Consider the following 57411-nt stretch of genomic DNA (forward strand, 5'->3'; position numbering starts at 1 on the left):
GGTCGTGGCCGCCGCTTCACCCTGCCCTTGACAAACTTCCCTACATATCAGCCGCAGGCTGCGAGCACCAGCTCACGCACCCGGGCGGCGTCCGCCTGGCCCTTGGTGGCCTTCATCACCGCACCCACGATCGCACCCGCGGCCTGCACCTTGCCGCCCCGAATCTTCTCGGCCACATCCGGATTCGCAGCCAACGCCTCGTCGATCGCCGCCTGGATCACCGAGTCGTCACGGACCACGACCAGGCCCCGGTCGGTCATCACCTGCTCGGGCTCGCCCTCACCGGCCAGCACACCCTCAACCACCTGCCGGGCCAGCTTGTTGGAGAGCTTGCCCGAATCCACCAGAGCCACCACCTGCGCGACCTGCGCCGGCGTGATGCCCAATGCGTCGAGTTCGACGCCGGCCTCGTTGGCTTTCTGAACCAGGAAGTTTCCCCACCAGGCCCGGGCCGCCTCGCTGGACGCCCCGGCGGACACGGTGGCGGCGACCATTTCGACCGCACCGGCGTTGACCAGGTCACGCATCACCTCGTCGGAGACGCCCCACTCGTCCTGAATCTTCTTGCGCGACAGCCACGGCAGCTCCGGAATGGTGCCGCGCAGCTCGTCGACCCATTGCGCACTCGGCGCCACCGGCTCCAGGTCGGGCTCGGGAAAATACCGGTAGTCCTCGGCAGTCTCCTTGGCCCGGCCCGGGCTGGTGTAGCCGGCCTCGTGAAAGTGCCGGGTCTCCTGGACCACCGTTCCGCCACCGGTGAGCACCGCACCCTGGCGACGCATCTCGTAGCTGACGGCCACTTCGACGCTCTTGAGCGAGTTGACGTTCTTGGTCTCGGTGCGGGTGCCGAATTCGGTTGCACCGGTTGGCTTCAGCGAGACGTTGGCATCGCAGCGCATCGACCCCTGGTCCATCCGCACATCGGAGACGTCGAGCACCCGCAGCAGATCCCGCAGCGCGGTCACATACGCCCGGGCGATCTGCGGGGCCCGTTCGGCGGTGCCGGTGATCGGCTTGGTGACGATCTCGATCAGCGGCACCCCGGCCCGGTTGTAGTCGACCAGCGATTCGGTAGCGTCCCCGATGCGGCCGCTCTCACCGCCGATGTGGGTCAGCTTGCCGGTGTCCTCCTCCATGTGGGCGCGCTCGATGTCGACCCGCCAGAACGTCCCGTCATCAAGCGGCACGTCGAGGTAGCCGTTGAACGCGATCGGCTCGTCGTACTGGGATATCTGGTAGTTCTTCGGCTGGTCGGGATAGAAGTAGTTCTTCCGGGCGAATCGGCACCAGGAGGCGATCTCGCAGTTCAGCGCCAGCCCGATCCGGATCGCGGACTGCACCGCGGCCCCGTTGAGCACCGGCAACGAACCGGGCAGCCCCAGGCACACCGGGCACACCTGGGTGTTGGGTTCGGCGCCGAACTCCGTCGAGCAGCCGCAGAACATCTTGGTGGCCGTGGACAGCTCGACGTGCACCTCCAGGCCCAGTACCGGGTCGAAGCGGGCGACGACGTCGTCGTAATCGAGCAGTTCGGCGACAGCAGCGGTCATGCCCGGAAGTCTAAGCGACCGGGTCACACCGGCCAGTCCTCCATCCGCCGGGCTGCGTCGAAGAACATCCACTCATAGCGCGACGCGGTGTGGAAATGTCGGCACATCAGGTCCCACTCCGCCGGCGAGGCCTGGGCACCGACTCGGTCGATGACACCGAGCACCTGCTCGACCACGGCCTGGTACTCCGCTCCCGCGTAGGTGTCGATCCAGCGCTGGAACAGCGGGTCCGGGGAGCCGATGCGCTGCAGGTGCTCACCCACCCGGGCGTAGATCCAGTAGCACGGCAGCACCGCTGCGACCGCCTCGGCGTAGGACCCGGACGCGGTGACCGCCAGCAGGTAGCTGGCATAGGCCTGCGTGGTCGGGGCGACCGGCAGTGATGCGGCCCCCGCCGAGCTCAGGCCCAGTCCAGCGAGCAGCCCTTCGTGCAGCTCGTTTTCGGCGGCGATGGCCACTCCGGCGTGCTCGGCGAACATGGTCAGCTCCGCCTCGACCGGCGCCTTGGCCGCGCACCCGGCCAGCGCCCGCGCATACGCCCGCAGATAGTGGGCGTCTTGGACGAGGTAATAACGAAATCGGTCGTGGCCCAACGAGCCGTCCGCCAGTCCGGTGACAAAGGGGTGCTCGCAGATTCGCTCATAGATGTCGGCGGCCAGGCCCCACAGCGCCTCACCCGTCCGATCAGCCATGCCCCAGGCTATCCCGTCGCACTAAGCTGGCCGGATGTCAGACCGCAACGTCTTCGGCCAGCCCCTGCAACAGTGCGGCACAGACCCGGTCACCGGTTTCTACCGCGACGGCTGCTGCTCATCGGGTCCCGAAGACATCGGGCTGCACACCATCTGCGCGGTGGTCACCGCCGAGTTCCTCGCCCATCAGCGCTCGATCGGCAATGACCTGTCCACCCCGATGCCCGCCTACCGGTTCCCCGGACTTACCCCCGGCGACCGGTGGTGTGTGACCGCGGTGAATTGGCTTCGCGCACACCAAGACGGCTGTGCTGCCCCGGTGGTACTGGCCGCCACCCACGAGCGCACCCTCGATGTTGTCTCGCTGGATGTGTTGCGGCAGTACGCGGTTGACGTTCCCGACAGTCCGGGTGAACTGTGAGTCAATAACCCAGCGTGACGCCCGTACCGCCGCCGCCGCTGTTCTGCTGGCGGTTACGGACGTACCAGACGAATTCCTCGACCAGCCCGCCGTTTTCGGGACAGTCCGCCGACACCGACGCTGCGAGCAGCCGCCCGGTCTGGTCCTCCGGCAGGCCGCTGGTCGCCAGGATGTGATCGACCGCGCGCTTGACGCCACCCAGGTTCGGCTGGTCACGCATGAACCCGCAGACCTCGCCGCCGTGGTCGTCGACGTAGCCGCCCACCGCGTCGCCGCTGGCGTGAGCCGAACCGGCGGAGAGCAACGCCACCGGCAGCGCACTCAGGGCAGCGACCATCCATGTCAGTTTTGTCATCTCCGCCCCATCATCAGTCGTCAAGCAGGTGATCGGCACAACGCCGAACATACGGTGACCATTGTGCGGCCATTTTCGCTCTTTGTCATGCTCATGCCGCGTGCGGACGGCCACCGGCCTCAGCCGAAGAACGCCGCCGCGTCGTCATAGCGGCTCTGCGGCACCACCTTCAGTTGACGCACCGCGTCGGCCAGTTGCACCCGGCCGATCTCCTGACCGCGCAGCGACACCATCATGCCGTACTCGCCGGCGTGCGCGGCGTCGGCGGCGTTCACGCCGAACCGGGTCGCCAGCACCCGGTCATAAGCGGTCGGGGTGCCGCCGCGTTGCACATGGCCGAGCACCGTGGTGCGCACCTCCTTCTTGACTCGCCGCTCGATCTCGACGGCCAACTGGGCGGCGACCCCGGTGAATCGTTCGTGACCGAACTCGTCGACTCCGCCGGCCCGCAACTCCATCGAGCCGGCAGCGGGTTTGGCGCCTTCGGCAACGACGCAGATGAAGTGTGACGAGCCGTGCTGAAACCGCTGTTTCACCAGCCGGCACACGTCCTCGACGTCGAAGGGCTGCTCCGGGATCAGGGTCATGTGTGCGCCGGTAGCCAGACCCGCGTTGAGCGCGATCCAGCCGGCGTGGCGGCCCATCACCTCGACCAGCATCACCCGCTGATGGGATTCGGCGGTGGAGTGCAGCCGGTCGATGGCGTCGGTGGCGACCTGCAGCGCAGTGTCATGACCGAAAGTGACGTCGGTGCAGTCGATGTCGTTGTCGATGGTCTTGGGTACCCCGACGACCGGGACGTTCTCCTGCGACAGCCAGTGCGCCGCGGTCAGCGTGCCCTCACCACCGATCGGGATCAGCACGTCGATGCCGTTGTCATCCAGGGTCGCCTTGACCTGATCCAGGCCGGCGCGCAACTTGTCCGGGTTCACCCGGGCTGTGCCCAGCATGGTGCCGCCCTTGGCCAGCAGCCGATCGTTGCGATCATCGTTGGCCAGTTGGACGCGGCGGTTCTCCAACAGTCCACGCCAGCCGTCTTCGAATCCGACCACCGTCGAGCCGTAGCGCGAGTCGCAGGTGCGCACCACCGCCCTGATCACCGCGTTCAGTCCGGGGCAGTCGCCGCCGCCGGTGAGCACTCCGATACGCATGGCCCCCATCTTGCCGGGTGCCGACTTCCCCCGGGGCTAGATCGCGGTCGGCAGCGCTCCGCGGGCCGCCTCGTAGGCCGCCCCCACCCGGTACAGCCGGTCATCGGCCAACGCCGGCGCCATGATCTGCAGCCCCACCGGCAGCCCGTCGTCGCCGGAGAGCCCCGACGGCACCGACATGCCGCAGTGCCCGGCCAGGTTCAGCGGCAGCGTGCACAGATCGAACAGGTACATCGCCAGCGGGTCGTCGACCTTCTCGCCCAGCCGGAACGCAGTCGTCGGCGTCGTCGGCGAGATCAGCACGTCGACGGACTCGTACGCGGTGTCCAGATCCCGCGCGATCAGCGTGCGCACCTTCTGCGCCTGGTTGTAATAGGCGTCGTAGTAGCCGGCCGACAGCGCGTAGGTGCCGAGCATGATGCGGCGCTTGACCTCCGGGCCGAATCCGGCCGCCCGGGTCAGCGCCATCACCTCTTCGGCGCTGTGAGTGCCGTCGTCGCCGACCCGCAGCCCGAAGCGCATCGCGTCGAAACGGGCCAGGTTGCTCGACACCTCCGAGGGCAGGATCAGGTAGTAGGCGCTCAGCGAATAGTCGAAGTGCGGGCAGTCGACCTCGGAGATCTGCGCACCAAGGGCTTTGAGCGCTTCGACGGCGGCGTTGAACGACGCCAGCACGCCCGGCTGATACCCCTCGCCGCTGTGCAGCTGGCGCACCACGCCGATCCGCATCCCGGACAGGTCACCGGCGGCCCCGGCGCGCGCGGCGCCGACGACGTCGGGCACCGGTACATCCAGTGAGGTGGAGTCACGCGGATCGTGCCCGGCGATCACCTGATGCAGCAGGGCGGTGTCGAGCACGGTTCGCGCGCACGGCCCGCCCTGGTCCAGCGATGACGCGCACGCCACCAGCCCGTAACGGCTGACGGTGCCGTAGGTGGGCTTGACGCCGACGGTCGCGGTCAGGGCGGCCGGCTGGCGGATGGAGCCGCCGGTGTCGGTGCCGATGGCCAGCGGCGCCTGGAACGCCGCCAGCGCCGCGGCGCTGCCGCCGCCCGAGCCGCCCGGCACCCGCTCGACGTCCCAGGGGTTGCGGGTCGGACCGTAGGCGGAGTTCTCGGTGGACGAGCCCATCGCGAACTCGTCCATGTTGGTCTTGCCCAGGATCGGGATGCCGGCGGCGCGCAGCCGGGCGGTGACCGTCGCGTCGTAGGGGGCCCGCCAGCCTTCCAGGATCTTCGACCCACAGGTGGTGGGGGCATCGGCGGTGGTGAAGACGTCCTTGAGGGCCAGCGGAACCCCGGCCAGCGCCGACGGCGCCTCGCCGGCCGCGATGGCCTTGTCGGCGGCCTTCGCCGCAGCAAGCGCTTCGTCCGCACCGACGTGCAGGAATGCGCCGTAGCTTTCGTCCGTGGCGGCGATCTGGTCCAGGTGGGCCCTCGTGACCTCGACCGAGGACACCTCGCCGGCGGCGATCGCCGCGGCCAGGGTTGCGGCGTCGGAACGGATCAGCTCACTCACTGACTCTCCCCCAGGATCTGCGGGACCGCGAACCGGCCCTCTTCGGCGCGCGGGGCGGCCGCGAGCGCCTGCTGCTGAGTCAGGCAGGCCACGATCTCGTCGGGCCGGGTCACGTTGACCGCCTTGAGCGGGTTGTCGGTCGCCTCGACGCCGGTGACGTCGACGGCCTGGATCGTGCTGACGTGGGTCAGGATCGCATCGAGTTGACCGGCGAAGCCGTCCAACTCGGCGTCGGTCAGCGCCAGCCTGGCCAGACGGGCCAGATGGGCTACGTCATCACGGGAGATCTGGGGCACGGGTAGAGAGCCTAGTCGGCTGGCATCTCCCGGTTGTCGCCGTAGGCGTTGGAGTTGTCCAGCAGCCGACGCAACCGATCCCCGGAGGTACCGGGCCCCAGTTTGTGCCCGGGCGGAGAACCGCTGCCCGCCGTCGGAATCCGGTCCGGGGAGATCGGGTCGATCACCCCGGGGCCGTCGTTGGGAGCACCCCCCTCGTCCGGCCCGATCACCGGCCCCTGCCCGCCGGACGACTGCGGCAGATCCGGCATGTTCGCTCCCGGGCCCGGTACCGGTGTCTCGGATGGTTTGGCCGGACCCGGTCCCTCGGTGGAATCCGGCGACGATTCCGTCGGCGCCAGCCCCGGCAACGGTGGCACTGACGTGGGCGTCAACGAGGTGGGCGGAGGGTCGGGCGCCACCGTCGACGGCGGAGGCGAGTTCGACTCCGGCGGCCGGTGTAGTGCGTCGATCTTGCGCTGCAGTCGCGGAACCGAGTCCGCACGGATCGCCTGACGGTCTTCATTGGGGTCGGAGTTGCCCTCGAAACAATCGGCCGGAGCCTGCTGCGCCAGCATCATCGCATCGGAGTAGTATCCCTCGGCTTCGTCCTTCTTCCCTGCGCGAGTTGCCAGGTCCCCCAACGTCTCGCGCACGAGTACCAGGTTTATCCGTACCGGGCAGGACTTCTCGGCGCCGATGCGGGCCAGTGAGTCACTGAATCGGTCGTCGGCGTCCTGCAGGCGTCCCTCCAGCACGCTGAGGTCACCCGCCGCGAATGCCGTCTTGGCCGGGTCGAAGACATCGAACTTCTGCAGGAAGGCCACATCGCCACGCAGCGCCTCGATGTCATGCCGGGTGAAGTCGGTCACGGCCGAGTTGCTGACGAGCCCGACACCGATCAGCTTGGCCGCCAACAGAAGCAGCACCACGATCACCGGAGCCGACACCAGGTACAGCCTGGTGCGCAGTCGCAGTCGCGGCGATGACGGCCGCAGTCGGGCCGACAGCCACATCAAGGCTTCGCGCAACGCCTGCGCGACAGCATCTTTGCGCATCACGGTGTCACATCCCGCCGGGCCATCCGGTTGCGGCGATACTCCCGGATCGTCATCACGACCTCACCCGCCAGCAGCCCACATGCCAGCGCGGTGAACAGCCAGTACAGTTCGCGCCAGGCGATCGGGTGCGTCTTGGGCACCACACCGGCGTGCGCGGTGGACGCGCCCAAATCGACGGCCGGCACCACACTGCTGATCGACGTGCCGGCCTCGCGGTGGAAATAGGGCACGCCAAGTTGGACCGCGATCTGCTTGAGCCGCGCTTCATCGATGGTCGACGTCAACGCCGCACTAGGGTTGCTCGGGTCGGACTGGTAGACCTTTGCCCCGTTCGCCCAGCCCTGGGGGATCGGACCGCCTTGGGGCGTACCGTATCCCAGCACCGCACCGCCGACGATCTTCTTGGTGTCGGCGCCGAATGAGCCTGCCACCGAATGCGAACCCGCCGCCCCGGTGCCGAGGTAGAAGACCACGCTGTGTGATCCGGGAAACGTCGCCGCCGCCCAATTAAGCTGGTCTGCTAATAGTTTCGCCGCAGCTGTGGCATCGGTCTGGTACATGGCGTCCGCCGTCACCAGCGTGTAGGGCGACAGCCCGCCGACCATCGACTGCAGGCTCCATGCGTCATCGGACAACGGCCAGTCGAGAGCCGCTCGGCTGGCGTAGGAGATGACTCCGAAGCGTGCGTGGGGGTACTCGTCGATGAGCCCGCTGATGTCGGAACGGATTCCGGTCATCCGCGAGTGCCGATCCCCGTAGTCCTCGACCCGCGAGTTCACCGATCGGTCGACCACGAAGAACACGTTGAGGTTCGGGTCGGCCACCGCGTTCGGGTTCGCTTCGACCGGCATCTGAGCGTCGTCGGTGTCGACCGCGGGCCGGGCCGCCGCGACGAGCAGCAAGATGATGGCCACCGTCAACAGGCTCCAGCGCACGACTACCGGCCGATAGCGTCCCGACCCGGTGCGCACCAGAACTCGGTAGAGCGCGACCATGCGCACCATGCTCAGGACGGCCGCGACCGCCAGCAAGACCGCAACCGGGATGACCGGATGAAACATCATCGTCGCAACACCGCCAGGGCAACCGACAGCAGCGTGGCAGCGACCACAGCGGCGATGAGTAGGAGTTCGGGCGAGTCGATGGACCGACTGGTGAGGATCTTGTTGCCCGACAGCTGCACCGTCGGAGGGCTTTGTCGGATCTGGTCGAGCTGACTGCTCAGCGTCGGGTCCGTGCCCGAGTCTGCGGCGGCGGTCCCGGCGGGGTTGTAGAGAGCGAATTTTCCGCCTGTGGCCGTGGCGATACCACGCAGTGCGTCGCTGTCGGCGGTCGAGGACGACGCGACATCCGAGCGTGCGATGACGTTGATCTGCACCGAACTCTCGTCGGCCGACTTCATGACGTCCTCGGCGGAATACAGCGATGCGCGCTCATCAGTCGCGTCTTTGAATGTGCTGTAGCCCAAGTAGATCAGTTGGCGACGATGCCCACTGCGGTCCTGGTAGGTCGGAAAGCCCGTCATGCACAAGGCCAACACATCGGTGACGCTCGGGGCGTAGTCCACGTAGCTGACCGGACGGGAGAACGCGGAGACCCCGAACTCCAACTGGTCACGGTCCAGAGCCGATACCGGTTTTCCGGTGTCGAGGTCCTGCTGAATACGCGCCAGCTTCGCCAGTGAGTCGAGTCGCGTTCCGACGTAGTCGTGATCACGGGTCAGCGGGATGACCCGCAGCGTCGAAGAGGTCAGCCCGATCCGGCTGGATCCCAGCGAACCACCCGATGAACCGGTTTGGCCGGCAAAGTAATTGAAGAATCCCGCCGTCGTCGGATCGCTGGCCGGCTCGCCCACGCACAACATGATGTCCTCGGGGTGCACGGTGTCGAACTCCCGCTCGGCCGTCGCCCACCCGCTGGGGCGCGCAGTGGCGGCCAGCGCAAACAGGAACGTCGCCAACAGCAGCACCCCGGCCACAACGACCGACAGAAAATACACGCGGTAAACCCGAGCGTATTCCGGCAGCCGGGTGAGCCGGTTGACATGGGCGAGCGGCCGCAGCACCCGGTCGATGCGGGCCATCGGCAGCAGAGTCGCTGCCGCCGAGGCCGCTGCCAGACCCACCAGCCCGACGATGATCACCGCCGGCCATTTCAGGTCCACGTCGAGATCAACTCCTCCGCCGACCGTCCGATTGCGGCAACGTCCGCGCGAGCCTGGGGATCGAACCGGGCCACATTCAACCCGGCGAGCAATGCGGCCGCGGGCGCCAGCGGGCCGTCGGCGATGTCGTCGACGTGCAGGTACTGAGCTCGAATGCCGGTCTTGACATACAAGAAACTGCGTACGGTGCGACTGATGTCGGTGCTGGCCTGCGCCGCTGTCACCCCTCCCGCCTGATAGCGCCCGCAGGCCGTGCGCACCGCTGCGGTGAAACGGCGGCGGGTCAACCACGCGTGTACGGTGCGAACAACCGGCATCCGGCGCAGTCGCGACGGCGGCAGCGTCCACACGAAAACGCCCGCCAGCCAGGCAATCACCGCAAGCACCAACAGCACCCCGAAGACGATCCACCATGCCGAGAACGGCAGCGGGCCGCCGATGAACCGCAGCAGATCATCAGTTGGCACGCCGATACCCCTCGCTCATCTCAAGGATCCGCATGCGGATCTCGTGGCTACCGGCGATCCGGACGAACCGGACCCGGTGCGCGGTGAGGAACTCGTCGAGCTCGGCGCAGCGCCGCTGTTCGGCGAGCTGATAGGCGGCCAGCACCCGGGGCCCCAGCATGGCGCCGCTGAGCACGAAACGTCCACTGGCGACATCGAATCCGTCGCGTTCACCGTCGATCGAACCGATCGCCGGCATGTCGGTGATCATCAGCCAGAGCAACTCGTGCCGTCCGCCCAGTTGCGTGAGCACCTCACTGAGTGCTGGTGTCACCTCCGGCTCGTCGGAGACGATGACGAGCAGCAGTCGCCGACGGTGCGCCCGCAGCACGTACTGCAGTTGTGTCGCAACGTCACTGGCTCCGGTGTCGCCGGCAGTGTGGGTGTAGAAGTGCTCCAGCATGCTCTCGATATGAGTCTCACCGCGGCGGCTACGAATGGTCGCCGAACCTCGCGAGTCGCCGTAGACCATGCCGACCTCGTCCTGCCTGCGGATCGAGATCAGTCCGATCGCTCCCAGCACGTTGGTGGCCAAGTCACGCTTGAGCTCTCCATCGCGGGCCAGCGCCGACATGTTCCGTCCCGCATCGGCAACCAGCAAGATCTTGTGATGCTTCTCGGAGACGAATCGCTTGACCAGAACGGCACCGGAACGAGCCGAGGCTTTCCAGTCGATGTCGCGCACGTCGTCGCCGGCGACGTATGGACGCAGGTCGTCGAGTTCCAGGGTTCGGGTGTGCAACAACGCGTGGCGGCCGCCTTCGAGCATGCCTCGCGTGTTGGTGCCGAAATGGCTCCGCGCCCGGTTGAGGTGCCTACCCATGGTGGGGTCAGGGCACCCGGACCGACTGGAGAACGGCGTCGATCACCGTCTCCGAGGTGATATTCGCTGCGGCGGCCTCGAAGCCCAGAATCAGGCGGTGCCGCAGCACCCGGTGAGCCAGTTTGTGGATGTCGTCGGGCACCACGTGATTTCGCCCGGACAGCACCGCCAGCGCTCGCGCCGAGCGGCAGAACGCGATGGTGGCGCGCGGGCTGGCGCCGTACTCCAGCAGCCGCGCCAGCTGCGGCGGCAGGAACTGCTGCGGGTTTCGCGTCACCTGCACCAGTTGGCTGACGTAGGAGACCAGCGCAGGGTCCATGTGAACATTGCGCACGGTCTGCTGGATTCGACGAATGTCGTCAAGCCCGACCACCTCCCGCGGCTTCTCGTTCCGGTCGTAGACGCCGGCGTCGATCCGCATCATCATCTCGACTTCGTCCTGCGCCGACGGATACCGCAACACCTCCTTGAGCGTGAAGCGGTCGGTCTGCGCCTCCGACAACGGATAGGTGCCCTCCTGGTCCACCGGGTTCTGGGTGGCGATCACCAGAAACGGCTCCGGGATGCGGTGCAGTTCCCCGGCGATCGTGGTCTGACGCTCCTCCATCGCTTCCAGCATCGCGCTCTGGGTCTTGGCACTGGAGCGGTTGATCTCGTCGAGCAGCACGATGTTGGCGTGCACCGGACCCAGTTGGGTGGCAAACGAATTGGTCGTCGAGTTGTAGATCTGCGTGCCGATGATGTCGCTGGGCAACAGGTCCGGGGTGCACTGGATGCGCTGGAACTGACCCGAGACCGCGTCGGCGATCACCCGCGCGGCCGTGGTCTTGGCCAGTCCGGGAACCCCTTCGAGCAGGATGTGCCCGCCGGTGAGCAGCCCGATCAGCAGGGACTCCCGCAGGTAGTCCTGGCCGACGACCTTGGCCGCGAACTCCTGGGAGATCGCAGCGATCACGCGATAGGCGTATTCCATGTCCTGCTGGTTGGGCTGAACTCGGGCGCTGGTCATCGATCAACTCTCCGTAGGTATTTGGTCGGCTGCTTTCGCGTCAGCTCTAAGGGCCGACAACGGGAGGCTCCTTCGTCAGATCTACTCCTGTGAATAGGTTTTGAACCGAATCGTAGGTCGCCACCCCACCGCTAGCGGTTTCGGCGGTGAACGAAAACCGCACCGATCCGTCAACAAACCCACGCGAGGACGTCGTGCCCGCACTCAACTTGGCGCCGCTGAAGTCCATCGGGCCGACGACCTTCACCGTTTCCGGCTTGATCGGCGGATCGATCTGCTGCTTCGGGCACTTGTAGAAGTGCTCCGGATCCCGCAGACAACCCACGAGCCACGTCTCGACGGCAGTCTGAACCGCTTTGTGGCCGGCGTCGTTGAGTTCGTACTTGTAGCTGAACGGTTGGCTGATGTCGTTCGTCGGAACCGGCTCCTGCAGCAGTGATTCGACGTGGACATCCACATAGGGAACCGACGTCGCACCCACATAGCCTGGAAAGACATAGAGGTCACGATCCTTCCCGAGTGGCTTGCCAAGGACGTTCAGATTGCTGTCCATGCCGTCAGTACCCGCCGAATAGATCGTGAGATGCAGAGCGGCCGAGGGCAGCTTCCAGGTGCCGTTCCTCTTTTTCACGAACGCCTGACCCGATGAGCGGTTGCCGCCGAAATCAGCGCTGACGTTCACGATCGCGGTCTCGCCCGATGACTCCGTCTCCGAACTATCGCTGAGTATTTCGATGTTCTTGATCGGCCAGTGCTCGATCTGCTGTTTGAGGGTTTCGTTGGTCAGGAACTTCCGTGATGCGGGCTCGGCCAAGCCCATCGACAGGGCGGCGTCGGCATCTCCTCGGGCCAGCGCCTCCAGGTATGCCTTCACGGCGTCGCCGGCCCTTCCGGCATTCTTCGAGCCGCCGTGGCCGCCGGCCCCGAGCACGATCGCCATGACGATGCCGACCACGCTGAACACTGCCAGCGATGCCAGCAAGGTGACAATCAGCGGTTTGCGGGAGCGGCCTGGCGGGAGCGGCGGTCTCCACGGGCCACTCGAACCTGGCGTGGGGCCGAAGCCTGGTGGGCCCTGCGCCGGCATTGAGCCCGGCGGTGGGTATCCGCCCGGGGTTTGACCACCCCAGCCCGGGCCCGGCTGCGGTGGCACCCCGGCGGGCCAACCCGGACCCGGCTGCGGTGGCACCCCGGCGGGCCAACCCGGACCCGGCTGCGGATACGGCCCGTTGGGCCCCTGACCTGTCACCCCGCTACCTGAACGTGAACACGAGAGGGCTCTTGGTCAGGTCCACGGACCCATAGACCGAGGCGAGCATCTGGCCGGACTTCTTCCCCCCGGAGGACCCCGTGGCCGTCAGTCCGAACTCGACCAAACCGCGAGCATCCGCAGTCAGGTCGTCGGCGTGGAGATAGCTGATCCGGATCGAGCTGAGGTCAGCCGGAAGCGTCCACTGCGCCGTTCCGTTCACCAGACTCGAGTCGTAGGCGTACTGCGGGCAGTTCTCGGGATGCAGATCCGTCGAGCGCGCGCACTGGGCGAGCGCCGCCTTGACCGCGGTATCGATGGCTGCGTTGCCCGCCTCACTGATCTCGAAATTCAGCATCGGCGATTCTTCGTACTTCAATTGATCGAGCAGGAACGGCCGGTTCGGTTGTTTCACTGAAATGTTCGGGTTGCTGCTGCCGAGGTCCACCCAGCCCGGAAACACGTACGTTGTTTTACTGGTGTCCACCGGAGTCCCGAAGAGCGTGAGGGTCTTCAACGCAGCAGCGCTAGTCGTGTTGTATTTGAAGCTCAACTTCACGGCGGGTTGCTTGATTTTCCACACCCCCTTCGCGCCTTTCGTGGCGTCAACGATGTCGTCTGCCACGTTGTCACCGAAATTGACCGCGACGTGGACCATGGCCATGGTGCCGCCCGCCAACGAGTCGTCGTTGAGGATCCGGATGTTGGTTATCGGCCACTGCGCGATCTGCTTCTTGAGGACGTCGTTGGTGAGGAACTCCTTGGTGGCCGGTTCGTCGTCCGAGTAGGACAGGGCCGCCGCGGCGTCACCACGCGCCAGCGCCTCCAGATACGCGCGCACCGTGTCCCCCGCGGTGCGCGGTGCGCTGCTGTGATGCCGGACGACCCCGAAGATCCCAGCACCGGCCAGCACCAAGACAACCGACGCCAGGATTAGGGCCAGCTTCTTGCGACTGCGTCTGGGAGCGGCACCGAAGGGCATTTGCAGCATCGGCGAGAGGCCCGGCTGAGGCGGCCACGCCGGGTTGGGGCCGGGCGGGTTCGCACCGGCTTGAGGCATCCAACCGGGCGGCATCGCACCCGGCGGCATCGGGCCGGGCGGCATCTGCGGAGGCAAAGGCGGCGGGGCTGCCGGCGGCGGGCCGCCGGGCGCCCCCGCCGAAGCGGGATCGCCGATCGGATTGGGCCCCCCGAACCGACCCGGCGGATCGGACCACTGCGTCACATGAACTCCCTGCACACGTGTACGAACGACACGTAGAACCGACGTTCGCTTATTTTGACCGGCCAAACTCTAGCGGCAGGCAAGCGCGGTGACCAGTCGCTCGGAGTCCAACCGGCCGCCACGGTCGGGCGCTGTGGCACAGTTTTCTGTGTGTCTTCCTACCTGCTCCGCGTCGAACTCGACGACCGCCCCGGCAGCCTCGGCTCGCTGGCCGTGGCCCTCGGCTCGGTGCGGGCCGACATCCTGTCGCTGGACGTCGTGGAGCGCGGGCAGGGATCTGCGATCGACGACCTGGTGGTCGAGCTGCCGGCCGGGTCGATGCCCGACGTCCTGATCACCGCCGCCGAACGGCTCGACGGTGTGCGGGTGCACAGTGTCCGCCCGCATACCGGCCTGCTGGACGCACACCGCGAACTCGAGCTCATCGATCACGTCGCCGCCGCCGGTGCCCGCAAGGCCAAGCTGCAGAAACTCGTCGACGAGGCACCCCGGGTCCTGCGGGTCAGCTGGTGCGCCGTACTGCGCGCCGACGAATCCGAGAGAGGGTTCCGCCGGCTCGCCGGCAGCCCGGGCACCCCGGAGACCGAAGTCGGCGCGGTGCCCTGGCTGCCGATCGAACACCCCACCACCCTGGACAACACCGCGGACTGGGTGCCGGAGGTGTGGCGGAACATGGACATCGCCTTGGCCGCTGCACCGCTCGGAAACCCCAGTACCGCAATAGTTTTGGGCCGCACCGGCGGTCCGGACTTCCTGCCCGCCGAGGTGCTGCGGCTGGGCTATCTGGCCGGGATCGTTGCGACCCTGTTGCGTTAGTCGGCTGGTTCTGAAGCCGGTTGCGGCTCGGGGCCCTCGGCCAGCAACCTGGCGAAGCCTTCCTCGTCGAGGATCGGCACCCCCAGCTCAACGGCCTTGTCGTACTTGGAACCCGGAGCGTCCCCGGCCACCACATAGGCGGTCTTCTTCGACACCGAGCCGGCCGCCCGGCCGCCTCGGGCGATGATGGCCTCCTTGGCGCCGTCACGGGAGAAGCCGGTCAGCGAGCCGGTGACCACGATGGAAAGACCCTCCAGCGTGCGCTCGATGCTGGCATCGCGTTCGTCGGCCATCCGCACCCCGGCGGCGCGCCACTTGTCGACGATCGCGCGGTGCCAGTCGACGTCGAACCACTCGGTGACCGCGGCGGCGATGGTCGGCCCGACCCCCTCGACGGCGGCCAGCTGCTCGGTGGACGCCGCGGTGATCGCCTCCAGGCTGCCGAATTCGGTTGCCAGCGCACGAGCCGCTGTGGGTCCGACGTGCCGGATCGACAACGCCACCAGCACCCGCCACAGCGGCTGGGCTTTGGCCTTGTCGAGGTTGGCCAGCAGCTGCTGCCCGTTCTTGGACAGCACATTCTTCTGCGTGGTGAACAATTCGGTGCGCAGCAGGTCGTCTTCGGTGAGGGAGAACAGGTCCCCCTCGTCGGAGATCACCCGGGCGCCCAGCAGCGCGGTCGCCGCCTCATAGCCCAGGGCCTCGATGTCGAAGGCGCCGCGGCCGGCGACGTGGAACACCCGCTCGCGCAGCTGCGCCGGGCAGGACCGCGCGTTGGGGCAGCGGATGTCGACGTCGGTCTCCTTGGCCGGTGCCAGCTCGGTGCCGCATTCGGGACATGTTGTGGGCATGACGAATTCGCGCTCGGTGCCGTCGCGCAGGTCCACCACCGGCCCCAGCACCTCGGGGATAACGTCGCCGGCCTTGCGGATCACCACGGTGTCGCCGATCAGCACACCTTTGCGCTTGACCTCCGAGGCGTTGTGCAGGGTGGCCAGACCGACCGTGGAGCCAGCCACCTTGACCGGCGTCATATAAGCGAACGGGGTGACCCGGCCGGTGCGGCCGACGCTGACCCGGATGTCGAGCAGAGTGGTCTGGGCTTCCTCCGGCGGGTACTTGTAGGCCACCGCCCACCGCGGCACCCTCGAGGTGGCCCCGAGCCGGCGTTGCAGCGCCAGGTCATCGACTTTGATGACGACACCGTCGATTTCGTGTTCGACGTCGTGGCGGTGCTCGCCCCAGTAGGTGATGCGTTCGGCGGCGGCGTCGATCCCCTGGACCCGGGTGGTGTGGGTGGACACCGGCAGCCCCCACGCCTGCATCGCCAGGTAGGCCTCGTGCAGGGTGGCCGGGTTGAAACCCTCGGTGTATCCCAGGCCGTGGCAGATCATGTGCAGGTTGCGCCGCGCGGTGACGGCCGGATTCTTCTGGCGCAGTGAGCCTGCCGCACTGTTGCGCGGGTTGGCGAACGGCGGTTTGCCCTCGGCGACCAGGCCTGCGTTCAGCGCCGCGAAGTCCTCCAGCCGGTAGTAGACCTCGCCGCGCACTTCCAGCACCGCCGGCACCGGAAACTCGGTGTCGGCGTTGAGGAATTCCGGGATACCGGTGATGGTGCGGGCATTGAGCGTCACGTCCTCGCCGACCCGGCCGTCGCCGCGGGTGGCCCCGCTGATCAACCGGCCCTCGCGGTAGACCAGCCCGAGCGCCACCCCGTCGATCTTGAGCTCGCACAGGTAGGCGGTGTCACTGCCGATCTCACCGCGGACCCGGCCCGCCCAGGCCATCAGCTCATCGGGCGAGAACACGTCTTCCAGCGACAGCATCCGCTCCAGGTGCTCGGCGGGCGCGAAGTCGGTGGTGAACCCGGCCCCGCCGACCAGTTGGGTGGGTGAGTCGGCGGTGCGCAGTTCCGGGTGGGCCCCCTCGAGCGCGAGCAGTGCGTTGAACAGCTGGTCGAAGTCGCCGTCGGTGATGATCGGCGCGTCTTTGATGTAGTAGCGGAACTGGTGTTCGCGGACCTCCTCGGCCAGCTCATGCCACTGCCGCCGGATGTCGCCGGTGACGCCGTCCGCCTCTGGATTCACCTCCGCAGGCTATCGGGTGGACCCGGCAGTGGAATTTCGGCGCACGGTGATTCTTGTCCCCAACCGCCGGTGTCCAGGTACTGAACAACCAAAGACGACGCAATCCGTTTACCACGTGTACACCGAGGTTGTTTAATGTGCGCTATGCGTAAGCCATCGTGATGTATGAGAGCTTGCTCAACACTGCGGGACCTCACTTTGAAGCGGGAGATTGGGCGGGCATGGCGGCATCGCGATTCATCAAGGGCGTGACCTGATCAGCCCGACCTCAAGCCCCTCACTGGCCCTGGTGTCGGCCGCCAGTTTCGGGGTGACCGACTTCGTCGGCGGGGTGGCCGCCCGCCAGGTCGCCGCACTGCGGGTGATCATGATCTCCACACCGGTGTCGATGCTGCTGATCGGCGGCCTGGCGGTGGTGACCGGCGGCTTCGTGACACCGCACTCGGTGATCTTCGGGGTGCTCGGCGGGGTCAGCCAGGCGATGGGTGTCTGGTGGTTCTTCTCCGCGCTCGGCTCCGGGCCCATCTCAGTGGTGTCCCCGCTTGCCGCGGTGGTCGACGCCTCGGTGCCGGTCGCGTTCGGGTTGTTCTCCGGTGAGCGACCGAGCCATGTCGCCATGACGGGTATCGCGCTGGCGCTGATGGCGGTGGTCCTGATCAGCCGCCAAGCCGACGCGGGCTCGGCTGCACACCGCTTCACCAGCAAGGTCGCCTGGTTGACGATCGGCTCCGGGGTCGCACTGGGGCTCAATTTCGTCTGCATCGACCACACCGAGTTCCAGTCCCGGCTGTGGCCGCTGCTGTTCGCCCGCGCCGCGGCCACCGTGCTGGTGTTCGGCATGGCCGCGGCCACCCGCAACACCGCACCGCCGTCGGGTTTCCCGCTGCGACTGGCACTGATCGCCGGGGTGCTCGATGCCGCGGCCAACGTGGCCATGGTGCTGACGCTGCACACCTCACTGCTGTCACTGGGCAGCGTGCTGATCTCGCTGTACCCGGCGGCGACGGTGATGCTGGCGGTCCTGGTGCTGCGCGAGCGGGTCAATCGCTGGCAGGTGGCCGGCATGGCGCTGGCCGCCGCGGCGGTGACGATGATCACCACCGGCTGAGGCCCCCCGATACGGTGGGGTGATGCCCCACCCGATCATGTTCCGCGACGACGACCCGGGCCTGACCGAGTTGCGCCGTGTCGCGTTGGGATTTCCCGAGGCGTTCGAGAAGATCTCGCACGGCCGCCCGGTGTTCTGCGCGCCGAAGATGTTCGCGGTCTACGGCGGCAACGCCAAGTCCGACGGCACGATGGTGTCCTACCCGCATTCGCTGTTGGTCAAGGTCGACGAGTCCGAGCAACGTGCGCTCGGGCAGGACAGCCGGTTCTTCTCCCCGATGTATCTGGCACCGTCGGGGTGGCTGGGGCTGGATTTCGGTGCCGCGCCGGTGGATTGGGACGAGGTCGGCGAGTTGGTCGACGCGTCGTTTCGGCTGACCGCGTCGGCACGGCTGATCCGGCTGCTCGACGGGACGTAGGCCGTCTTTCGGCTATACCGCGTCCGGGTCGTCGGCGAGAGCCTCGCCCGCCCGCCGCACCAGGGCGACCGCGGTGCGCGCCCACGCCGGGGTGGCACCGGCCAGACCGCAGACCGGGCTGATGCCGACCCGCTCGGCCAGCACCGAACGCGCGAACCCGATCCGGTCGGTGATGGCCGCGGCCGCGGCGGCCAGTTCCTCCATCGACGGCCGCCGCGCCGGAGCAAGCGCCGGCACCAGGCCCAGCACCACGGTGCGGCCCGAGTCGATGAACGCCCCGAGCTCGTCGTAGCCGCCCGCCTCCAAGGCCGTGCAGTCCACCGCTACCGCCGGTATCCGACTGCGCTGCAACACGTTCCATGGCACATCCGAGGCGCAGCTGTGCACCAGCACGTCGGCGCCCACGGCATCGGCGCAGTCGTCGAGCAGTCCGGTCGCCACCGCCTCGTCGATCGCCGGCACCGGGCTCAGTTTGGTGACCCCGGCCAGCCGTCCGCTCACCGCAGCACCCAACGACGGCTCGTCGAGCTGGACGAGCACCGTGGTGTCCAGCCGCCGGACCAGCTCCGCCCGGCGCACCCGCAGGCCTTCGCCCAGGGATGCGGCCAGATCGCGCACCGCGCCGGGGTCGGTGATGGCCCGGTGGCCGTTCGCCAGCTCCAGTTCCGCGGCCAGCGTGAGCGGTCCGGGCCCCTGCAGCTTGACCGGGTGTCCGCTGCCCCGCAGGCCCGCGACCTCCCAGGCCTCTTCGAGGGCGTCGGTGTCCTCACCGAGCAGGCTGACCGCACGCCGGGTCACGGCGCCGGGGCGCGCGGCCAGCCGGTAGCCGCGCGGGGCGGTGTCGAGGGCGATGTCGACCAGCAGTGCACCGGCCCGGCCGATCAGATCCGCACCCACCCCGCGGGCCGGCAACTCAACCAGATGGGCCAGGCCACCACCCAACTCACCGACGACCACCTCGGCGGCCTGGCGCGCCGAGGTACCCGGCCACGACCCCAATCCCGTTCCGGTGGCGAAAGCACTCACCGGCCAACCGTATTGAACGCCGTCGGCGCCCCGACACGGCGGGTTAGCCTTCCAGTCGTGAGAACACTGCGGCTGGCAGCGGTCTGCGCCGCGGTGTCGGTCGCGCTCGGCTGCACCCGGGTGGTCGGCGGGGACGTGCTGCCGCTCATCACACCGCCGGTACCCGACGGCGCCGTCGACATCGGCCGGATCATGCTCAGCACCGCACGGCTGCGCGCCATCGTCGGCGCCGGCGACGAGCTGACCGCCATCCCCACCATGGATTCAACCGCCCCGGTGGATATCGACGAACTCGCCGCGACGGTCCCGCCGCCGTGCCGGTTCATCTATGCCGAGACCACGGTGTTCGGCGGCGGTTTCACCCGGTTCCGTAAAACCAGCTACCAGGACCCACCCAGGCCCGGGCTGATCTCGCAGGGCGTGGCCGTCTACCCCGACCCGGATGCCGCCCGGGGCGCGTTCGATGCGCTGGTGGGCACCGTCGCCGCGTGCGCAGACAGCCCGGTGGGGCCGGAGCTGGTCGGCGAGTGGGCCGTCGACGGGCCGTGGCTGCACACGCGTCCCGGCGCCTGCGGACGCTCCTACCGGTGGAAGTCGACGGCCCTGATCGAGGTCACGCACTGCGGCTTCTCGGAGTCGGTCGCCGACCTCGTGGTCACGAACATGGCAGCGGCGATCCCGGGTTAGGAAAGGGTGGCGGAGATCGTCGCGCTGGCGATCACCTCGTCGCCGTCCGCGTCCGGGCGGTAGCAGGCCAGGGTCTGCCCGCGGGCGACCCCACGCAGCGGCTCGCGCAGCCGCACCTGGAGCTCATCGCCGACCAGTTCGGCGACCGCGGGGACGTTCTCGCCGTGGGCGCGCACCTGCACCTCGCACTCGACCGGGCCGCTCCATGGGCTTCCCGAGGTGAACACCGGCGCCCGGCCGGTCAGCGCCAGCACGTCCAGGTCGGCGGCGGCGCCGACGGTGACGGTGGCGGTGGCGGCGTCGATCCCGGTCACATACCGGGGCTGTCCGTCCGGGCCGGGACCGGCGATACCCAATCCCTTGCGCTGGCCGATGGTGAAGCCGTGCACGCCGTCGTGCTCGGCCAGCACCGCTCCCTGCGCGTCGACGACGGCTCCGGGCCGCACCCCGATGTGGCTGCCCAGGAAGGTGCGGGTGTCACCGGTCGGGATGAAGCAGATGTCGTGACTGTCGGGCTTGCTCGCCACCGCCAGGCCGCGTTCGGCGGCCTCGGCGCGGATCTCCGACTTGGGGGTATCCCCGATCGGAAACGCGGCGTGACTCAACTGCTCGGCCGTGAGCACCGCCAGCACGTAGGATTGGTCCTTGTCGGCGTCCACCGCGCGGCGCAGCCGGCCACCGTCCAGCCGGGCGTAATGACCGGTGGCCACCATGTCGAAGCCGAGCGCGACGGCGCGGGCGGCCACCGCGGAGAACTTGATCTTCTCGTTGCAGCGCACGCACGGGTTCGGGGTCTCCCCGCGCGCATAGGACTCGACGAAGTCGTCGATGACCTCCTCCTGGAACTGCTCGGAGAAGTCCCACACGTAAAACGGAATACCGAGCACGTCGGCGACCCGGCGGGCGTCGTCGGAGTCCTCCCGCGAGCAGCAGCCCCGCGAGCCGGTGCGCAGTGTTCCGGGGTTGCGCGACAGCGCCAGATGCACGCCGACCACGTCATGTCCGGCGTCGACCATCCGGGCCGCGGCGACCGACGAGTCCACCCCACCGCTCATCGCGGCTATCACCTTCACCGGGCCACCCCCGCCAGCATGGCTTGGCGGGCCCGGTCCACCGCACCGGGCAGCACCGCCAGCACCGCGTCCACGTCATCGTCGACGCTGGTGTGTCCCAACGACAGCCGCAGTGATCCTCGAGCGGTGACCGGGTCGGCGCCCATCGCCATCAGTACGTGTGACGGACGCGCCACCCCGGCGGTACACGCCGAGCCGGTCGAGCACTCGATACCGTTGGCGTCCAACAACATCAGCAGTGAATCGCCCTCGCATCCGGCGAAGGTGAAGTGCGCATTGCCGGGCAGCCGGTGCACGCGCGAGCCGTTGACACTGGTGTCGGAGATGTTCGCCAGCACCCCGTCGATAAGCCGGTCGCGCAGGGCCGCAACACGATCGGGGGCCACCTCCAGCGACCCCGCCGCAATCTCCAGCGCGGCGGCCATCCCAACCGTGCCCGCGACATCGGGTGTGCCGGAACGGATGTCACGTTCCTGCCCGCCGCCGTGCAGCAGCGGCACGCACGTCACATCGCGCCGCACCAGCAGCGCGCCGACCCCGCAGGGCCCGCCGAACTTGTGCGCGGTCAGGGTCAGCGCCGACAGGCCGCCGACGCCGAAGTCGACCGGCAGCGCTCCCACTGCCTGCACCGCGTCGGAATGCATCGGCACCCCGAATTCGGCGGCGACCGCAGCGAGTTCGGCAATCGGCAGCACCGTGCCGACCTCGTTGTTGGCCCACATCGCCGACACCAGCGCGACGTCGTCGGGTTCGCGTAGGGCTTCGCGCAGCGCGTCAGGCGAAACAGAGCCGTCGGCCTCGGTCGGCAGCCAGGTGATCTCGGCGCCCTCGTGTTCGGCGAGCCAGCTGACCGAGTCCAGCACGGCGTGGTGTTCGACCTCGGTGGTGATGATCCGGCGCCGGCGCGCATCGGCGTCGCGGCGCGCCCAGTAGATGCCCTTGACCGCCAGGTTGTCACCGTCGGTGCCGCCGGCGGTGAACACCACCTCCGACGGACGCGCCCCCAGGAGGGCCGCGATGGACTCCCGGGACTCCTCCATCCGGCGTCGCGCCGCTCGGCCGGCGGCGTGCAACGAGGAGGCATTGCCGACTCGGCCCATCACAGCCGTCATCGCCTCGATGGCCTCGGGGTACATCGGGGTGGTGGCTGCGTGATCCAGATAGACCATGACCCGCCCAGAATACCGGGCAGCCGCAGCCACCCCGGCCGCGTGTGTCAGCAGAAGACGCAGTCCGCCCGGTTCGGCCGCACCCGGCAGCCCACCGCCTGCTGACAGCGGACTGCCAGTTCCCGCCGGTCATCCCCCGGCAACTGCAGGGATGCGACGTGGACCTGGGCCACCGTGCGACGGGCGGCAACCAGCCGCCGCATCGAGGCCATCAGGGTGTCGTCGCCGACGAAGGCCGGCAGCGTGGACCGGGATCCGTCGCGATGGTGGTAGCTCAGCTGCAGCGGCTGCACCGGCCGTGCCGCGTCGACGGCGGCCTGGAATATCGCCGGATAGAACCGGCCGTGGGCGCGTCCGCACCAGGTGGTGCCCTCCGGGAAGGCCACCACGGTGCGGCCGGCCCGCAATCGGGCCGCCACCTCCTCGACCACGGCGGGCAGCCGGCGCAGGTTGTCCCGGTCGATCGGGATGATCCGCATCAGGCGAGCCAACCCCCCGATTCCGGGCCAGCTGATCAGATCGGCGCGCGCCACGAACACGCCCGGGCAGACCGCTCCGACGACGAACACGTCCAGCCAGGACGTGTGCTGACCGACCACCAGCATGCCGCGCAGATTGCGCACCGGCGCTCCGCTGATGACGACCCGAACCCCGAAGCAGCGCAACACCATCCGGCAGCAGGCGCGCTGGAACCGGACCCTTCCCGGTGCCGGTATCGCCAACAGCGGCAATACCGGCAGCAGCATGATCACCAGGGCCAGTCGCAGCGCGACCCCGGCCGGGGACAGTCGCTCGACGCCGCTCTGCACGCACGCCGGAGTGCAGAATGCCCGAGGCGCCCAGGCGTTGACGGCCGCCTCGTTCACGCAGACATCTCGGCTGCCGCCGCCACCGACCGCAGGCGGTGCAGATAGCGGGTGTCGGCCTCGTTGCGGCACAGCAGGGCCGGGAAGTCGGCCACTCCGAAGTCGGGGTCGTGGGCCGGTTCACCACAGATCTGGGCACCCAGCCGCAGATAGCCGCGCAGCAGCGGCGGAATGCTCGGGCGGGCCGGCGGGGCGATCTCGTCGAGGGACCGCCCGTCCAGTACCACCGGCCGGTACGGGGTCACCCGGTAGGGCGAGGCGTGCCGACGCTGCGCGACGTCGCGGACGCCGCGGATCTGGCTTCCCGGAGCACCTTCCCCGTGCACCGGCACCGACACGCACCCGGTGACGTAGTCGTATTCGTAGCGGTCCAGATACGCCAGGATTCCGGCCCACATCAGCAGCACGACGGCACCGTTGCGGTGGCCGGGACGCACTACCGCGCGGCCCATCTCGACCAACGACGGCCGCAACGGGTCCAGTGCGGTGACCTCGAATTCGCCGGCGCTGTAGAGCCCGCCGGCGGCGATGGCACCGGTGGGCGGCATCATCCGGTAGCAGCCGACCAGTTCGCCGGAGTTGTCGTCGCGCACCAGCAGGTGATCGCAGTACTGGTCGAATCGGTCCGCGTCACGGCCGTCTGCGGAGTGCGGCAGGCTGAATCCCGGCTCGGTGCTGAAGACCTCGTAGCGCAGCCGCTGCGCGGCCTCGATCAGCTCGGATTCGGTGGACAGCAGCAGCGAGTAACGCGGGGTGTCGGTAGCGGCGCCTGAAGAGGTGGTCGTCGGGTCGGGGGCGATGAGAACAGAACCAGTGCTCACATACAGCACGGTCGCGCAGCGATGCTGCGCACAAGCAATCAGCACGTGACGCGTTGATGCACGCTCGGTGACGAATTGCGACCGGCACCGCCGCGCGGATATTCGGTGCCGGTCAGGCCGCGGCGCCGCCGCCGTCGGCGTGCAGTGTCGAGCCGGTGATGAAACTGGACCGCGGCGAGGCGAGAAACAACACGGCTTCGGCGATCTCGGCGGCCTGAGCCGTACGCCCGAGCGGAAGTGCCCGGCCCAGTTCGTCGTTGACGTCACCCCATTCGGCAGCCACGCCCTCGGTGGCGGTGGGGCCGGGCGCGACGCTGTTCACCCGCACCCCGTGCGGCCCGAATTCGGCGGCCCAGGTGCGGGTCAGCGACTCCAGCGCTGCCTTGGAGGCGCTGTAGCTCGACGCACCGGGAACGCCTTTGAACGCGACCATGCTGGTGACGTTGACGATGCTGCCGTGTCCGCGCCGCAACATGGCCGGCACCAGCGCCGCGACCAGAAAGTAGGCGCCGCGCACGTTGGTGTCGAACGTCAACTCGAAGGAGGAGACGTCCTGTTCGACGGTGGCCGCGCCGGGGAACGCCGCGGCGTTGTTCACCAGGATGTCGACGCCGTCGTCACCGCATTGCCGGGCAAGGGATCTCACCGATTCGAGGTCGGACAGATCGGCGGCGACGAACCGGACGCCGCCGCCGAGCTCGGCGACGGCGGCGGCCCCTCGATCGGCGGATCGGCCGGTGATGATCACCGTGGCGCCGTGCCGCGCCAGCAGCCGGGCGGACTCCAACCCGATGCCCGAGGTGCCGCCGGTCACCAACGCGGTCCGGCCCGCCAGTTCGGTCATTGCGACGCCAGCCAGTCCGCCAGCCGGGTCTGGGCCAGGCTCGCGCCGTCACCGGTGACCAGTCCGGTGTCGCCGACCTTGGTGCCGAAGTAGACGGCAGCCGGGTCCACCACGATCGGCAGATGCTCGCCGCGGTGCGCCAACACCAGCGTGGCCATCTCGGCGAACGTCATCTTCTCGGGGCCACCCACATCGATGCTGCCGTCCACGGGTGCCGCCTGGGCCGCCCGGGCCACCGCGGCGGCCACGTCGGCGCCCGCGATCGGCTGGATGAGTCCTTCGGGGGCGCGCACCACGCCGTCGACGGTCAGCGACGCGGTGATCGCGTCGGCGAACTCGTGGAACTGAGTGGCGCGCACGATCGTGTAGGGCAGCCCGGACTCGGCGATGATGCGCTCCTGGGCGACCTTGGCGCGCATGTAGCCACTGTCGGGCAGCCCGTCGCACCCCACGATCGACAGCGCGACGTAGTGGCCCACTTCGGCCGCCTTGGCCGCAGCCGTCTGGTTGGTGGTGGATTTGGTGAAGAAGTCCAGCACCGCGGCGTCGGCGAAGTCCGGGGAGTTGACGACGTCGACCAGCACGTCGGCACCGGCCAGCGCGTCGGCCAGGCCCGCTCCGGTGAGCACGTCGGCGCCCGAGCTGTGCGACGCGGCCGCGGTCTCGTGTCCGGCCGCCTTCAGCAGCGCGACGACTTTGGAGCCGATCTGTCCGCTGGCACCCATCACGGTGATCTTCATTGTCCTAATCCCTCCTTGACTGACTGTGTTCTGTCCACACTGTCACTGGAGGGCCGTAGTCGTACCCCGGAAAGTCCGTAGTCTCAACCGTGGATCAGCGCCACGGGAGGTCGCGCAGTTCGCGGCGCGACCGGATGCCCAGCTTGGAAAAGACCTTGCGCAGGTGCCACTCGACGGTGTGCGCGCTGATGAACAGCCGCACCCCGATCTCGGCGTTGGTCAGGCCCGCGCCGGCCAGCTCGGCGATCTGGCGCTCCTGCGCGGTCAGCTCGTCCCCCACCACGACCGGTTGTTTGCGTGCCTTCTCGCCCGTCGCCTGCAGTTCGCGGTGGCTGCGTGCGGCGAACGCCTGCGCGCCGAAGCCGGTGAACATCTCGTGGGCGATCCGCAATTGGGTCCGCGCGTCGGTGCGCCGGGCCTCGCGGCGCAGCCACTCGCCGTAGAGCAGATGGGCGCGGGCGAGTTGCACGGCGATCCGGGTCCGGCCCAACCGTTCGATCGCCTCGGTATAGCGACCCTCGGCCGCATCGCCGTCACCGAGCAGCGCCCGGGACCGGACCGCGACCCCCAGCGCCCAATCGGTTCCGGCGACATGCGCCCGGTGCTCAAGCCCTTCGAGCGCGCCGGCGGCGACGGTGTGCTGATCGGTCCGAACGGCGGCCTCCACCAGTTCCACGAGGTTCCAACCGTAGAGGCCCAGGTCCTCGTATTCGCACGCCCGGCTCAGCAGCTCGCAGGCCAACTCGTAGCGCCCCAGCCCGTTGTTCAGGACCCCACCGGCATACCCGACCAGCGCGATCACCCGCCCCTCACCGCGCGCCGTCCCGTCGCGGGCCGCGGCGTCGAGCAGCCGGGTGGTCGCAACCTCGTCACCGGTCCAGGCCGCCAGCGCCAGCTCGTGATAGCGCACGGGTGTCTGGCCGGCGGTCGCCGAGAGGGCGCTCGCCTCGGCGATCAGCGTCCGGGCCGCCGCGAACTCTCCGGCCTGGATGTGCACACCGGCCCGGGTCGTCAACGCCGTCGGCAGCATCGCCAGCGCTCCGCTGTCGGTCGCCACCCGCACCGCGTCTCCTGAGATCCGGTACCACGCCTCGTCATCCCACAGTTCGTGCACGGCCGCTTCGTACCCGACCGGAAACGCCTGCCACGACCATCTTTCACGGGTCAGCGCCGTGACGGCGGCCCGCAGCAACGGCACACCGGCGCGGCTGCCCGCGCTGATCCGGGTGGTCAGGGCCCTCAGCAGCAGTTCGGCCGGCCGGGTCGGGTCGACCTCTGGACCGGCCGCCAGTGCCGCCGTGACGTGGGCGCGCACGTCCGCCCCGAACCGGCGACCCGCATACATCGCCGCGCTGACCGCCTCCAGCAGCGTCTCCTGCGCCATCACCGCATCGAGGGGTTCCAAATCACTTGCGGCACCAAAGAATTGGTGAACTGAGTCGATCAGCACCGGCGCATCGCCGGAGCCCCGGCCGCGGGTGAACGCCAGCTGGGCGCGCAGCCGTGCCAGCCGCGCACGTTGCAGAGCCCCCAACGGCGCCAGTTCAGCGGTGGCCACCAACTGATCGGCAGCGTCGAGCTCCGCGACGGCATGCTTGGCCATGGCGGCGTCCAGCGCGCGCGATCCGCGCAGCGCCGCATCGGGGGTCAGTTCGGTGGCACGGGCCAAGAACGCTGCCACCGCGGCGGTTCCACCGCGAATCGCGGCTCGGTCGGCGGAATTCTCCAGCTCCGCCGCTACCTCCTCGTCAGGGCCGGCCGACGCGTGCGCGAGGTGCCAGGCCCGGCGGTCGGGATCGTGCGCCGGGTCCGTTGCCGCCGCCAGGGCACGGTGGGCGTCGCGGCGGTCAGCACCGGTCGCCGCGCGGTAAACCGCCGATCGCACCAGGGGGTGGTGGAACCGCACCTGCGCCGCCACCTCGATCAGCCCCGCCTCCTCGGCCGCCGCCAGGGCCGCGGCGGCCAGCCCCAGCACCTCGCCGGCCCGCAGCAACAACGCTGCGTCTCCCACCGGCTCGGCGGCCGCAACCAGCAGCAACCGCTGCGTGTCGTCGGGCAGGGAGCGGACCCGCGTGAGGAAATGGCGCTCGATCTGTCCGGCCACCGGCACCACGTCCGGGCGGTAGTAGCCGCCGGCCAGCTCGGCCGCGGACAGCCCACGGGGCAGTTCCAGCAGGGCCAGCGGATTGCCGTGGGTTTCGGCGACGATCCGATCGACGACCTGGGCGTCGATTCGCCCGGACAACTCGGCGTCCAGCAGTGCCCGGGCGTGCGGTTCGGACAGTCCTCGCAGGATGAGTCGCGGCAGTCCGGTCAGCCCGTCGACCGGCTCGCGCAGCGCGAACAACACCGCGACCGATTCGGCGACCAACCTCCGTGCCACGAATCCCAGCGTCTGCGCCGACAACCGGTCCAGCCACTGGGCGTCGTCGACCACGCACAGCAGTGGCCGCGCGGCAGCGGCCGCGGCGAACAGGCCCAGCACCGCCAGCCCGACCAGGAAGCGGTCCGGGGCGGATCCGGCACTCAGCCCGAACGCGACCTGCAGGGCAGCGCGCTGCGGGTCCGGCAGTACGTCGAGGTGCTCCAGCAGGGGCGCGCACAGCTGCTGCAGGCCGGCGTAGGCGAGCTCCATGTCGGATTCGACGCCGCCGGCGCCCACCACGCGGAAATCCGGGGCGGCCGCGACCAGGTAGTCCAGCAGCGCGGTCTTGCCGATGCCGGGCTCGCCCCGCAGGACCAGCACCTGAGCAGTGCCGGCGCGGGTGGCCGCCAGCAGCTCCTGCAGCCGGCGGCACTCGTCGTCGCGGCCACGAAGATTCGAAAGGGCCCCCGCCACTGAAGTGCGGGGGCCCTGACGACTTCTCACGCAGAAGAAATTAACCCTTGCGGGCCTTGACCGCCTCGGTCAGCTGCGGGGCGACCTTGAACAGGTCCCCGACGATGCCGTAGTCGGCGATCTCGAAGATCGGCGCTTCCTCGTCCTTGTTGACCACCACGATGGTCTTGGACGTCTGCATGCCGGCCCGGTGCTGGATCGCGCCGGAGATGCCCAGCGCGATGTACAGCTGCGGCGAGACGGTCTTGCCGGTCTGGCCGATCTGGAACTGGCCCGGGTAGTAGCCCGAGTCCACCGCGGCACGCGAGGCGCCCACGGCCGCGCCGAGCGAGTCGGCCAGCTCCTCGACCACCGAGAAGCTCTCCGCGCTGCCGACGCCACGACCGCCGGCCACCACGATGGAGGCCTCGGTGAGCTCCGGACGGTCACCGGCCACGGCCGGCTGACGCGACACGATCTTGGTGGCGTTCTCGGCGGCGGCAGGCACCTCGACGGTAACCTGCTCGCCGGCACCGGCGGCCGGCGCGGGCTCGACGGCCCCGGCCCGCACGCTGATGACCGGGGTGTCGCCGGTCGCCTCGGCCTCGACGGTGAAGGCACCACCGAAGATCGAGTGGACGGCCTTGCCGCCGGCCTTGACCTCGACCACGTCGACCAGCAGGCCGGACCCGATCCGGGCCGCCAGGCGGCCGGCCACCTCCTTGCCGTCGGCGGTTGCGGCGATCAGCACCGCCGCCGGGGTGGCCGACTCGGTCAGTGCGGCCAGCACGTCGACGTACGGGGTGAGCAGGACGCCTTCCACCACGTCGGACTCGGCGACGTAGATCTTGGCGGCGCCGGCCTCCTTCAGCCCGTCGACCAGCGGTGCGGCGGTGCCCGGGGCGCCGATGACGACCGCAGACGGTTCGCCGAGCGCGCGCGCGGCGGTGATCAATTCGGAGCTGACCTTCTTCAGCGCCCCGTCGGCGTGCTCAACGAGCACAAGTACTTCAGCCATGTTTTCTCTTCCTCAGAATCCGGGGGCTCGTCTTAGATGATCTTCTGGCCGACCAGGTACTCGGCGATCTTGGTACCGCCGTCGCCTTCGTCGGTCACCTTCTCGCCGGCGGTCTTCGGCGGCTTCGGCGTCGACGCGGTCACCTTGGTACCAGCGTTGGCGACACCGACCTCGTCGCCCTCCACGCCGATCTCAGCGAGGGTGAGCACGGTGACTTCCTTCTTCTTGGCGGCCATGATGCCTTTGAAGGACGGGAAGCGCGGCTCGTTGATCTTCTCGTTGACGCTGACCACGGCCGGCAGCGCGGCCTCCAGGGTGAAGACACCCTCGTCGGTCTCACGCTCACCGGTGACCTTGCCGCCCTCGACGGTCAGCTTGCGCAGGTGGGTGAGCTGCGGCAGGCCCAGGTACTCGGCGATGACGGCCGGAACCGCACCGCCGACACCGTCGGTGGACTCGTTGCCGGCGATGACCAGCTCGGTGCCCTCGATGGCGCCCAGCGCCCGGGCCAGCGCCCAGCCGGTCTGGACCAGATCGGAGCCCTTCATGCCGTCGTCGAGGATGTGCACGGCCTTGTCGGCCCCCATCGACAGCGCCTTGCGGATCGCCTCGGTGGCGCGCTCGGGGCCGGCGGTCAGCACGGTGACGGTGCCTTCGGCGCCTTCCTTCTCACGGATCAGCAGCGCCTCTTCGACGGCGCGCTCGTTGATCTCGTCGAGCACGGCGTCGGCGGCGTCACGGTCCAGCGTGAAGTCACCATCGGTGAGCTTGCGCTCCGACCAGGTGTCTGGGACCTGTTTGATCAGGACCACGATGTTCGTCATGAGTGTGGTTCGTCCTCCTCGAAGGGGTCCTGCGGCAGGCGGCCACAAGACTGGGTCACGATTCACGCAGCCGCCCGATCCTTGTTACTCATCGGTAACTTCGTGCGGTTCGCGTGTACAGCGTAGCGGGTCGTGATAGGGCGACTGCGGGGTAGCCGGTTCGTCGGCCGTGCCGTTGGCGTTAGCCTGCCTATGCGATGAATTCCACGAATCCCGCCGAGCAGCCCGCCGGCACGTCCCCCGGCGACACCGCGATGGTGCTGACCGGGGAACGCACCATCCCCGGGCTCGACGTCGAGAACTACTGGTTCCGCCGCCACGAAGTCGTCTACCAGCAATTGGCGCCGCGCTGCGGCGGCCGCGACGTGCTGGAGGCCGGGTTCGGTGAGGGCTACGGCGCCGACCTGATCGCCCGGGCCGCCAACCGGGTGATCGGAGTGGACTACGACGACACCGCGGTGGCGCACGTGCGAGCGCGCTACCCGCGGGTGGAGACGCTGCAGGGAAATCTGGCCGACCTGCCGCTGCCGGACGCCTCGGTGGACGTCGTGGTCAATTTCCAGGTCATCGAGCACCTGTGGGACCAGGCCCAGTTCATCGCCGAATGCGCCCGGGTGCTGCGGCCCGGCGGGCTACTGATGGTGTCCACCCCGAACCGGATCACCTTCTCCCCCGGCCGCGACACCCCGATCAACCCGTTCCACACCCGCGAGCTCAACGCCGCCGAGCTGACCGAACTGCTGCTCGACGGCGGATTCACCATGGAGTCCATGCTCGGGGTGTTTCACGGGCCCACGCTGCGCGCGATGGACGCCCGGCACGGCGGCTCGATCATCGACGCGCAGATCGCGCGTGCGCTGGCCGACGCGCCCTGGCCGGACGAGCTGTTGGCCGACGTCGCCGGTGTCAGCTGCGATGACTTCGAGATCGTCGACGCCGCCGAGCGGCAGATAGATGACAGCCTGGACCTGGTCGCGATCGCGGTGCGGCAGTGACACAAACACCCAACGGTCCGGTCCCGGGCATGTTCACCCTGGTGCTGCACACCCATCTGCCGTGGCTGGCGCACCACGGCCGCTGGCCGGTCGGCGAGGAATGGCTCTATCAATCCTGGTCTGCGGCCTACCTGCCGCTGATGCGGGTGCTGCGCACGCTGGCCGCCGAAGGCCGCCGCGACCTTCTCACGCTGGGGATCACTCCGGTGGTGGCCGCGCAGCTCGATGATCCGTACTGCCTCGACGGCATGCACCACTGGCTGTCGAACTGGCGGCTGCGCGCCGCCCAGGCCGCCACCATCTCCGACCTGCGTGAATTCGGGACACGCGAATGCGCCGCAGCCGATGCCGCCTTGGAGGAGTTCGCACTGCTGTGGCGCCACGGCGCCAGCCCGCTGCTGCGCGAACTGGTGCAGGCCGGCACCGTCGAGATGCTCGGCGGCCCGCTGGCACACCCGTTCCAGCCGCTGCTGGCTCCCCGGCTCCGCGAATTCGCGCTGCGGGAGGGCCTGGCCGACGCCCACGCACGGCTGGCCCACACCCCCGCGGGGATCTGGGCCCCGGAATGCGCGTACGCCCCCGGCCTGGAGGCCCTCTACAGCGCCGCCGGGGTCTCGCACTTCATGGTCGACGGCCCCTCACTGCACGGCGATACCGCGCTGGGCCGCCCGGTCGCCGACACCGACGTGATCGCCTTCGGTCGCGACCTGACCGTCAGCTACCGGGTGTGGTCGCCGAAGTCGGGCTACCCCGGCCACGGCGCCTACCGGGATTTCCACACCTACGACCACCGCACCGGCCTGAAGCCGTCGCGGGTCACCGGCCGCAACGTCGCCCCCGAGGACAAGGCGCCGTACGACCCGCAGCTCGCCGACGCCGCGATCGACGCCCACGTCGCCGATTTCGTCGACGTGGTGCGGGCCCGGCTGACCGAGGAATCCGAGCGGATCGGCCGCCCCGCCCACGTGGTCGCCGCATTCGACACCGAACTGTTCGGGCACTGGTGGTACGAGGGGCCGCAGTGGCTGGCCCGCGTATTACGGGCCCTGCCGGAAGCCGGCGTACAGGTGGGCACGCTGGCCGGCGCGATCGAAGCCGGCTACGTCGGCGAACCCGCCGAACTGCCACCCAGCTCCTGGGGCTCGGGCAAGGACTGGCAGGTGTGGTCCGGGGAAAAGGTCGCCGACCTGGTGCAACTCAACAACGAGGTGGTCGACACCGCGCTCGGCGCCGTCGACAAGGCGCTGGCGCAGGCGGCGTCCCCGTCGGGCCCGGTCCCCCGCGACCGGGCCGCTGACCAGATCCTGCGGGAGGCATTGCTCACGGTGTCCAGCGACTGGCCGTTCATGGTCAGCAAGGACTCCGCCGCCGACTACGCCCGCCACCGGGCGAACCTGCACGCACACGCCACCCGGGAGATCTCCGACGCCCTCACCAGATCTTCGGGCGGCCGCCAGGACAATGCCGCGCAGGCCCTGGCGCAGGACTGGAATAGGGCCGACGGTCTGTTCGGTGCCCTCGATGCCCGTAGGCTGCCACGGTGACCCCCCGCCACCTCCGCGAGCGTGCGTGTTTGCACCTCGGCACGCCGCGGTCCGAGCGATTCTGCGCACGCTCGCGCGGAAGAGAACGAGCCGCATGAAGATCCTGATGGTGTCGTGGGAGTACCCGCCGGTGGTCATCGGCGGGTTGGGCCGACACGTCCACCACCTGTCCACCGCGCTGGCCGCTGCCGGCCACGACGTCGTGGTGCTGGCCCGTCGCCCGTCCGGCACCGACCCGAGCACCCACCCGTCCTCTGACGAGATCAGCGAGGGCGTGCGGGTGGTCGCCGCAGCCCAGGACCCGCACGAGTTCTCCTTCGGCGACGACATGATGGCCTGGACCCTGGCGATGGGCCACTCGATGGTGCGCGCCGGGCTGTCACTGAAGATCGACGGCGGCCAGGCCCTGTGGCGCCCAGACCTGGTGCACGCCCACGACTGGCTGGTGGCGCACCCCGCGATCGCGCTCGCCGAATTCTATGACGTGCCTTTGGTTTCCACGATCCACGCCACCGAAGCCGGCCGGCATTCCGGGTGGGTATCCGGCCCGCTCAGCCGTCAGGTACACGCCGTGGAATCCTGGCTGGTCCGCGAATCCGACTCGCTGATCACGTGTTCGGCGTCCATGCGCGACGAGATCACCGAACTGTTCGGCCCGGGTCTGTCCGAGACAAGCGTGATCCGCAACGGGATCGACGCCGCCCGTTGGCCGTTCGCCCGGCGCCGCGCCCACGACGGTCCGCCGGAGCTGCTGTTCGTGGGACGCCTGGAGTACGAGAAGGGCGTGCACGACGCGATTGCGGCGCTGCCGCGGATCCGGCGCGCCCACCCCGGAACCACGCTGACCATCGCCGGCGACGGCACCCAGCAGGACTGGCTGGTCGAGTGCGCCCGCAAGCATCGGGTGCTCAAGGCCACCCGGTTCGTCGGGCGTCTGGATCATGACGAACTGCTGCACCAGCTCCATGCGGCCGACGCCGCGGTGTTGCCCAGCCATTACGAGCCGTTCGGCCTGGCCGCCCTGGAGGCCGCTGCCGCCGGCACTCCGCTGGTGGCAGCCAATGTCGGCGGGCTGGGCGAGGCCGTGATCGACGGCGAGACCGGAGTGTCGTTCCCGCCGCGCGACGTACCGGCCCTGGCCGCCGCGGTGTGCCGGGTGCTCGACGACCCGGCCGCCGCCCAGCAGCGCGCCGTGGCCGCCCGCGACCGACTGTCCGCCGACTTCGACTGGCACACCGTGGCCGACGAGACTGCGCAGGTGTACCTGGCGGCCAAACGCCGGCTGCGCGACCCGCAGCCGCGCCGTCCGATCATCGAGCACGCGCTGCCTGACCGGTAGAGGCGATGAAGAGCCGCGCCGCGATCCTGCGCCGCTTTGGCGGCCCCTGGTCGATCGAGGAGTTCGAGCTCGACCCGCCGCGCGCCGGCGAGGTTCTTCTCGCCATGGCCGCAGCGGGCCTGTGCCATTCCGACGAGCACATCCGGCTGGGCCACTTGGCCGCGCCGGGCGCCGAAGCTCCCCCGGCCCCCACGATCGGCGGGCATGAGGGCTCCGGGGTGGTCGTGCAGGTCGGCGACGACGTCACCGACCTGGCGCCCGGCGACCACGTGGTGACGTCTTTCGTCGCGGTATGCGGCCGATGTCGTTGGTGCGCTTCGGGTATGGAGTACATCTGTGACGCCGGCGCGGGGACCATGCTGCCCGGAATGCCCACCGACGGCACCTTCCGCCACCATGATCGCGACGGCCGGGATCTGGCGCACGTGTCGAAGATCGGTGCGTTCGCCGAGCACACCGTGGTCGCGGCGGCCTCGCTGGTCAAGGTCTCCCCGGAGCTGCCGCTGCTGCCCGCCGCCCTGTTGGCGTGCGCGGTGCCGACCGGATACGGCTCGGCGGTGTACCGCGCCGGGGTGCGCGGTGGCGACACCGTGGTGGTGATCGGGGTGGGCGGCATCGGGACGGCCGCCGTGCAGGGCGCCCGACTCCGCGGGGCCGCCCGGATCGTCGCGGTGGATCCCGTTGCGTTCAAACGGGAATCGGCGTCGACGTTCGGTGCCACCCACACTGCTTCCAGCGCCGCCGAGGCGCTCGGGCTCATCACCGAACTGACGCGCGGGGTGATGGCCGACGCCGTCGTGGTCTCCCCTGCGGTGATCACCGACGGCGACGTCGAGGACGCGTTGCGCCTGACCCGCAAGGGTGGGACCTGTGTGCTGACCGCGATGTCGGTGCAGGGAACCCGGACCGGCCTGGACCCTCAGGACCTGGCGTTGATGAACAAGAACCTGTGCGGCACGGTGTTCGGGTCGTGCAACCCGCGCACCGACATCGGCCTGCTGGCCGGTCTCTACGACGCGGGCCGTCTGCGGCTCGAGGAGATGATCACGCGGCGCTACCGGCTCGACGACATCAACGAGGCGTATGAAGACCTCGCCCGCGGCGAATTGGTCAGGGGCGTGATCGATTTCGGGCTGTGACGCGGTTCAATCCGTCGAGTTCAGTCCCTCGAGTCCGCCCGTGTCACGCCAGGCCGCCAGGATATCGCCGTATTCGGTGGGAGCGCCGAAGAAGAAGCTGTCCTGGCGCAGTCTGGCGTTGGCCTGTCCTTCCCGGTTGTAGTAGCCGGGGGTACACGACTCGCGACGCCCGGCGATCACATCGGAGCGCGCCACCACGGCATCGACCCATTGCTGCTCGGCGTCCGCGGTGGCCTCCAGCGCGGTGACGTCGCGTTGCAGCGCCTGGGCGATCACCCAGGCCACGTGGCGGGATTGGGTGTCGATCAGGTACGGAAAGTTCACAGTGAACCCGGACTGGGCGATGCTCTCGATGAAGCAGTTCGGGAAACCGTGGACGTGCAGTCCGTGGAAGGTGCGCACCCCGTCGGCCCATTTCTCGGTCAGCGTCACGCGATCGCGGCCGATGACCTCGAACCCGGTGCGCCGGCCGTAGTCGGTGCCCACCTCGAAGCCGGTGGCGAAGATCAGGCAGTCCAACCGGTATTCGACTCCGGCCACCACGACGCCGTCCGCTGTGATCTGCTCGGCGCCAAGGCCTTTGGTGTCGACCAGGGTGACGTCTTCGCGGTTGAAGACCTGCAGGTACTCGTCGTGGAAGCACGGCCGCTTGCAGTAGTACCCGTACCACGGCTTGAGCGCCTCAGCCGTCGCAGCATCGGTGACGGTCGCGTCGACCCGTGCGCGGATCTCCTCCATCTTGGCGAAGTCGGCCATCTCGGCGGCTTTCGGGCCGCCCTCGTCGACGATCGGCATCTTCTTGGTGAGGCTGGTCCAGGCATCGTCGACCAGGTCCTCGTCGGCGCTGCCGCCGGCGGTGAGGATCTGGAAGTTCTCCATGCGGCGCTGCTGCCAGCCCGGCTCCAGCCCCGCCGCCCACGCCGCGTCGGTGGGCCGGTTGCCCCGCACGTCCACCGTCGACGGGGTGCGCTGAAAGACGTACAGGTGCCCGGCCGCACCGGCCAGCCGCGGCACGCACTGGATGGCGGTGGCGCCGGTTCCGACGATGCCGACCCGCTTGTCGGCGAGGTGTTCCAGATTCGCGCCGGTGTAGCCGTAGTCCCATCGGCTGGTGTGGAAGGTGCGGCCGGCGAAATCGTCGATGCCGGGAATGCCCGGGAGTTTCGGCTTCTGCAGATAGCCGTTGGCCATCGACACGAATCGGGCCCGAATCGCATCACCGCGGTCGGTCGCGATCACCCAGCGCGATATATCCGGGTCCCAACGGATTTCGCGGACCTCGGTCTGCAGGCAGGCGTTGCGGTACAGATCGTAGTGGCGGGCGATCGCCTTGCAGTGCTCGAAGATCTCCGGGCCCTTGGCGTACTTCTCGGTGGGGACGTAACCGAGTTCCTCCAGCAGTGGCATGTAGACGTAGGACTCCACGTCGCACGCGATGCCGGGATACCGGTTCCAGTACCAGGTGCCGCCGACGTCGGCGGCCTTGTCGATCAGCCGGATGTCGCCGACGCCGAGTTCGCGCAGCCGTGCTCCGGTCAGCAGCCCGCCGAACCCGGCGCCGACGATCGCGACATCGACGTCGTCGGACAGTGGTTCGCGGTCAAACCCCGGCTGGGCCCACGGGTCGTCGGCGAACCGGGCGAATCGGCCCGCCACCTCGACGTACTGATCGATCCCGTCGTCACGAAGCCGCCGTTGGCGTTCCCGGGTGTACTTGTCCCGCAGGGCGTTCGGATCAAAACCCAGGCCCTGAAACTCGTGGCCGCCGGTCACGTTCGAGGGCCTTTCGCGTTCGTGGCGGCATCGATGCCGACGTCGACCCACTTGGCCAGCTCCCGCCGGGAGTGCACCTGCTCACCGTCGACATGCACCCAACCCCGCATGGTTCGCCCGCCCATCTCCATCGGTTCTGCTGCGTTGGTCGCCACCAGTTGTTCTGCACGCTCGGCTCCGACCCGAACCAGCAGCCCCCCGGCGGAACTCGCGGCCACAGAGATCCGACCGTCCACCAGAAACGCCAGCCCGCCGAACATCTTCTTCTCGAGCACCGGCGGACCGGCCGCGAACATCTCCCGTACCCGAGCCGCCAACTCCGCGTCGTAGGCCATTACAGCGTCTTCAGATACCGTAGCCGGTGGTCGATAACCCGTTGGGACACTTCGGCATCGGGTGCCATCAGCTCGAAGGCGTGCGGGCAGCCGGGGTACACGTGCGCCTCGACGGGCACACCCGCGGCGAGCAGCCGTCCGGCGTAGGCCACGTCCTCCTCGGCGAAGATGTCCAGCCCGCCGACGTCCAGATACGTCGGTGGCGAACCGGCCAGATCGGCCACTCGGGCCGGCGCCGCATAGCCGGTGGCCGGACGCCCGCCCAGCAGGGCCGCCCACCCGGTGGCGTTGTCGTCGTAGCTCCAGACCTGCAGCGGCGGCGGATCGGCAGGAGCCCGGCACGTCCGGTCGTCGAGCATCGGGTAGATCAGCAACTGCGCGGCGATCGCCGGCCCGCCGCGGTCGTGGGCCGCCAGTCCCAGCCCTGCGGCCAGTCCCCCGCCGGCGCTGTCGCCCATCACCGCCAGCCGCGCCGTGTCGACGCCCAACGAGGCGGCATGCTCGGCCAGCCAGCACAGCGCCGCGTAGCAGTCCTCCAGCGGTGTGGGATAGGGGAATTCCGGCGCGACCCGGTAATCCACCACCAGCATCGGCACCCCGCAGGCGGCGACGTAGCCGCGCACCGCCTGGTCATACAGCGGACCCATGTGTCCCCAGTCCAGGATCATGCCGCCGCCGTGCAGATACAGTACGGCGCTGCCGGGCTGAGCCCCACCGACTCGGCGGTACCAGCGCAACGCGATGGTGCCGCCGTCGTCGAGGGTCAGCGAGAACTCCTGTGCCTCAACGCCGGTGACCGGTGATCGCGCGGCCAGCACCTGGTTGAACATCCGGCCGGTGTTGGCGCGGCGGGTGGCGACGTCACCGACCGGCGGGGGCGGCGCGTCGTCGGCGCCGCTGCCGTCGCGCATCGCCAGCAGCGCCGCGAGCACCTGGGGATCGGGGGTACCCGCCATCAACGCTCCGTCCCGGAGGCGACTGCGGTCGCCACCACCTTGGTCTCCAGGTATTCCTCGAAGCCGGCCAGCCCCATCTCGCGGCCGACTCCGGACTGCTTGTAGCCGCCGAACGGCACATCGGCGCAGTACCACGTGCCGCCGTTGACGTTCACGGTTCCAGCCCGCAGCCGTGCGGCCACGCCGGCGGCGCGCTCTCCGTCGGCACCGAACACCGTGCCGGACAGGCCATACGGCGAATCATTGGCGATGCGCACCGCGTCGTCGTCGCCGTCGTGGGCCAGCACCACCAGCACCGGGCCGAAGATCTCTTCGCGCGCTGCCCGGGCGTCGTTGGTCAGCCCGGCGATCGCGGTCGGCTCGATGTAGAAACCCCGGTGCGCCCAGCCCGGCCGGCCGCCGCCGCAACCGAACTCACCGCCTTGCGCCACCGCCAGATCCAGATACGACTGCACCCGATCGCGTTGCCGTGCCGAAATCAACGGCCCACAAAGGGTTTTCGGATCGCTGGGGTCTCCGAACGGGATCGCCGACATGGCGGCCACCACCGCATCGACAGCGTCGCCGTAGCGGCGGCGCGGCACCACCAGCCGGGTGGTCAGCGCGCAGCCCTGCCCGGCGTGCGTCGTCACGGTGCGGGCCGCCGCCGCGCACGCCGCCCCCAGGTCGGCGTCGTCGAGCACCAGGAACGCCGATTTGCCGCCGAGTTCGAGGAACACCTTCTTGATGGTCGCCGCGGCGGCGGTCATCACCGCGCGGCCGGTAACGGTCGATCCGGTGAACGACACCGCATCCACCCGCGGATCCTCGGCCAACAACGCGCCGATACGGTGATCGGACGCAGTGACGATGTTGACCACGCCCGGCGGAAAGTCGGTCTTCTCGGCGATGATGCGGCCGACTTCTGCTGCGCACCAGGGGGTGTCGGGTGCCGGTTTGAGCACCACGGTGTTGCCGGCGGCCAGCGCCGGCCCGAGCTTGGCGAAGGTGGTCTGATGCGGAAAGTTCCACGGCGTGATCGCCCCGACCACCCCGAAGGGCTCCCGCACCACGGTGCGCCGGGTGGCGATGCCCAGCGGCGCCGCCTCCCCCAGATCGGCCGTCCACGGGTAACGCTCGGCGGTGTCGGCGGGGAATGCCAGATCGTCCACCGGTGTCTGCAACTGCCCGCCGTACGTCAGCATCCGCGGCGCACCGGCCTCGGCGATGACGATCTCACGCAGCGTCTCGATCTCGTCGCCCAGCTCGTCGCGCAGCTGGCGCAGGCAGTGCACCCGCAGCGCGGTGTCGCGGCCCCAGTCCGAGGTGTCGAACGCCATCCGGGCGGCGGCGATGGCCCGGTCGAGATCGTCGGGGTCGCCGTCGGCGGCTGCGCCGATCGGTTCTTCGGTCGCCGGGTTGATCGTCGGAAACACCCCGCGCCCACCGGGGACCAGCGCGCCGTCGATCAGCAGCTGGGTCCGCACGCTCCCTAGGCTAACCCCATGGCACTACTGAGCGCGCTGCGCCTGAATATGACCGATGTCCCCGGTGCCGCAAACGGCGATCGGTACCGCGCGGCGTTGGAGATGGCGTCCTACGCCGACGCCAACGGGATCACCGCGGTCGGTTGCGAAGAACATCATCTGACGGCCACCGGTTGGCTGCCCTCCCCGCTGGTACTCGCCGCCGCGGTCGCAGCCCGTACCAGCACCATCCGCATCAGCATCGGTGCACTGCTGGTGCCGCTGTATGACCCGGTGCGCCTCGCCGAGGACATCGCGGTGCTCGATCACCTCTCGGCTGGGCGAGTCAGTTATGTGACCGGAATCGGTTACCGCCCAGCCGAATACCATGCCGTCGACAAAGATTTCCGCCGGCGGGGCCGGCTGATGGACGAGTGCCTGGACGTGCTGCTGAAAGCCTGGGGCGACGAGCCGTTCGACTATCGCGGCAGGCTGATCGACGTCACACCCAAGCCGCACACCAAGCCGCATCCGGTGTTGTTCATCGGCGGCATGAGCGCCGCGGCGGCCCGCCGAGCGGCCCGGTTCGGGCTGCCCTTCTCACCGCCCATGCCGATGCCCGACATCGAGGCCGTGTACCGGGACGAGCTGGTACGCCACGGCAAGCAGGGTTTCGTATTCAGCCCAGAAAACGGCAGCACGGTCACGCATCTGACCACCGATCCGGAGCGGGCCTGGGCGCACTGCGGTCAGCACTTCCTGCACGAGGCGACCGAATACAGCTCCTGGGCGGTGGCCGATGTGCCGCGGCCCAACGAGAGCCCGGCCACCACGGTTGGTGAATTGCGTGCGGCCGGCAACGTCGAGGTGCTCACCCCGCAAGAGCTCGTCGCGCAGTGCCGCGCCGGCCGTACCGGGGTGACCCTGCACCCGCTGATCGGCGGGCTGCCGCTGGACGAGGGTTGGGAGAGCCTGCGGCTGCTGGTCGACCAGGTGCTGCCGGCGCTGCAGCCGTAACGGTGAACGCCGCAGCAGGCGTCACGACCCGATTCGCGTCGCTTTCAGCGGATCGTTGGGGCGCACGCCGCGATAGATGCCACGCCGGACGATCCAGGGAAACAGCACCCGCTCGACCGACCAGGCCGGGAAGCGGAATGCGTGCCCGGACGGCGCGAACACCTCCAGGCCATCGGGCCGGGGCCCGAGCACCGAACCCCAGCGCCTGGCGGGCGGTCGGTAGTGGCGTAGCGGCCGGCCGGCGAAGACGGCAAGCACATTGTGGGCCAGCAGCCCGTCGGCCCGATTGCGGGCCGAGCTGCGCAGCGGATCGGTCGCCGCCACGTCACCGATCGCGAACACCCGGGGATGACCGGGCACGCGCAGGTCGGGCAGCACCCGAACGAAGCCGTCGTCGTCGAGCAGCTCTGCTGGCAACCAGTCGGTGTTCGGCCGCGCCTTGCCAATCGCCCACAACACCGCGTCAGCCGATGCCGGGTCTTGTCCGGTGCTCCAACGAACCGGGTCGTCGGTGATGCGATCGCATCCGAACCCGTCGGGCACCAGCGCACGGTGTTCGGCGTGCAGCACCACACCGGCGTCGGTCAGCCGCCGCTGCACGGTGTTCCATACCCGGGGATGGTGGTCACGCAGCGGGCGCGTTCCCGGGAAGTAGAGCTCGACCCGCTTGCCAGGCCAGGTGCGGGCGACGTTGGCGGCGCTGTTGACCGCCGCGGCGCCACCGCCCACGATCATCACCGATTGCGCGCCGGCCAGCCGGTCGTGTGCGGTGGTGAGCTCCGCGGCGACGTCGCCGGCCGACTGCGTGGTGGGCCGGCGCCAGAAGCCGTTGCTGACCCCGGTCGCGATGATCAGGGCGTCATAGGGCTCCTCGCGGGTGGAGCCGTCGGCACACGCCACGGTCACCGCTGCGGCGTCCAGATCCACGCCGCACACCGCGCCGTGCACGGTGCGCACCGCATCCAGAGCGGGCAACCGGTCGAACGGCAGCCAGTACTCGCGCGCCCAATCGCGTGGACGGGACAACCGCAGGCCGAGCTCTTGGCCGCTCACCAGGGCCGGCTTCACCGAAATACCTACCACGTCAGCGTGTTTGGCCAGCCGGATCGCGGTGAGCACACCGCTGTCGCCCAGCCCGGCGATGACGACCCTCGGTCGCGTCACGACACGACTCAGTTCTGCGCGGCCTTCTTGCGTTCGATGTCGGCCAGCGCGGCAGCCAACTCGGCGCGCTCGGCGGCCGAGGTCTCCCAGGCCAGCTTGCGGTTCTTGACCACCTTGGCCGGCGCACCCACCGCGATCGAGTAGTCCGGGATGACGCCCTTGACGACCGCGTGCGCGCCCAGCACGCAGCCACGGCCGACGCTGGTCTCACGCAGGATCGTGACCTTGGCCGCGATCCAGGTGTCCGGCCCGATCCGGACCGGGCTCTTGATGATGCCCTGGTCCTTGATCGGCAGATCGATGTTGTCCATCTTGTGGTCGAAGTCGCAGACGTAGCACCAGTCGGCCATCAGCACCGAGTCGCCCAACTCGATGTCGAGATAGGTGTTGATGACGTTGTCGCGGCCGAGCACCACCTTGTCGCCGAATCGCAGCGACCCCTCGTGGGCCCGGATGGTGTTCTTGTCGCCGATGTGCACCCACCGGCCGATCTCCATCCGGGACAGCTCCGGGGTTGCCTGGATCTCCACGCCCTTGCCCAGAAAGACCATGCCGCGAGTGATGATGTGCGGGTTGGCCAGCTTGAACTTCAGCAACCGCCAGTACCGGACCAGGTACCACGGGGTGTAGGCGCGGTTGGCCAACACCCAGCGCAGCGAGGCGACCGTGAGGAACTTGGCCTGCCGCGGGTCCCGCAGCCGTGAACCCCGCCAGCGTTTGTGGATCGGCGCACCCCACATGGTCGTCATGGCCGGAAAGCCTACGCGAGCGGGTTTGTGCCACGCGCTACCCTCACCTGGACTCGTTCACCCGCTCAGCGACGGATTGGGGATTGCCACTGTGTTGCGGCGACGTGGTGCCCTGGCCGGAATCGCGGTCCTGGCGGTGGCGGGGACGCTGAGCGGATGCGCCAACACCGATTCGTGGGTCCAGGCTGCTCCCGCGCCGGGTTGGCCCGCCCAGTACGCCGACGCCGCCAACAGCAGCCACACCGACACCGCCGGCGCCGGCGACCTGCAGTTGGACTGGACCCGCTCGGTCAAGGGTGAGCTGGGTGCCGGACCAGCACTGGGCGCGACGGGCTGGCTGATGCTCAACGCCCAGACCGACGCGGGCTGCTCGCTGATGCAGTGGGAGAACGCCGATCACGGCAGGCAGCGCTGGTGCACTCGGCTGCTGCAGGGCGGCGGGTTCTTCGGCCCGCTGATCGACGGCTTCGACAACGTCTACGTGGGCCAGCCGGGTGCCATGCTGTCGTTTCCGCCCACCCAGTGGATTCGCTGGCGTGCTCCGGTGATCGGGATGCCGTCGACCCCGCGGATCCTCGGTGACGGCCTGCTGCTGGTGGTGACACACCTGGGTCAGGTGCTGATCTTCGACACGCACGCCGGTACCGTCGTCGGCACCCCGCTGGACCTGGTGGACGATGTGGACCCGACGGACTTCCGACGCGGCCTGGCCGACTGCCCCGCCGCTCGCCCGGACTGCCCGGTGGCCGCCGCGCCCTCCTTCTCACCGGCGAGCAACACGGTGGTGGTCGGTCTGTGGCAGCCCGGCGCCAAGGAATCGGTACTGGTCGGGCTCAAGTACCACCCGGGCGGCACGTCGCTGCTCACCCAGGAATGGACCAGCGACGCCGTCGTCGACGGAGTGCTGTCGAGCCCGGTGCTCTCGGCCGACGGATCCACCGTCTACGTCAACGGCCGCGACCAACGACTGTGGGCGATCGACGCCGGCGACGGCAAGGCGAAATGGTCGGTGCCGCTGAAGTTCCTGGCGCAGACCCCACCGGCGGTGACGCCCGAGGGGTTGATCGTCTCCGGCGGCGGCCCGGACACCGAGCTGGTCGCGTTTGCCGACCAGGGTGAGCACGCCGAGGAGGTGTGGCGCCGCGAGGACACCGCTCCGCTGTCGTCGTCGAGCATCGCCGGAAAGGTCGCCTACACGGTGGTCGCCGGCACCAGCCTGGGGCCGGCGGGCCTGTCGCTGCTGGTGTTCGACCCGGCCGACGGGCACACCGTCAACAGCTATCCGCTTCCCGAGGCGCGGGGATTTCCACTCGGGGTCGCCGTGGGCAAGGACCGGCGGGTGGTGGCCACCACCAGCGCCGGCCAGGTCTTCAGCTTCGCGCCGGCTTAGACGTTCAGCGCCGGGATAGCCGTGCGCGGCACCTTCACCGTGGTGGCACCCGAGCTCATCGGCAGCAGTTCGCCGGGCGCGAAGTAGAAGATCACGTCCTCGTTGGTGATCGCGAAGTTCTCATAGTGCGCCGGGTCCATGCCCGAGCCCGACGAGATCAGGATCGCCGGGACACCGGTCTGGCGTTCGAGGTCGCGCTGCACCACCGGAAAGATCGCTTCCAGCGGCTTGCTGCCGGAGGCGAACAGCGTCTCGAAGGTGATCGGCTTGCGGGTCGCCAGGTCGTAGTTGAAGGCCTTGAACCAGGTGGACGGCTGCGGGCCGCCGAGGTCCTGGAAGATCTTGAGTACGACGCTCTGGGTGCCTTTGGAGCCCTGGCCGGACCGGTGCTGCTCAGACGTCGCGTCCATCTCATAGGGCATGTCGCGCGAGCCGGGCGACTTGGCCACCGTCAGAAAACCGTCACGGTTCTGGACGAGGTAGTCGGTAAGCGTCTGCTGGTCGGGGTAGTCGACCGGGAACTTCATGTCCAATGTGTAGTTGGCGGTCGAGGAGTGCACGTGGCACTGCCCGGACTCCAGCGACCCGCCCAGTTCGGCGCAGGGCGAGGTCGCCTGCGCCGTGGGGACGCCCGCCATACCCAGCCAGCCACCCACTGCCCCGCCCGCCATCAGGGCGGCCACCAGAATGCGCATTGTCGGTTTGTCTCGCTTTGTCTCAACCTGCCCCAGAACACAGGAAATGGCCCGAAGCCGACAGCCTACCGGGCCACTCAGCGCGACGGACGGCAGACGAAAGCAATCGCTTTGGCCGCCGCCCCGGCGCCGATCCGGGTGATCACCACCGACAGCGCGACCCGCCCGCGCAGCCGCAGCCGGCGGCGCAGCGCGTCGGGGTCGGCTTGGACCTCACGCACGCCGCGGACCAGGATCTCCAGCGATCCGCAGTCCAGTGCCGCCAGCGCCTGACGCAGCCTTTTCTCGCTGTAGGGCAGCGATTCGAGAACCTCGAATCCGCGCACCCCGTCCGGCAGCTCGTCACCGGACAGGTAGGCGATGTCGGGGTCGAGCTGCCACAGCCGGTGCCGGGCGCCGTACTGGCGGACCAGCCCGGCGCGCACCACCGCGCCGTCCGGGTCGACCAGCCAGCGCCCGGCGGGCCGCGCGTCGATGTCGTCGGGTTCGGCGTCGGTGATCTGCTCGCCGCGGTCGAGGATCACCGCCCGGCGGCGCACCCCCGCCTCACTCAGACCGGGTGACCACAGGCAGGCTTCCCGCACCGAGGAACGCCACGAGGTGACCTCGATCTCGCCGGTGAAACCGAGCAGCGCGATCTTGTCGAAATCGATTCCGGGAGCGGCCTTCACAACCAGATCGCGTCCCGCGTAGGTGTCCAGCAGCCGGTCGAGGGCAGGCTGGTAGTCGGCCGGGTCGAAGCGCCGCCGCCCGCCGCTTCGCCGTGCCGGGTCGGCCAGCACGACGGTGTCTCGGGTGACCGGAGCCAGTGCGTCGGCCCGCAGCAAGGGGACCCCGGGCAGGTTGTGCTGTGCCATCGCCAGCCGGATCGGGTCGATGTCACTGCCGATCAGCCCGGTCGCCGCGCCCCGCAGCGCCGCCAGCTCGGTGCCGATCGAGCAGGTCACGTCATGCACGACGCGCCCGGCCAGGCGCGCCGCACGGTGAACGGCCACCGCGGCCGCGCTGGCCTGTTGCAGTGCCTCGTCGGTGAACAGCCAGTCGCCGGTGTCCGGCAGCTTGGCGGCCGCGCGGCGACGCAGCAGGGTGGTCTCGACCAGCGCCGGGGTGCGGTCGCCGAACCGGGCACGCACGCCTGCGATATCGGTGACCTTGGTGGCCTCGGTCAACGCCAGGCCGGCCACCTCCCGCAGCGCGTCCTCGCCGGCCGCCGAACGCAGGTAGCTGACCTGGTCGAGGGTTAGGACGGCTTTACCCCGGTGACCATCACGTTGTAGAACCAGCCCTTGGGAACCACGCGGCGCCACACGTTGGCGTCCAGCCAGCTCAGCGTCGTCCAGCTGCCGAAGGCGAACCGCGCCCAGCCCCAGCCGAGCTTGCCCGGCGGCACCGTCGACTCAAAGGTCCGCACCGGCCAGCCCAGCATGGCCGCGGTGAACTCCTCGCTGGCGGTGCGCACCTCGACCGCGCCGGCGTTGGCGGCCATGCGCTCCAGGTCGGCGGGCTCGAAGGTGTGCAGGTCCACGATCCATTCCAGCGCCGCGGCGCGGGAGTTCTCGTCGAGCTCTTCCTGCGGCCGGCGCCAAGAGCCCATGCCGGGCAGCTTCATCGCGGCGACGGTGGTCTTCCAGGTCAGGTCGGCCAGCCGACGGGCGTAGAAGTTGCCGACGGTGGTGGGCTCGCCGGCGAACACGAACCGCCCGCCCGGCTTGAGCACCCGGATCACCTCGCGCAGCGACAGTTCGACGTCGGGGATGTGGTGCAGCACCGCGTGGCCGACCACCAGGTCGAAGGTGTTGTCCTCATACGGGATGCCCTCGGCGTCGGCGACCCGGCCGTCGACGTCGAGACCCAGGGCCTGACCGTTGCGGGTGGCGACCTTGACCATCCCCGGCGAGAGGTCGGTGACCGAGCCGCGCGCCGCCACCCCGGACTGCATCAGGTTGAGCAGGAAGAAGCCGGTGCCGCAGCCCAGCTCCAAGGCCCGGTCGTAGAGCGGGGCCGCGCCGGTGCGCTCGGCCGCGGGCACGATCACGTCGAAGCGGCCCCGGGCGTAGTCGATACACCGCTCGTCGTAGGAGATCGACCACTTCTCGTCGTACTGCTCGGCCTCCCAGTCGTGGTAGAGCACCTGAGCGAGCTTGCTGTCGTGCCGCGCGGCCTCCACCTGCTCAGCGGTGGCGTGCGGGTTCGGCGTCGGGTCCGTGCTCGTCATAGTGAGCCAGCCTAAGCGGTGACTGCAAGAACGACGAAGTCGGGCGATGGGGTCGAGCCGTCACGCCGCAGCGAGGGTGTCGATCAGCGACTGGGGGAATGCCTCGAAAGCATTGAGCACGTCGGTGAAGCCGGTCTGCATCGCAGCGGTGATGGCCGCGGAGTCACCGCCCTGGAGGGCCTCCCAGATGTGCCAGGCGGCCACCTGCGGCGCGACGATCACGTTGCGGAAGTCGACGAACAATCCGGTGAACAGGTCCGGGGTCGCCGATACCGGTGTCCCGTCCCAGCTGACCAGCGTCCAGCCGTCGGTGGGGTTGCCTTCGAGTATGGCCTGGCCCCCATTGGGGGGCGGGCCACCGTTCGCCAGCACCGACTCGATGATCGGCCACACATCGGGGTTCTTGACGTTCATCAGGGTCCAGATGGCGATGTCGCCGCCGCTGGCATACGCCACATCGGTCATCGGGCCGTTGCCGTCGATCGTGTTGTTGTAGATCGTGTTGATGGCGCTGTCGACCTGGTCGTCGAAGACCACCCCGTTGTAATTGGTGCCGGACTCGGGCACCAGGACGCCGCCGAGGATCCAGGAAGCCATCGGCAGGAAGAAGGCGGCTTCGGTGAGCACGTCGCGGGGGTGGCCTTCGAAGAGGCCGGCAGGGATCTCGTTGAGATCCGACAGCACCGTCACGCCCGGCATCCCCGGCAGAGCTGCCAGGGCGTCGGCGGTCTGCTGGGTCCGGATGAGATCCGACGCGTAGATCCCGGCGATGCCTCCCGGGAACTCCTGCTGAATGGACTGGGCCACGTCGGCGGCCTGCTGTTGACCCAGCGCGGTGAGCGGAGCACCGGGTGGCACCGTGCCGAGGATGCTGTTGACGTCGTCGGTCGACTGCCCGTGCCGCACCAGGTCCAAGGTGATGTCGGCGGCGGTGAGTTGGACGGCGAAGAACCCGGCGGCGGATGCGGACGCCGGCACCGGTGTGGCGGTGACGATTCCGGTTCCCGCCAACGTGATACCGGCGGCAATCCACGCTCGGGTGACGACTCGCTGCATGTCTATCCCCCAGACAGGATGCGATGTGATCGACTTCACATCTTAGTTACGGGTTGGAGAGCTGAGCAATACCCGGCCTTCAGCGAAACCAAACACACCTGTCAGAAAATGCGCCGGCCGGGCGTGGCGGTCAGTCGCCACGCCCGGCCGGGCACATGCCATCTCTCAGGCGGTCAGGGACGCGAGCAGGTCGCCGGCCGCCTCGGCGCTGCCACCGGCAGCCGAGGTGAGGGTGTCGATCACGGCCTGCGGGAACGCCGAGATCGCCGAGAACACGTCGGTGAAGCCGGTCTGCAGTGCCGCCATGATCTCGGTCGGGTCCCCACCCTGCAGGGCTTCGGTGATGTGCCAGCCGGCCATCTGCGGCGCGACCATCAAGTCACGGACGTCGACGAACAGTCCGGTGAGCAGGCCGGGGTTCTCTGCCACGTCCTGCCCGTTCCAGCTGACCAGGGTCCAGCCGTCGGTCGGGTTGCCCTCGATCACGACCTGGCCGGTATTGGGCAACAGGCCCTGTTGCAGGGACTGGAAAAAGAGCTCGAAGTCGGGGTTCTTGACGTTCATCATCACCCAGGTGGAGATGGACGCCGCGTGCGAGAACGCCACACTGTCGAAGGTTCCGTCGGCGCCGGCGGCGCCCTGGTTGTAGATGGTGTCGATGGCGTCGGTGAACCGGTCGTTGAACGCCATGCCGTTCGGGTCGATGGTCGAGCCCAGCTGCGGCACCCAGTACTGGCCGAACATCCAGGCCAGCGGTGCCACCATGTACAGCAGCCCCTCGGCCTGACTGGTCATCGTCTGGCCCTCGAGGAAGCCGGCGTTGAGCTCGTTGAGCCCGGCCAGCACCGTCGGGTGCAGGTCCGAGCCCGCCGCGGTCAGCCAGCCGTCAGCGGTCTCCTGGGTGCGAATGAACTGCGAGGCGTAGATGCCGGCATAGGAGTCCGGGTCGGCGAGCTTGCCGGCGAGGGCCGCTGCCTGAGTCTCGCCCAGATCGGTGATCGGCGCGCCTGGGGGCACCGTCCCCAGCACCCCGCTCACATTGTCTTCGGACTGGGCGTGGCGCACCAGGTCGAGCACCATGTCGGCGGCGGTCAGCTCGATGCCGGGCAAGGTGACCGCGGCCAGCTGTCCGGCCGCCGGGGCCACCGGGGCGGCGATGAGGCCGGCGCCGACGAGGGCTACTCCGGCGGTGATCCACGGGCGGGTGTGGTTCATGATGATCTCCTTCGGCAAAGTCTCTGGTTCCAGTTACGCTACGACCCGTAGCGCAAAGGTCTTTGCTGAAAATAACCTGATGTTTTCCCTATGTCAATCCTCAACTTGCCGTAGTTCAGACATAGCGTTCTAGCCGCTCAGCGCGCCCGTGATGGTGTCGATCACCGCCTGCGGGAACGTGACGAACGCCGTAACCACCTCGTCAAACCCCGTCTGCAGTGCCGCCGAGAGCTCCGCCGGGTCGCCGCCCTGCAATGCCTCCAGGATGTGCCAGCCGGCGATCTGCGGAGCCGTGTTCAAGTCCCGCCAGTCCACGAACAGACCGGTGAGCAGGTCCGGGGTGGCCGCCACGTCGTGGCCTTCCCAGCTGACCAGCGTCCAACCGTCGGTCGGGTTGCCCTCGATCACGACCTGACCGGTGTTGCCCAGCGGACTGTGGGTGTCGAGCAACGCATCGAGGACCAGTCCGAAGTCGGGGTTCTTGACGTTCATCAGCGTCCAGATCGCGATCGTCCCGGCGTGGGCGAACACCGCATCGCTTTGCGGGTTGTCCGGGTCGGAGACGGTGTTGTTGTAGACCGCCTCGATCGCGTGGGTGATACGGTCGTTGAACGCCACCCCGTTCGGGTCCGTCTCGGATCCCAGCATCGGAACCCAGTACTGCCCCATGACCCACATCAATGTCGGTAAGGCGTAAGCGATCTGACCGATCGCGTCGAGATCGTGCCCTTCGAACCAGCCGGCGTTGATCTCGTTGAACCCGGCCAGGTGCGTGACGTCCATGCCCAGCAGGTCGGCCAGTGGTTGCGCGGTGTCCTGCGCCCGGATCATCTCCGAGGCGTAGATCCCTGCTATCCCGTCCGGAAACGCGGACTTGATCAAGGGTGCGACGTCGGCGGCCTGCACGTGACCGAGGGCGGTCAGTTCGGCGCCCGGAGGAATGGTGCCCAGCACGCCCTCGGCGTTATCCACCGACTCGCCGTGTCGCACCATGTCGATGGTGATGTCCTGGGCCGCGAGCAGGAACTCGGCCACTGTCGCACCGGAGACCGGCGGCGTCGGTAGGGCCGCTAGGACACCGGCGCCGACCAACGCGACGGCAGCGGTACTACAGGTCCGGGTGACACGTCGTCGCATAGCCTCTTCCTCGCTCCCAGCACGGCGCGGGACTTCACCGCGTCACGCGACGTTAGCTGACAGGAGCGTGAAAATGGGCCGTTATCGCCCCAAGGAACTTCCGGCGTAGCGGACTAGTGTCCGGCGTCCGCGAACATCGCCTTCACCGCGGCCAGGGCGGCGGGCGAGGAATCGACGAACCGGCCGGCCCACGCGATCGCGGCGTCGTAGACCCCGTCGGGGGCCACCAACTCGTCGATCAGTCCCAGCGCCAATGCCTCTTCGGCGTCGAAGAAACGGCCGCTGTAGGCCAGTTCCTTGGCGCGGCTCACCCCGACGGTGCGGGCCATCCAGGCCAGCCCCGCGGCGTCGGGAACCTTGCCGGCGAGAATCTCGGTGGCCCCGAACTTGGCGTTGTCGCCGCTGATCCGCCAGTCCGCGGCCAGTGCCAGCGCCAGCCCACTGCCCAGCGCGTACCCGGTGACGGCGGCCACCGTCGGTTTGGCGATCGACGCCACGGCCCGTACGGCGTCGCGGCGAACCCGGGTGAAGACCTCGGCCTCCGCGGCGTTGAGGGTGCCCAGTTCCGGCGCGTCGTCGCCCGCGCAGAAGACCTCGTGGCCGCCGGACATCACCACGGCGACCACGTCGTCGCGGCCCGAGATCTCGGCGGCGGCCTCGGCGATCTCTCGATATACCTGCCGGGTCAACGCGTTGGCCGGCGGGCGCGACAACACCAGGGTGGCCACCCCGGGCAGCTGCTGCGACGGGCGGATCTCGACGAACTCCCTCATCGGGGCCACCGGTTGCCGCGCGCGGCGTTGTAGCGCTTGGAGTCGAAGAACTCGAACTCCCAGTTGTCGCCGTTGCGGGCCAGGGTCGGTTGGGTGACCACGATCTGGCGTTCGACGGCCAGGACATCCACCACGCTGCGGCCGGCCAGCGAATCCAGCTGGGTCCAGGTCGGCGGCAGCAGGAAGCTGCGCGCGGCCGAGAAGTCATCGATCGCGGATTCGGGGGTGCTCCAGCCGGCCCGGTCCGACTCGGTGTTCTCGCCGTCGGCGAGCTGGCCTGCCGGCATACCGGCGACGAAGAAGAAGGTGTCGTAGCGGCGGGTTCGTTCGGCTTCCGGGGTCACCCAGTTCGCCCAGGGCCGCAGCAGCTCGGCATGCAGCACCAGGTTCTCGGTGCGCAGGAAATCGGCGAACGCCAGATCCCCGGCGGCCAGTGCGCGTCGGGAGTCGGCGTACACCGATGCGTCGGCGACAACGCTGTGCGAATCATCGGCCGGGCCGGCGAACAGCACCCCGGACTCCTCGAACGTCTCGCGCACGGCCGCACACACCAGCGCCGCCGCCAGTTCGACGTCCACCCCGAAGCGCTGCGCCCACCAGGCCGGGTCCGGCCCCACCCAGGCGATGTCGGTGCTGCGGTCGCGGTCGTCGACCCCGCCGCCGGGAAACACCATCACCCCGGCGGCGAACTCCATCGCGGCATGCCGGCGCATCAAGAACACCTCAAGCGCGGTACGGCCGTCGCGGACCAGCATCACCGTCGCGGCGGGCCGGGTCGGCAGTGGCGGTGGATTGGTCATGCGCGCCTCCGATGAGCTGCTCTACCGCGGGTGCGGCGGGCGAAGTACCGACCGTCGATGACGTCCAATGAGATCGACTGGCCGAACGCCTCTGACAGATTCTCCGCCGTCATCACATCGCTGAGCAGGCCTGCGGCCACCGTGCGCCCCTCGGCCAGCAGCAGGCAGTGGCTGAACCCGATCGGGATCTCCTCGACGTGGTGGGTGACCAGCACGATCGCCGGCGCGTCGGGGTCGGCGGCCAGATCCGCCAGCCGGGCCACCAGTTCCTCACGCCCGCCGAGGTCGAGACCGGCCGCGGGTTCGTCGAGCAGCAGCAGCTCCGGGTCGGTCATCAACGCGCGGGCGATCAGCACCCGTTTGCGCTCACCCTCGGACAACGTGCCGTAGGTGCGATCGGCCAGGTGCTCGGCGCCCAGGCTCTCCAGCAGATCGACCGCTCGGTCGTGGTCCACGGCGTCATAACGCTCCCGCCACCGGCCCAACACCGCGTAACCCGCCGAGACCACCAGGTCGCGCACCACCTCACCATCCGGAATGCGCTGCGCCAAAGACGACGAGCTCAGGCCCACCCGGGCCCGCAGTTCGGTGGTGTCGACCCGCCCCAGCTGTTCGCCGAGCACGTAGGCCACCCCCGACGACGGATGTTCGGCGGCGGCGGCGATCCGCAGCAGCGAGGTCTTGCCGGCCCCGTTGGGCCCGATGATCACCCAGCGTTCGTCGAGCTCCACCGACCAGTCCAGCGGACCCACCAGGGTGCGCCCGCCACGGGACAGCGAAATGCCCTCGAAGTGGAGCAACAGGTCCTCGTCGGCCGCTGCTTGAGGGCCGGGGCGTCCGGATTCGGGCACCTGACCATGGTGCCGTACCGCGCCTGCGCGGCCTGTGACGGGGTCCCGGTTGCCGGTGGGGCCGGACGCTTGCTACCAGCCAGTAACATGTTGTAATTTCGGTCACAGTCAGCGCACATCGGTGCATGGGTGTTTTCTCAGGGGGGTTCGGTGTTTCGTCTGCACAGCATGCTCAGCCTCGGTCTCGTCGGGGCCGGGGTACTCGTTGCGCCCCCCGCGCCGCCGGTGCAGGACCACCAGATTCACGCCGTGCAACTGGCCGGTGCCGATTCCTCGTTGGGCGGCGGGACGGCGTTCGTGTTGGGTCCCAGCGGGATTCCCAATCCGACGCAGGCCTACGCCGATCAGATGGAGCGGCTCTACCTGGCGCCGCTCGGTTTCACCGGTACCACCCAGGTGCTGGACACACCCGAGGCGCTGTATCCGATCACCGGCGTCAAGAGCCTGCCGTTCGACACCTCCGTGGCCCAGGGACAGCAGATCCTGGAAAACGCGATCATGAATCAGATCGCTACCGGCAACGTCAGCGCGGACAACCCGGTGGTGGTGTTCGGTTGGTCGCAGAGCGCCGTCATCTCCGCGCAACTGATGCCGGTACTCGCCGCCAACGGCGTGCCCAGCGACTACGTCCACTTCGTGCTGGTGGGTGACGAGAGCATCCCCAACGGCGGCTCGCTGTCGATGTTCGACCTGCCGGCCGGCGCGCACCCGGCCGCGCCCGCCCTGGGGCTGACCTTCAGCGGCGCGCAGCCCAACGACCTCTACCCCACCACCGTCTACACCAACGAGTACGACGGCTTCGCGGACTTCCCGCGCTATCCGATCAACGAGTTGTCCACCCTGAACGCCCTGATGGGCATCATTTTTCAGCACCTGGGCTACGGCAGTCTGACGCCGGAACAGATCGCCGACGCGATTGCACTGCCGACATCGGCGGCCGACTCCCTGACGAGCTACTACGTGATTCCCGCCCAGTACCTGCCGCTGCTGGAGCCGCTGCTGCTGTTCGGGCACGGCGGGAAGGTCCTCTACGACCTGCTGGAACCCGACATGCGGGTGCTGGTGAATCTGGGCTACGGCAGCCTCACCGAGGGCTGGAACCAGGGGCCGGCCGACGTCCCCACATCGGTGGGGCTGTTCCCGAACATCGACCTGGGCCAACTGTTCACGGCACTGGTGACCGGAGCGCAGACCGGATTCACCAACGCGCTCAACGACTTAGCGGACCCGACCAGCGGGGCAACCGGTTTCTCCGATGCGCTCTCGCCGCTGGTGACGGCAGCAAACATGATGGGCTTCACCGACGCCACCAGCTTGGACCAACTGATGGCCAGCCCCTCTGACCTGTTGGACCTGGCGCAGAACGCACTGCGTCAGTTCGCCGGTTTCCCGATCTCGGACGTGACGTTTGCGTCGTCGCCGACCGACATCATCAACATGCTGACCGGCACCCTGGCGGCCGACTACGCGACGCTGCTGCCGATCGCCGACACCATCAACGCGCTGCTGACCAGTCTGCCCGCAGCCGGGATCGACTACCTGCTGGCCGAGTTCTCCGCCGGTGACCCGATCACCGGCATCGAGGGCGCGATCGGCGCACTGGCGGGCCTGGTTCCGTTCGCGTTCATGTACGGCACGATCGCGCCGGTCGCCGAGGCCATCGGCGGCACCCTGGTGAACCTGGTCGGCTTGTTCGACGTAGCCCCGTAGCTATTCCGGGGGGATCTCCACCCGGCGCAGCACGCCGTCATGGGCGTCGGCGGCCTCGATCTCAGCGCGGGTGACACCGAGCAGGAACAGCACGGTGTCCAGATACGGGTAGCTCAGTGACGCATCGGCCACCTCGCGCAGCGCGGGTTTGGCGTTGAACGCCACCCCGAGACCCGCCGCGGCGAGCATGTCGATGTCGTTCGCGCCGTCCCCCACGGCGACGGTCTGCTCCATCGGAACCCCGGCGCGACCGGCGAAGTCACGCAGGGCGACGGCCTTGCCGGCCCGGTCGACCACCGGCCCCCTCACCCGACCGGTGAGCTTTCCGTCGACGATCTCCAGCTCGTTGGCCGCCACGAAGTCCAGCTTCAGCTCCTCGGCCAGCGGCGCAATCACCTGGCGGAAACCCCCGGACACCACACCGCACTGGAATCCCAGCCGGCGCAGGGTGCGCAGCGTGGTGCGCGCTCCCGGAGTGAGCTCGATCTGTGCCGCCACCTCGTCGATGACGTCGGCGGACAGTCCGGCCAGGGTGGCCACCCGATGGTGCAGCGACTCGGCGAAGTCGAGTTCACCGCGCATGGCGGCCTCGGTGATGGCCGCGACCGCATCGCCGGCGCCCGCGCGGGCGGCGAGCATCTCGATGACCTCACCCTGGATCAGAGTGGAGTCGACGTCGAAGACGATCAGCCGCTTGGTGCGCCGCGACAGGTTGGCGTCCTGGAACGCCACGTCGACGTGCTGCTGCGCGGCGACCCTGCTCAGCGCGGACTGCAACTCCCCCGCAGCGCCGGCGGGCACCGAGACCCGCAGCTCCAATCCGGTCACCGGGTAATCCGAGACGCCTCGGATCATGTCGATATTGGCGTCGATCTCGGCGATCTCGTGGGCCAGCGCTCCCAGCGCGGTGGCCGCCACCGGTCGGCCCAGCACCACGATGCGGTGCGTGGACGGCACGGCGATGATCGGCGCGTCGTCGCTGCGTTGGATGGTGACGTCAAGTCCCACACCTTGAATGGCCGCGGTCACCTCGTCGGCGAGCGCCGCCGAGTCTGCCACCGATTCCGGCACCGACACCAGCACGCCCAGCGTCAGCCTGCCGCGGACCACGACCTGTTCCACGTTGAGCAGTTCAACCTGGTGGCGTGAGAGAACCTCGAACAATACCGAGGTCACGCCCGGCTGATCCACGCCGGTGACGGTGATCAGCACCGGCACCTTGGGCATGCTCACCCGCGGCGAGCGCCGACCCGGCGCCGCCTCACCCCCGACTGGCCCATCAGACCGGCGTGGCCTCGTACAGCTCGTCACCGGGGTGACGGCCGACGTGCGCCTCGGCACGCAGCCGATCGATCATGTGCGGGTAGTGCAGCTCGAAAGCGGGCCGCTCCGAACGGATCCGGGGCAGCTCGGTGAAGTTGTGCCGCGGCGGCGGGCAGCTGGTTGCCCACTCCAGCGAGTTGCCGTAGCCCCACGGGTCGTCGACCGTGACGACCTCGCCGTAGCGCCAGCTCTTGAACACGTTCCAGGTGAACACGATCATCGACGCGCCCAGGATGAAGGCACCGACGGTGGAGACGATGTTGAGTGGCTGGAAGCCATCGGTGTCGAGGTAGTCGGCGTAGCGGCGCGGCATACCCATGTTGCCCAGCCAGTGCTGGATCAGGAACGTGGTGTGGAACCCGATGAACGTCAACCAGAAGTGCAGCTTGCCCAACCGCTCGTCGAGCAGCCGTCCGGTCATCTTCGGGAACCAGAAGTAGATCCCGGCGAACGTCGCGAACACGATGGTGCCGAACAGCACGTAGTGGAAGTGGGCGATCAGGAAGTAGGTGTCGCTGACGTGGAAGTCCAGCGGCGGGCTGGCCAACATGACACCGGTCAGACCACCGGCCAGGAAGGTGACGATGAATCCGATGGAGAACAGCATCGGCGTCTCGAACGTCATCTGCCCACGCCACATGGTGCCGATCCAGTTGAAGAACTTCAGGCCGGTCGGGATGGCGATCATCAGCGTCAGCAGCGAGAAGAACGGCAGCAGCACCGCGCCGGTGGCGTACATGTGGTGCGCCCACACCGCGGTCGACAGACCGGCGATGCTCATGGTCGCGTACACCAGGGTGACGTAGCCGAAGATCGGCTTGCGGGCGAACACCGGGATCACTTCACTGACGATGCCGAAGAACGGCAGCGCGATGATGTAGACCTCGGGATGGCCGAAGAACCAGAACAGGTGTTGCCACAGCAGCACGCCACCGTTGGCCGAGTCGTAGACGTGTCCGCCCAGGTGGCGGTCGACGGCCAGACCGAACAGCGCGGCGGTCAGCAGCGGGAAGACGATCAGCACCATGATCGAGGTGACCAGGATGTTCCAGGTGAAGATGGGCATCCGGAACATGGTCATACCGGGGGCGCGCATACAGGCCACCGTGGTGATCATGTTGACGCCACCCAGGATGGTGCCCAGACCACCAACGGCCAGGCCCATGATCCACAGGTCGGCACCGGCGCCGGGTGAGTGCACCGCGTTGGACAGCGGGGTGTAGGCCGTCCAGCCGAAGTCGGCCGCGCCGCCGGGGGTGATGAAGCCGGCCAGCGCGATCGTCGCGCCGAAGACGAACAGCCAGAAGGAGAAGGCGTTCAGCCGCGGGAAGGCGACGTCCGGGGCGCCGATCTGCAGCGGCAGCACCAGGTTGGCGAAGCCGAACACGATCGGAGTGGCATAGAACAGCAGCATCACGGTGCCATGCATGGTGAACAGCTGATTGAACTGCTCGTTGGACAGGAACTGCAGGCCCG

At 68.9% G+C, this 57411-nt stretch carries 54 protein-coding genes (1 of these 54 only partly in view); 12 read left to right on the forward strand and 42 right to left on the reverse strand.

The annotated features are described in order from the left end of the window. Nucleotides 1-47: 47 nt before the first annotated feature. Together gatB and tenA are read right to left on the reverse strand one after the other, a co-directional pair. Nucleotides 48-1550: an Asp-tRNA(Asn)/Glu-tRNA(Gln) amidotransferase subunit GatB gene (gatB, locus tag K6T84_RS18000; RefSeq protein ID WP_225400333.1), complete on the reverse strand. Its 1503-nt coding sequence runs from the start codon at nucleotides 1548-1550 to the stop codon at nucleotides 48-50. 23 nt (nucleotides 1551-1573) lie between these two features. Then, a complete protein-coding gene (gene tenA, locus K6T84_RS18005; RefSeq protein WP_225400334.1) occupies nucleotides 1574-2242 on the reverse strand; it encodes a thiaminase II in 669 nt (222 codons plus the stop codon). A 34-nt stretch (nucleotides 2243-2276) separates the two neighbouring features. On the opposite strand from tenA, the gene K6T84_RS18010 reads away from it, so the two are divergent. Continuing rightward, nucleotides 2277-2663, forward strand: coding sequence for a DUF2237 family protein (locus K6T84_RS18010; RefSeq protein WP_224861412.1), 387 nt, complete (start codon nucleotides 2277-2279; stop codon nucleotides 2661-2663). Between the two features lies 1 nt (nucleotide 2664). On the opposite strand, the gene K6T84_RS18015 is transcribed toward K6T84_RS18010, so the two are convergent. The 12 genes from K6T84_RS18015 to K6T84_RS18070 all read right to left on the reverse strand — a co-directional run bounded on the left by K6T84_RS18015 (nucleotide 2665) and on the right by K6T84_RS18070 (nucleotide 13999). Next, nucleotides 2665-3000: a hypothetical protein gene (locus K6T84_RS18015; RefSeq protein WP_224861414.1), complete on the reverse strand. Its 336-nt coding sequence runs from the start codon at nucleotides 2998-3000 to the stop codon at nucleotides 2665-2667. A 137-nt stretch (nucleotides 3001-3137) separates the two neighbouring features. Next, nucleotides 3138-4169 carry an ATP-dependent 6-phosphofructokinase gene (locus K6T84_RS18020; protein WP_224861416.1) on the reverse strand — a complete coding sequence of 344 codons (1032 nt, stop codon included), beginning with the start codon at nucleotides 4167-4169 and terminating at the stop codon, nucleotides 3138-3140. Between the two features lie 36 nt (nucleotides 4170-4205). Further along, on the reverse strand, nucleotides 4206-5687 hold the full coding sequence (gene gatA, locus K6T84_RS18025) for an Asp-tRNA(Asn)/Glu-tRNA(Gln) amidotransferase subunit GatA (RefSeq protein ID WP_225400336.1): 1482 nt from the start codon (nucleotides 5685-5687) through the stop codon (nucleotides 4206-4208). Then, entirely contained in the window at nucleotides 5684-5983 is a 300-nt protein-coding gene (gatC, locus tag K6T84_RS18030; RefSeq protein WP_225400337.1) for an Asp-tRNA(Asn)/Glu-tRNA(Gln) amidotransferase subunit GatC, read from the reverse strand. The genes gatA and gatC overlap by 4 nt, the downstream gene beginning before the upstream one ends. Nucleotides 5984-5994: 11 nt before the next feature. After that, entirely contained in the window at nucleotides 5995-7020 is a 1026-nt protein-coding gene (locus K6T84_RS18035; RefSeq protein ID WP_225400338.1) for a tetratricopeptide repeat protein, read from the reverse strand. After that, a complete protein-coding gene (locus tag K6T84_RS18040) occupies nucleotides 7020-8087 on the reverse strand; it encodes a vWA domain-containing protein (RefSeq protein WP_225400339.1) in 1068 nt (355 codons plus the stop codon). Before K6T84_RS18040 ends, K6T84_RS18035 begins: the two co-directional genes overlap by 1 nt. Beyond that, nucleotides 8084-9187, reverse strand: coding sequence for a hypothetical protein (locus tag K6T84_RS18045; protein ID WP_225400340.1), 1104 nt, complete (start codon nucleotides 9185-9187; stop codon nucleotides 8084-8086). Before K6T84_RS18045 ends, K6T84_RS18040 begins: the two co-directional genes overlap by 4 nt. Continuing rightward, nucleotides 9178-9654, reverse strand: a complete 477-nt coding sequence (locus tag K6T84_RS18050; RefSeq protein WP_225400341.1) for a hypothetical protein — start codon at nucleotides 9652-9654, stop codon at nucleotides 9178-9180. Before K6T84_RS18050 ends, K6T84_RS18045 begins: the two co-directional genes overlap by 10 nt. Beyond that, nucleotides 9644-10516: a DUF58 domain-containing protein gene (locus K6T84_RS18055; protein ID WP_224861429.1), complete on the reverse strand. Its 873-nt coding sequence runs from the start codon at nucleotides 10514-10516 to the stop codon at nucleotides 9644-9646. Before K6T84_RS18055 ends, K6T84_RS18050 begins: the two co-directional genes overlap by 11 nt. A gap of 7 nt (nucleotides 10517-10523) precedes the next feature. Next, on the reverse strand, nucleotides 10524-11525 hold the full coding sequence (locus K6T84_RS18060) for an AAA family ATPase (RefSeq protein WP_225400342.1): 1002 nt from the start codon (nucleotides 11523-11525) through the stop codon (nucleotides 10524-10526). Nucleotides 11526-11571: 46 nt separating this feature from the next. Next, nucleotides 11572-12507, reverse strand: coding sequence for a nuclear transport factor 2 family protein (locus tag K6T84_RS18065; protein WP_225400343.1), 936 nt, complete (start codon nucleotides 12505-12507; stop codon nucleotides 11572-11574). Nucleotides 12508-12778: 271 nt separating this feature from the next. Next, on the reverse strand, nucleotides 12779-13999 hold the full coding sequence (locus K6T84_RS18070) for a hypothetical protein (protein WP_225400344.1): 1221 nt from the start codon (nucleotides 13997-13999) through the stop codon (nucleotides 12779-12781). A gap of 150 nt (nucleotides 14000-14149) precedes the next feature. Here K6T84_RS18070 and K6T84_RS18075 point away from each other — a divergent pair, with 150 nt between their 5' ends. Next, a complete protein-coding gene (locus tag K6T84_RS18075; protein ID WP_225400345.1) occupies nucleotides 14150-14815 on the forward strand; it encodes an ACT domain-containing protein in 666 nt (221 codons plus the stop codon). Here the strand turns inward: K6T84_RS18075 and ligA are convergent. Further along, nucleotides 14812-16902, reverse strand: coding sequence for an NAD-dependent DNA ligase LigA (gene ligA / locus K6T84_RS18080; protein WP_225400346.1), 2091 nt, complete (start codon nucleotides 16900-16902; stop codon nucleotides 14812-14814). The two genes, K6T84_RS18075 and ligA, sit on opposite strands and share 4 nt — an antisense overlap. Before the next feature lie 253 nt (nucleotides 16903-17155). Here ligA and K6T84_RS18085 point away from each other — a divergent pair, with 253 nt between their 5' ends. After that, the gene (locus K6T84_RS18085) at nucleotides 17156-18010 is read left to right on the forward strand and encodes an EamA family transporter (RefSeq protein WP_526025542.1); all 855 of its coding nucleotides are present in this window, start codon (nucleotides 17156-17158) and stop codon (nucleotides 18008-18010) included. Nucleotides 18011-18032: 22 nt separating this feature from the next. Beyond that, the gene (locus tag K6T84_RS18090) at nucleotides 18033-18428 is read left to right on the forward strand and encodes an MmcQ/YjbR family DNA-binding protein (protein ID WP_225400347.1); all 396 of its coding nucleotides are present in this window, start codon (nucleotides 18033-18035) and stop codon (nucleotides 18426-18428) included. Nucleotides 18429-18440: 12 nt separating this feature from the next. Here K6T84_RS18090 and K6T84_RS18095 read toward each other — a convergent pair whose 3' ends face one another. After that, complete coding sequence (locus K6T84_RS18095) at nucleotides 18441-19454, reverse strand: uroporphyrinogen decarboxylase/cobalamine-independent methonine synthase family protein (protein WP_224861445.1); 1014 nt, start codon at nucleotides 19452-19454, stop codon at nucleotides 18441-18443. 57 nt (nucleotides 19455-19511) lie between these two features. Here K6T84_RS18095 and K6T84_RS18100 point away from each other — a divergent pair, with 57 nt between their 5' ends. Then, the gene (locus tag K6T84_RS18100; RefSeq protein WP_224861447.1) at nucleotides 19512-20141 is read left to right on the forward strand and encodes a sensor domain-containing protein; all 630 of its coding nucleotides are present in this window, start codon (nucleotides 19512-19514) and stop codon (nucleotides 20139-20141) included. Here K6T84_RS18100 and mnmA read toward each other — a convergent pair. The 9 genes from mnmA to K6T84_RS18145 all read right to left on the reverse strand — a co-directional run bounded on the left by mnmA (nucleotide 20138) and on the right by K6T84_RS18145 (nucleotide 30314). Then, a complete protein-coding gene (gene mnmA / locus K6T84_RS18105) occupies nucleotides 20138-21214 on the reverse strand; it encodes a tRNA 2-thiouridine(34) synthase MnmA (protein ID WP_224861449.1) in 1077 nt (358 codons plus the stop codon). The genes K6T84_RS18100 and mnmA overlap by 4 nt on opposite strands. Continuing rightward, nucleotides 21211-22383: a cysteine desulfurase family protein gene (locus tag K6T84_RS18110; protein ID WP_224861451.1), complete on the reverse strand. Its 1173-nt coding sequence runs from the start codon at nucleotides 22381-22383 to the stop codon at nucleotides 21211-21213. The genes mnmA and K6T84_RS18110 overlap by 4 nt, the downstream gene beginning before the upstream one ends. 47 nt (nucleotides 22384-22430) lie before the next feature. Beyond that, complete coding sequence (locus K6T84_RS18115) at nucleotides 22431-23249, reverse strand: lysophospholipid acyltransferase family protein (protein WP_225400348.1); 819 nt, start codon at nucleotides 23247-23249, stop codon at nucleotides 22431-22433. After that, nucleotides 23246-24070 (reverse strand): GNAT family N-acetyltransferase, encoded by an 825-nt coding sequence (locus tag K6T84_RS18120; protein ID WP_224861455.1) that lies wholly within the window; start codon nucleotides 24068-24070, stop codon nucleotides 23246-23248. The genes K6T84_RS18115 and K6T84_RS18120 overlap by 4 nt, the downstream gene beginning before the upstream one ends. A gap of 112 nt (nucleotides 24071-24182) precedes the next feature. After that, entirely contained in the window at nucleotides 24183-24914 is a 732-nt protein-coding gene (locus K6T84_RS18125) for an SDR family NAD(P)-dependent oxidoreductase (RefSeq protein WP_225400349.1), read from the reverse strand. Beyond that, the gene (locus tag K6T84_RS18130) at nucleotides 24911-25654 is read right to left on the reverse strand and encodes an SDR family oxidoreductase (protein ID WP_224861460.1); all 744 of its coding nucleotides are present in this window, start codon (nucleotides 25652-25654) and stop codon (nucleotides 24911-24913) included. Before K6T84_RS18130 ends, K6T84_RS18125 begins: the two co-directional genes overlap by 4 nt. A 94-nt stretch (nucleotides 25655-25748) precedes the next feature. After that, a complete protein-coding gene (locus K6T84_RS18135; protein ID WP_225400350.1) occupies nucleotides 25749-28523 on the reverse strand; it encodes a helix-turn-helix transcriptional regulator in 2775 nt (924 codons plus the stop codon). A 10-nt stretch (nucleotides 28524-28533) separates the two neighbouring features. Next, on the reverse strand, nucleotides 28534-29490 hold the full coding sequence (locus tag K6T84_RS18140) for an electron transfer flavoprotein subunit alpha/FixB family protein (RefSeq protein WP_224861464.1): 957 nt from the start codon (nucleotides 29488-29490) through the stop codon (nucleotides 28534-28536). 32 nt (nucleotides 29491-29522) lie between these two features. Then, nucleotides 29523-30314 (reverse strand): electron transfer flavoprotein subunit beta/FixA family protein, encoded by a 792-nt coding sequence (locus K6T84_RS18145; RefSeq protein ID WP_224861466.1) that lies wholly within the window; start codon nucleotides 30312-30314, stop codon nucleotides 29523-29525. A 197-nt stretch (nucleotides 30315-30511) separates the two neighbouring features. Between K6T84_RS18145 and K6T84_RS18150 the strand changes: the two genes are divergently transcribed. The 4 genes from K6T84_RS18150 (at nucleotide 30512) to K6T84_RS18165 (ending at nucleotide 35331) form a co-directional block, all read left to right on the forward strand. Next, on the forward strand, nucleotides 30512-31309 hold the full coding sequence (locus K6T84_RS18150) for a class I SAM-dependent methyltransferase (protein ID WP_224861468.1): 798 nt from the start codon (nucleotides 30512-30514) through the stop codon (nucleotides 31307-31309). Nucleotides 31310-31338: 29 nt separating this feature from the next. Beyond that, on the forward strand, nucleotides 31339-32853 hold the full coding sequence (locus K6T84_RS18155) for a 1,4-alpha-glucan branching protein domain-containing protein (protein ID WP_408066141.1): 1515 nt from the start codon (nucleotides 31339-31341) through the stop codon (nucleotides 32851-32853). A 94-nt stretch (nucleotides 32854-32947) separates the two neighbouring features. Continuing rightward, nucleotides 32948-34192: a glycosyltransferase family 4 protein gene (locus K6T84_RS18160; RefSeq protein ID WP_224861470.1), complete on the forward strand. Its 1245-nt coding sequence runs from the start codon at nucleotides 32948-32950 to the stop codon at nucleotides 34190-34192. A gap of 5 nt (nucleotides 34193-34197) precedes the next feature. Further along, entirely contained in the window at nucleotides 34198-35331 is a 1134-nt protein-coding gene (locus tag K6T84_RS18165; protein WP_225400352.1) for an NDMA-dependent alcohol dehydrogenase, read from the forward strand. 6 nt (nucleotides 35332-35337) lie between these two features. On the opposite strand, the gene K6T84_RS18170 is transcribed toward K6T84_RS18165, so the two are convergent. From K6T84_RS18170 to K6T84_RS18185, 4 genes are read right to left on the reverse strand one after another with little or no spacing between them, the layout of a single operon-like run. Further along, nucleotides 35338-37104, reverse strand: a complete 1767-nt coding sequence (locus K6T84_RS18170) for a flavin-containing monooxygenase (RefSeq protein ID WP_225400353.1) — start codon at nucleotides 37102-37104, stop codon at nucleotides 35338-35340. Continuing rightward, nucleotides 37101-37439: a TfoX/Sxy family protein gene (locus K6T84_RS18175; protein WP_224861476.1), complete on the reverse strand. Its 339-nt coding sequence runs from the start codon at nucleotides 37437-37439 to the stop codon at nucleotides 37101-37103. Before K6T84_RS18175 ends, K6T84_RS18170 begins: the two co-directional genes overlap by 4 nt. Further along, nucleotides 37439-38395: an alpha/beta hydrolase gene (locus tag K6T84_RS18180; protein ID WP_224861478.1), complete on the reverse strand. Its 957-nt coding sequence runs from the start codon at nucleotides 38393-38395 to the stop codon at nucleotides 37439-37441. The genes K6T84_RS18175 and K6T84_RS18180 overlap by 1 nt, the downstream gene beginning before the upstream one ends. Continuing rightward, nucleotides 38395-39861, reverse strand: coding sequence for an aldehyde dehydrogenase (locus K6T84_RS18185; RefSeq protein WP_224861481.1), 1467 nt, complete (start codon nucleotides 39859-39861; stop codon nucleotides 38395-38397). The genes K6T84_RS18180 and K6T84_RS18185 overlap by 1 nt, the downstream gene beginning before the upstream one ends. 18 nt (nucleotides 39862-39879) lie before the next feature. Here K6T84_RS18185 and K6T84_RS18190 point away from each other — a divergent pair, with 18 nt between their 5' ends. Further along, nucleotides 39880-40857, forward strand: a complete 978-nt coding sequence (locus K6T84_RS18190; RefSeq protein ID WP_224861483.1) for an LLM class flavin-dependent oxidoreductase — start codon at nucleotides 39880-39882, stop codon at nucleotides 40855-40857. Between the two features lie 21 nt (nucleotides 40858-40878). On the opposite strand, the gene K6T84_RS18195 is transcribed toward K6T84_RS18190, so the two are convergent. Next, nucleotides 40879-42021 (reverse strand): FAD-dependent oxidoreductase, encoded by a 1143-nt coding sequence (locus K6T84_RS18195; protein WP_224861485.1) that lies wholly within the window; start codon nucleotides 42019-42021, stop codon nucleotides 40879-40881. 8 nt (nucleotides 42022-42029) lie between these two features. Beyond that, entirely contained in the window at nucleotides 42030-42770 is a 741-nt protein-coding gene (locus K6T84_RS18200; RefSeq protein ID WP_224861487.1) for an acyltransferase, read from the reverse strand. A gap of 91 nt (nucleotides 42771-42861) precedes the next feature. Here K6T84_RS18200 and K6T84_RS18205 point away from each other — a divergent pair, with 91 nt between their 5' ends. Next, on the forward strand, nucleotides 42862-44160 hold the full coding sequence (locus K6T84_RS18205) for a BamB-related PQQ repeat family beta-propellar protein (RefSeq protein WP_408066139.1): 1299 nt from the start codon (nucleotides 42862-42864) through the stop codon (nucleotides 44158-44160). Here the strand turns inward: K6T84_RS18205 and K6T84_RS18210 are convergent. The 9 genes from K6T84_RS18210 to K6T84_RS18250 form a co-directional block, all read right to left on the reverse strand. Continuing rightward, nucleotides 44157-44855 carry an esterase gene (locus K6T84_RS18210; RefSeq protein WP_329786713.1) on the reverse strand — a complete coding sequence of 233 codons (699 nt, stop codon included), beginning with the start codon at nucleotides 44853-44855 and terminating at the stop codon, nucleotides 44157-44159. The two genes, K6T84_RS18205 and K6T84_RS18210, sit on opposite strands and share 4 nt — an antisense overlap. A 77-nt stretch (nucleotides 44856-44932) precedes the next feature. Continuing rightward, nucleotides 44933-46138: a THUMP-like domain-containing protein gene (locus K6T84_RS18215; protein WP_408066142.1), complete on the reverse strand. Its 1206-nt coding sequence runs from the start codon at nucleotides 46136-46138 to the stop codon at nucleotides 44933-44935. Further along, nucleotides 46096-47070 (reverse strand): class I SAM-dependent methyltransferase, encoded by a 975-nt coding sequence (locus K6T84_RS18220; RefSeq protein ID WP_224861489.1) that lies wholly within the window; start codon nucleotides 47068-47070, stop codon nucleotides 46096-46098. The genes K6T84_RS18215 and K6T84_RS18220 overlap by 43 nt, the downstream gene beginning before the upstream one ends. A 60-nt stretch (nucleotides 47071-47130) precedes the next feature. Continuing rightward, complete coding sequence (locus K6T84_RS18225) at nucleotides 47131-48126, reverse strand: phosphoglycerate mutase family protein (RefSeq protein WP_225400355.1); 996 nt, start codon at nucleotides 48124-48126, stop codon at nucleotides 47131-47133. Between the two features lie 165 nt (nucleotides 48127-48291). Beyond that, nucleotides 48292-49341, reverse strand: a complete 1050-nt coding sequence (locus K6T84_RS18230; protein WP_225400356.1) for a histidine phosphatase family protein — start codon at nucleotides 49339-49341, stop codon at nucleotides 48292-48294. 129 nt (nucleotides 49342-49470) lie between these two features. After that, nucleotides 49471-50478 (reverse strand): histidine phosphatase family protein, encoded by a 1008-nt coding sequence (locus K6T84_RS18235; RefSeq protein ID WP_224861497.1) that lies wholly within the window; start codon nucleotides 50476-50478, stop codon nucleotides 49471-49473. A 113-nt stretch (nucleotides 50479-50591) separates the two neighbouring features. Then, on the reverse strand, nucleotides 50592-51251 hold the full coding sequence (locus K6T84_RS18240) for an enoyl-CoA hydratase (protein ID WP_224861500.1): 660 nt from the start codon (nucleotides 51249-51251) through the stop codon (nucleotides 50592-50594). Further along, a complete protein-coding gene (locus K6T84_RS18245) occupies nucleotides 51248-52051 on the reverse strand; it encodes an NUDIX hydrolase (RefSeq protein ID WP_224861502.1) in 804 nt (267 codons plus the stop codon). The genes K6T84_RS18240 and K6T84_RS18245 overlap by 4 nt, the downstream gene beginning before the upstream one ends. Continuing rightward, nucleotides 52048-52902 (reverse strand): ABC transporter ATP-binding protein, encoded by an 855-nt coding sequence (locus K6T84_RS18250; protein ID WP_224861504.1) that lies wholly within the window; start codon nucleotides 52900-52902, stop codon nucleotides 52048-52050. The genes K6T84_RS18245 and K6T84_RS18250 overlap by 4 nt, the downstream gene beginning before the upstream one ends. 150 nt (nucleotides 52903-53052) lie before the next feature. Between K6T84_RS18250 and K6T84_RS18255 the strand changes: the two genes are divergently transcribed. Continuing rightward, the gene (locus tag K6T84_RS18255; RefSeq protein ID WP_224861506.1) at nucleotides 53053-54612 is read left to right on the forward strand and encodes a PE-PPE domain-containing protein; all 1560 of its coding nucleotides are present in this window, start codon (nucleotides 53053-53055) and stop codon (nucleotides 54610-54612) included. Here K6T84_RS18255 and serB read toward each other — a convergent pair whose 3' ends face one another. Both serB and ctaD read right to left on the reverse strand, forming a co-directional pair. Next, nucleotides 54613-55839 carry a phosphoserine phosphatase SerB gene (gene serB, locus K6T84_RS18260; RefSeq protein ID WP_224865872.1) on the reverse strand — a complete coding sequence of 409 codons (1227 nt, stop codon included), beginning with the start codon at nucleotides 55837-55839 and terminating at the stop codon, nucleotides 54613-54615. It lies immediately after the preceding gene. A 52-nt stretch (nucleotides 55840-55891) separates the two neighbouring features. Then, nucleotides 55892-57411: the 3' portion of an aa3-type cytochrome oxidase subunit I gene (gene ctaD / locus K6T84_RS18265; protein ID WP_224861508.1), read on the reverse strand. The gene runs 205 nt beyond the window's last position; only the last 1520 of its 1725 coding nucleotides appear in the window; its start codon lies beyond the right edge, outside the window — the gene reads right to left on this strand; it ends in the stop codon at nucleotides 55892-55894.

The sequence above is a fragment of the Mycobacterium zoologicum genome (assembly GCF_020181635.2).
In the GTDB taxonomy this organism is placed as follows: Bacteria; Actinomycetota; Actinomycetes; order Mycobacteriales; family Mycobacteriaceae; genus Mycobacterium; species Mycobacterium zoologicum.

Bases quoted from the DNA above. Each gene is read 5' to 3' on its own strand.
- gatB (WP_225400333.1), bottom strand. From the start codon at position 1,550: ATGACCGCTGCTGTCGCCGAACTGCTCGATTACGACGACGTCGTCGCC.
- tenA (WP_225400334.1), bottom strand. From the start codon at position 2,242: ATGGCTGATCGGACGGGTGAGGCGCTGTGGGGCCTGGCCGCCGACATC.
- K6T84_RS18010 (WP_224861412.1), top strand. From the start codon at position 2,277: ATGTCAGACCGCAACGTCTTCGGCCAGCCCCTGCAACAGTGCGGCACA.
- K6T84_RS18015 (WP_224861414.1), bottom strand. From the start codon at position 3,000: ATGGTCGCTGCCCTGAGTGCGCTGCCGGTGGCGTTGCTCTCCGCCGGT.
- K6T84_RS18020 (WP_224861416.1), bottom strand. From the start codon at position 4,169: ATGCGTATCGGAGTGCTCACCGGCGGCGGCGACTGCCCCGGACTGAAC.
- K6T84_RS18035 (WP_225400338.1), bottom strand. From the start codon at position 7,020: ATGCGCAAAGATGCTGTCGCGCAGGCGTTGCGCGAAGCCTTGATGTGG.
- K6T84_RS18040 (WP_225400339.1), bottom strand. From the start codon at position 8,087: ATGATGTTTCATCCGGTCATCCCGGTTGCGGTCTTGCTGGCGGTCGCG.
- K6T84_RS18055 (WP_224861429.1), bottom strand. From the start codon at position 10,516: ATGGGTAGGCACCTCAACCGGGCGCGGAGCCATTTCGGCACCAACACG.
- K6T84_RS18060 (WP_225400342.1), bottom strand. From the start codon at position 11,525: ATGACCAGCGCCCGAGTTCAGCCCAACCAGCAGGACATGGAATACGCC.
- K6T84_RS18090 (WP_225400347.1), top strand. From the start codon at position 18,033: ATGCCCCACCCGATCATGTTCCGCGACGACGACCCGGGCCTGACCGAG.
- K6T84_RS18110 (WP_224861451.1), bottom strand. From the start codon at position 22,383: ATGGTCTATCTGGATCACGCAGCCACCACCCCGATGTACCCCGAGGCC.
- K6T84_RS18125 (WP_225400349.1), bottom strand. From the start codon at position 24,914: ATGACCGAACTGGCGGGCCGGACCGCGTTGGTGACCGGCGGCACCTCG.
- K6T84_RS18130 (WP_224861460.1), bottom strand. From the start codon at position 25,654: ATGAAGATCACCGTGATGGGTGCCAGCGGACAGATCGGCTCCAAAGTC.
- K6T84_RS18140 (WP_224861464.1), bottom strand. From the start codon at position 29,490: ATGGCTGAAGTACTTGTGCTCGTTGAGCACGCCGACGGGGCGCTGAAG.
- K6T84_RS18145 (WP_224861466.1), bottom strand. From the start codon at position 30,314: ATGACGAACATCGTGGTCCTGATCAAACAGGTCCCAGACACCTGGTCG.
- K6T84_RS18150 (WP_224861468.1), top strand. From the start codon at position 30,512: ATGAATTCCACGAATCCCGCCGAGCAGCCCGCCGGCACGTCCCCCGGC.
- K6T84_RS18155 (WP_408066141.1), top strand. From the start codon at position 31,339: ATGTTCACCCTGGTGCTGCACACCCATCTGCCGTGGCTGGCGCACCAC.
- K6T84_RS18160 (WP_224861470.1), top strand. From the start codon at position 32,948: ATGAAGATCCTGATGGTGTCGTGGGAGTACCCGCCGGTGGTCATCGGC.
- K6T84_RS18165 (WP_225400352.1), top strand. From the start codon at position 34,198: ATGAAGAGCCGCGCCGCGATCCTGCGCCGCTTTGGCGGCCCCTGGTCG.
- K6T84_RS18175 (WP_224861476.1), bottom strand. From the start codon at position 37,439: ATGGCCTACGACGCGGAGTTGGCGGCTCGGGTACGGGAGATGTTCGCG.
- K6T84_RS18180 (WP_224861478.1), bottom strand. From the start codon at position 38,395: ATGGCGGGTACCCCCGATCCCCAGGTGCTCGCGGCGCTGCTGGCGATG.
- K6T84_RS18190 (WP_224861483.1), top strand. From the start codon at position 39,880: ATGGCACTACTGAGCGCGCTGCGCCTGAATATGACCGATGTCCCCGGT.
- K6T84_RS18200 (WP_224861487.1), bottom strand. From the start codon at position 42,770: ATGACGACCATGTGGGGTGCGCCGATCCACAAACGCTGGCGGGGTTCA.
- K6T84_RS18210 (WP_329786713.1), bottom strand. From the start codon at position 44,855: ATGCGCATTCTGGTGGCCGCCCTGATGGCGGGCGGGGCAGTGGGTGGC.
- K6T84_RS18220 (WP_224861489.1), bottom strand. From the start codon at position 47,070: ATGACGAGCACGGACCCGACGCCGAACCCGCACGCCACCGCTGAGCAG.
- K6T84_RS18225 (WP_225400355.1), bottom strand. From the start codon at position 48,126: ATGCAGCGAGTCGTCACCCGAGCGTGGATTGCCGCCGGTATCACGTTG.
- K6T84_RS18230 (WP_225400356.1), bottom strand. From the start codon at position 49,341: ATGAACCACACCCGCCCGTGGATCACCGCCGGAGTAGCCCTCGTCGGC.
- K6T84_RS18235 (WP_224861497.1), bottom strand. From the start codon at position 50,478: ATGCGACGACGTGTCACCCGGACCTGTAGTACCGCTGCCGTCGCGTTG.
- K6T84_RS18240 (WP_224861500.1), bottom strand. From the start codon at position 51,251: ATGAGGGAGTTCGTCGAGATCCGCCCGTCGCAGCAGCTGCCCGGGGTG.
- K6T84_RS18245 (WP_224861502.1), bottom strand. From the start codon at position 52,051: ATGACCAATCCACCGCCACTGCCGACCCGGCCCGCCGCGACGGTGATG.
- serB (WP_224865872.1), bottom strand. From the start codon at position 55,839: ATGCCCAAGGTGCCGGTGCTGATCACCGTCACCGGCGTGGATCAGCCG.